We start from the raw sequence: 57,671 nt of genomic DNA on the forward strand, positions 1-57,671 counted from the left end.
TGGTACCTCCAGTATTATATCCTTTCAATCCTGCCATCTGAGTCACTTCATAAACTATCCCTTGTCCGGCAACTGCGGCATCGCCATGGATGAGAATCGGAAGCGCCTTATTTGAATCGTTTTTATGCTGGGAATCAATCTTAGCCCTCATAAACCCAACAACGACCGGGTTCACTGCTTCAAGGTGTGAAGGGTTGGGAGCAAGCTTGAGGTTCACTTTCTTATCCCCTGTGGTAATGATGTCGGAAGAATAGCCCATATGGTATTTCACATCACCATCTCCCATAGTTAGATCCGGCTTGGCAGTACCTTCAAATTCAGAAAAAATCTGCTCGTAGGTTTTTCCCATGATATTGGAAAGCACATTGAGCCTGCCTCTGTGCGCCATGCCTATCATTACTTCTTCAACTCCAAATTCTGCAGCTGTATTGATGACTGCATCCAAAAATGGGATGGTGCTTTCGCCTCCTTCCAAAGAAAATCTTTTTTGACCAAGGTATTTGGTGTGAAGAAAATTCTCGAAAACTACAGCTTGGTTCAATTTGAAAAGGATTCTTTTTTTAGCTTCTACACTAGGATTAAAAGACAAAGCTTCTTTTTCGAATTTGGTTTTCAACCAATCCAACATTTCAGGATCTCTGATATAAGTATATTCGAAACCGATAGCCCCTTCATAGATTATTTTTAAGGATTCAATCAGTTTTGAAAGCTTCACTGTCCCAATACCGATTTCTTTTCCGGCCTGAAATTCTGTATTGAGGTCATTTTGGTCCAAACCAAAATCCTCAATATCCAACAAAGCTTTCCTGTCTCTCCTTTCTCTAACGGGATTGGTTTTGGACCGAAGGTGCGCGCGGGAACGATAAGCATGTATCAAAGCCCTGACTTTGATTTCCTTGGGCAATTGTTCCATATCCATGATTGTTCCAGGTGTCAACAAAGAACCGTTTACACCTTCATTGGGCCCTTCAGGACTTTTTGAAGCAGGAAGAGTTCCCTGATCTTCCCCATATTTGGCAATGGCAAAATCAAAGCCATCAAAAAATACCTTCCAACTTGGGTCTATTGAATCAGGGTTATTTTTATAATCAGAATAGAGCTCATCGATATAAGCTACATGTGCATTTGAGATGTAGGAGAATTTATCCATTGGTTTTATTGTCAACAAGACAAATGTAAACCCAAAAAAAGACATTTAAAAACCGTTAAAACGGTTATACAAATTAAAAAAACAAAACAAGAATGTGACACAAATCGCGATTGACAAAAAAAAAGCAGCACCCTAAGATGCTGCTTTTTTCAATTATTTTTATTAGCGGAAATTATCTTAATCCCGGAGGCCATGGCTTACCAGCATTGGATTTCAATACTACTCTACCTGTTTCAGCAGAAGTGTTTACCCATGTGAATACCAATTCAGCAGGTGAAACACTGATGAAGTTAAAGGTGTAAGTATCTCCATACTTATCAGAACCTGAGAAAGACAAAGAACCACAGGCATCATTCAACCTGACGTTGCCACCAAAGGTATCACCATAACAATCCCAGAATCCAAAAGTTGCATCAGAAACACCATAGGAAGTAGTACCTGCAATAGCAGTAAATGTTACAGTTCCTGTGATAGTACCGGGGCAAGATCCAAATGGAGAACTCATTTCAGAAGAAGTGAATTCATAAGTTCCTGCCAAAGCAGTAGGACAAACAACAGAAACGTTGTATAAGAAAGGGGATGCATAGAAAGCACCACCTTTGATATCCGCACTTGCATTGACATCATTGAATACACGTCCAGACTTGTCAGTCATTTTAAGACGGAATTCAAACACATCACCACCATTTATCTGCGATTGGGTCAATCCCAAAGCTGACAATGTTTCTGCAGAAGTAACAACAATACCGGCTCTCAAAAATTTGCTCTCGGTAGTGGAAGCAAAGTCTGAAGCAGAAAGCGTTTTGACAAGTACATCATTTACAGTAGTACCTGTTCCAACAGGAATATATTCCAAACCTACTCCAGGGATCAGTCTTCTACGTCTAACCCTTACTTCTACAGATTCGACAGTAGCACCATTTTCAGCATCAACAGCTTCAACGGTAATGTCAAACTTGGAGTTACCCAAATCAAAGAAGTTAAAGGTATCACTTGTACGGGCCACAGTCCTAAGATAAGCACCTGTATCAAATGTAGAATAAGGAATCCTTGGGTCAACGAAGTCAGTACATGAGGTTATGAAAACCAACATGGTAACTAACATTCCTAAACTATATTTTATCAATTTCATATTTTAGCAATTTTAGAGGTTAGTTAATCCAGCCGTTACCTTCAGGATTTGTATCCCAGAACACTCTTTGACCAAGATTGGCTTTCTGTGCCGGAGCATTTTTGTTTGTTACAGTAAATACTGTAGGATACAAGAAAGATCTTGGGAATAACCCTGGGTCAACAGCAAGACCAGGTTGCATGCCATCAGGCTGGCCTGTTCTTCTGTAAAGGTTATAAGATTCTACCCCATTACCGAAAAGAGACAGCCAATATTCCCTTGCAATCAAGGTCATTTTTCTGTTGGCAGGAGCCGCATCCCATTCAGTGTTGACAGCAGCAACATAAGAATCAACGAGTGATGTCCAAGTAGCGTTAGGTTGAAACGCAGTCACAACACCACCCTGAGAAGAAGCGAGTGCAAATGCCCTTACAAAGTTCATGTGCTTACGAATACCACTTTCAACCCTTGCTTTCGCATCACCTGGTACACCAAGAGTTTGGATAGCTTCTGCTACCATAAAGTCAACATAAGCAGACAACATAATCGGCTGCAGACCTGCACCACCTGCACCTAAAGTTGGTGAATTGACAGGAGAAGCAGAGTTCTCATCAAATCTACCACCTGCAGGATACAAGCCATACATGGTTCTTCTAAAACCATCCGGTGGAATACCCTCATTGTTCAAGTGGTCTCTTCCCCAATAACCTCTTCCTGTAGGACTGAAATCAGGTAAGCAGAAAGGGAAATTGTTTGCCAAATAGTGGCCTGGAGCAATTTCACCCAAGCATCTCAATTCATCAGGATCAGTTGGATTTGTCAAAGTCTGACGATACAAGTAATACCTTACTCTTGGGTCATCAAAACCTTTGGCTTCAGTCAAGTGGTACATGTACCAAGTACTTTGATAGTCACCACCGCCACCACCGTACTGACCGAATTTTGGCGCTCTTGAATCAGGGTTAGTTTGACTTGTGCCATATCTGAAAACGAAATCATCACCATCCTTCAACAAGTTATCCTCTGCAACCAATGCTGCAATTCTTGCTGCTGAACCACTGTTGACCAATTTGGTATTGAGGTAATACTTCAATTCTAAAGTATTTACCAAACGCTGCCATCTTGTAACGTTGTTGTTGTAATACAAATCAGTTGGAAGCGCTGCTGTAGCAATTGCAAAAGCTGCTCTTGCTGCTACCAATTCATCCAAAGCCACTTTGTACACATCTTCAGCACTGTCAACAGTTGGAGCGAAATCAGATGGATTGAGTGCCTTTGAATAAGGAACGTCTCCAAGGTGATCCACCAAATGCATCAAAACCATAGCCTTGATCACTTTTGCAATTGCAACGTGTCTTGGAATAGGTCTTTCCTCAGTATTAAGCTCATTTTCAATAAATTGAATATCACTCAAAATAGTTGCATAAGAAGTACTCCAAACACCGTTCAACGCGGTAGCATTGTAGGCATTTTGGTAGTTTACGTTTGGCTGGGCCAAAATTCTAGTTAGTTGTGCACCGGTATTACTGATTCCTTCAAACATACCTGCATAAGATAACTGCACTTGATTGAGAACCCAACTTGGATCCGCAGTAGCGGCCGTTACCTCGTTTGGTGAATCCAATAAATCAAGATCACATGATGAAGCAAATACCATTGTAAATGCAACAATCAGACTATATATTTTTCTTTTCATTGTCGTAAAATTTAGTGGTTTAGAATGCCAATGTTAAAGTACCACCGAATCTTCTTGAACTTGGACCTGTTACAAAGTCAAAGCCCAAACCGTTACCAACACCTACACCCAAAACGTCCACATCGTAATTCATGTTTGGAGGGAAGTTAAGTGCTCTAAACCAAAGGTTAGTACCGCTAAGTGCGATAGAGGCACGCTTGAAAGGAGTCTTGGAAAGAAGTGAAGATGGAAGGTCATATCCGAATGACAATTCTCTCAATTTCACAGCTGAACCATCAAATACGTTTGATTCATCAGCACCTACGTGGTATCCATCAAAGAAATAGTTAGAAGCAGTGATCTGAATATCGTTTGGAGTACCGTCTCTCTTCACACCCGGAAGGATGAAACTCATCTCTCTGTCCACCACTGGATCTTTGGTCACACCTCTAGCAAGTGTAGCAGTAACTGTGTTAGAGAAGATGATACCACCTCTTCTGTATTCCAACATGAAGTTCATGAAGAAACCTTTGTATCTCAAGGTGTTGATCCATGATCCAGTCCATTTAGGGTTTGGATCACCCAAGATTCCGATTTCAGTATCTTCAAGGTAAGTACCTACGTTATCAACAATAGGCTGACCTGTCTGCTCATCACGGGCAAAAACAGTTCCTTTGATGATACCGAAAGGCTGTCCCGGGATTGCAAAGTTACCCAAGTTGGTAAAACCTGCATAAACAACTTCTTCAAGACCTTCACCCAACTCCATGGTAACCGTTCTGTAAGCAGTCCAGTTTACGATAGTCTCCCAGCTAAATCCACTTGCAGTAGTCACTGGAGTGGCAGTACCTTGGAATTCTATACCTCTGTTTCTGATTTTACCGATGTTGATGGTTGTGTTGGTAAAACCTGTTGAAGGATCAATAGGTGAAGAAGTGATCAAATTGTTGGTGTTCTTCTGGTACAAAGAGATGTCAAATCTCACTTTGTTATTGAACATGGCTGTTTCGATACCAAATTCCAATTCCTCATGCAATTCAGGCTTCAAGTTTGGATTACCTAAAGTGTTGCTCAAAGATTGTGTTTGGAATAAAGTTCCACCAGAATTTTGGAAGGCTCTTGAAGACTGACCCAAAATATTTCTTGTCTGATATGGTCTTGGGAAACCTGCTGAGGTTCCATAACCCAATCTCAATTTCAAGTCATTCACAGTGGATGAATTCCAATTGAAAGCATCAGAAGGAATAAATGAAACTGAAGCTCCTGGATAAAGGATTCTTCTGTTTTCAGGCTCTACGGTTGAAGTCCAGTCATTTCTAGCAGAAACGTTCAAGAACAAATAGTTGCTGTAATCAAAAGTAAAGTTGGCATAAACACCCATCCTTCTTTCTTCTACCAAATAATCCATACGGCCTGCGCCAAGTGGGTCAATGTTTGCAGAAGTCAGGAAGTTAGTATGTCTGAAAAGGTCAAAAGCCAATTGGCCTGTTGAAGAGATACCGTTCTGCTGGTAGTTGTCATATCTTGAGTTACCACCCAAAAGTGCACTTACTCCCACTTTTTCAGAAATTGTTTTTCTCCAGTTCAAAATCAAATCCTGGTTCCAAATGGTATTTTGGATATTGATAGTTCTGTAATAACCTTGTCTTGCTTCCAAAGCTACACCTGCACCTCCACCTTTGTTATATTTAGCTTCCTGTACTTCAGTATAAGTATCCAAACCTAAGCGGTAAGTTACTGAGAAGTTGTCGTTGAAGTCATAGTTCAAAGAAGTAGAGTTGAAGAAACGGTTTACTTCAGATGTATTCTTGTAATTCTTCACTACCCAAAGTGGGTTAGGGATATCATTACCCGCTCTATAATAAACAGAGCTTCTATCCACAGGGTTTTCGAAAGGCAAGCCTCCCAAGTCATGGGATCTTGGAGAAAACAAAATGTGGGCATACGCAGAAGGGATACCACCATTAGGACCTGAACCAAACGCCGCGTTTACAGGAGGAGAATCTACACCTGTTCTAGCAAAAGTAAAGGAAGAGTTGATGGTGAATTTCTCGCTGATAGCAGAGTTGATACCCAAACCAAAGTTGTACTTGGTCAACTTGTTACCAGGAAGGAAACCTTCGTCTGAAGTGTAACCAAAAGATGCACTGTAACCTGTGCTTTCAGAACCGCCTTGGATTTGTACGGAAGTATTACTTACCAATCCAGTTTGGAAGAAAGTTTTGCTAGGATCATCATACGCCTTGTAATCATACTTAATAGGCGTAGTTGTAGGATTTCCATTGGCATCTTTCTCAAAAAACTCAGGGAAAGCACTTCTGATACTTGATAATGAAGAGTTGGCGACAGGGTGATTGATCTGCAAACCAATGTCCAATCTAGGACCGAAGTTAGAGAAGAACAAACCAGGCTGCTGCTGGAAACCATTACCATATACCTGACCAAAAGTAGGAAGTGAAGCAGCGTTGTTTGAGAACAAAGACTGGTTAACAGTTACTTCAGCTTGCTTTCTTTTTCTGGAACCTGATTTGGTGGTTACCAAAATAACACCGTTTCTACCTTGGTCACCATACAATACTGTAGCAGAAAGACCTTTCAACACGGAGATGTTTTCAATGTTGTTTGGATCGATATCCAAGAAACGGCTTGAAGTAGTAGCACCACCTGAACCAAATCCTGATTGAGCGTTGGTATTTGTGTTGAATGGAACACCATCTACAACAAACAAAGGCTGGTTAGAACCTGTGGCTGAAGAATAACCCCTGATGATGATGTTTGTACCAGCACCTGAGTTACCGTTAGTAGCAGTGATATTCACACCTGCCACTTTACCTTGAAGAACCCTTGCAACGTCAGCTTCCGGTCTGTTTTGGATTTGCTCATCCCCTACAGTGGTTACCGCGTAGCCCAAGGCTTTCTTTTCTTTCTCAATACCGATTGCCGTAACTACCACTTCGGATAGTTGGGACGCATCAGTAGTGAGCGTTACGTTGATAACGGATCTGTTACCGATCGCTTCTTCAAGGGTTTTCAAACCCACAAAAGAGTAAATCAATACATTAGATCCTTCCGGTACATTAATAGAGTAATTACCATCCAAATCGGTGGTAGTACCTACTGTTGTACCCTTCACGAGGACGGTAGCGCCTGGGAGGCCCTGACCATCTTCATCGGAAATTACCTTTCCGGTAATTACCCGTTGTTGCGCCGACACCTCGATACTGAGTGTCATGGTGAAAAGCGCAATAACAAAGAGTAAAGCTTTTCTCATAAGGTATTTTAGTTTAGTTGATGTGTAAAGAAAATTTATTTCCTCCACATTTCAAAATGAGTCAAATCCATAAATTTATATTTGTTTTGTATATCTTTTTATTGTTTATTTAATATTTTAACATATTTTAAGTCCATATCATCAATGTTAATTATTGTTAAAGTTAAATTAATGAATTTAAAATGATCCCTTAGGTTAAATACTTACAAAAGCAGTCAAAAAAGTGGAAAATTTGGAAATCAAATTTATTTCGAACGATCAGTTTTATTAAAATAGATTCAAGGATCAATACGCAAAATTTTATTCTGAATAAGTTTGAAAAAATTATTTTGCTTTTTTTAAAAAAAAATTACTTTAAATACATATTTGTTATTGTATAAGGCTAAAATTTAACTAATTGATAATTTTTTAGGGATATTTCTTATTTTCCATAAAATCAGAACCAATAGAATAAAAAAGAATCATTCTTTGATTTACATATTGCAAAAAATTTTTTATCCCCTGATGAATTATGGCGTTTTCCATCATGTTTTTTAGAATAATCCACAGAAAAATGTATTTCGGGGTAATATTTTTACCTCAGATTGATTTTTTTTAAAATTCAGGAAAATGAAGGTTCAATTTTGAATCTAGAATCAGAAGATAAGTCAAAAAATAACCCACAAAACGACAAAATAAAATTTGGAAATACATTCATCGAAAAATGAACCTGTTTGTACACTTTAGAACAAAAAAATAAAGTACAAGCAATACGGCTTATACTTTATCCTTATTAATTTCAGAAAGTGTAATTCCTATAATTTCTACTTCAATTAAAAAGCAAACCTCACTGATAATGCCACTTCATCCCACCAAAGTCCTCCATTGTCGCTGATATTGAATGCAGGCTTCCAATCTAGTGAAAGGTTAATGGGTGCATTATCAAATTTATAATCCAAACCAATGATGCCATCTAATCCTACTACTGTTGAACTTGTGCCATTGTCACCCCAAGGTGTATTGCGCTTGGTTGAATTCCAAGAACCGATATGTGCACCACCACCATAAAACCACTGCAAACCTTTTGCTCCATCTATATCCTTATGTACTTCATACAAGCCGGTGATGATAAAACCCTGCCACCTCGTATAGAGTATGCCTTCGATGGCAGCTCCATTTTGGATAAAATGCTTTACAGTGATACCGTTACCTGAACCGAGTCTAAGCCCTATACCAGTATTATACTGTGCCATGGATTCATTGACAAAAGCCAAGGAAATCAAAACTGCGAGAAATAGAATGGACTTTTTCATAAATTTTCAAATGGATTTAAGTTTAAGAATGGGCGAATTAAATTAATTCTTTAAATAATTTCCATCAAAGATGGTTAAAATAGTATGTCTTTTCGGGTGTAATGCAAATATCAAGCCCAATATCATGTGCTTCAGTTGGGATTTCTTTAACCGGAAGGAAAAACGACAAACCTGCCTTAATTATTTTATGATGAAAGGTGGCTAAAAATTTGTCATAGTAAGCTTTGCCATAACCCAATCTGTTGCCTTTCACGTCAAATGCCAAAAGGGGAATTAGGACCAATTGAATGTTTGCATTTTGTCCTTTTTTAAAATCTGATGGAAGTGGAATACCAAAAGCATCTGATTTAAATTCTTTGGAATGAGTGATATCCAATGTGTCCAAAACGCCCGTTTCTGGATTGACATAAGAGGTATACAAAAAGTATCCCAAATCTTTTAGCTTTTTTACTAATGGGAAAGTGTTGATTTCGTTCAGTCTCGAAATGGTAAGAAAAATATGGATATGCCTGATGGAGGAATTCGCTTTGAGATAATCCAGTACCTTGTTGGAAATCTTTTCAGAAAAATCCTCTCTTTTTTCAATTGAAATTGCCTTTCTCAGTTCGTGGTGTTCTTTTCTGATGGCTGATTTATCCATGATCCGGCTTTAAAATCATATATGAAAAATCAAAAGGATCAAAAAGTTCATGGAGTTTTGGGATGAAATCCTGATCCTCAAGATAAAATCTCATGAAATTTTCCACCCTTTCCTGCGGACTTCCACCCGGATTCATGTAAGCGAAGATTGCTTCTCTCTGTTTGATTTTAATGTCCCACTTTCTTTCTTCTGCTTTTCTTACTTTTTGGCCAAGTTGATCCAAAATCTTAAGGGCCCTTACTTCAGCAGCTTCAAATGCACTTCCAAGACTTTTCTCTAGTACTGAGGCTGTTTTTCCTGCTTCCCCAAAAACCAAGCTCAACGCTTCTTTTTCATGTTTCAGTTTGATATCCATGGAAGCGTATGCTGAAATGAAATTCTTTTTCCATTCTTCTACAGTCTGAAAAAGCATTTCATCTGACAGCCCAAGTTTTTGGATTTTCCTATCAATAGCCCCATCTAAAACAACAGCAAAATTCCTTGGCATCAAAGCAGGAAATGGAACTTCAAAATGGTCAAAGATCCCTTTCAACTGAAGCCAATACACCACTTCTGCAGGACCGCCCAAATACGCAAGGTTTGGAAGGATCATTTCCTGGTAAATGGGACGAAGAACCACATTTGGACTGAACCTTTCCGGATTTGTCTCCACGAGTTCCATCAACTCTTTTTCAGTGAAGGAAATCTCTGAATTCAACACCTTATATATAGTGCCTGATTTTTCTATTCTTTCCCTAATACCCTGATCCATGTAGAAAAGGTTGATTTCCCTGGGAAATATCTGGCTTTTATATCCAAGTTCTTCCAGTTTTTTTGTTTGGGTATCTGCGAGTACCTGTGGCGTATGCTGGAATAAATCTTCCTGTATCACGGGTACAAAAATCTTTTTCAATGCAGCATCATTGCCATCTACAATCAAGAGACCCTTTTCCCCAAATAAATGATGGACATATTTCCTGACAGCCTCCGATAATTTCTCAGAGCTTTGATAAGCCTCTTTAAAAAAATCAGGAACAAACCCGACAACATTCTTGAAAAACGCTTTAAAACTTTCATCCAATTCAAAATCACCTACAGCTCCGTTTTGGTTGGTTTTCCATTGGTATTTTTTACCATCAAGTTTAAAATAGCAGATTTCATCAAAATCATGGTCTTCAGTTGCCATCCAATAAACAGGCACAAAATGCTTTTCAGGATACGCCTGATTCAATTGATCAGCGAGGTTGATCGTCGATACAATTTTATATATAAAGTAAAGCGGGCCCGTGAACAGGTTGAGCTGATGTCCTGTTGTTACTGTAAAAGTGGTAGAATCTGCCAACGATTGAATTTGTCGATGTGTAACCTCAGAAAGCTTAATTCCTTGGTATTGAAAGTTGAGGCGCTCCAACAAAACTTTCCTGTGAGAATCTTTGAATTTCTTCCCATCCATCAGTTTTTTGAAATTTCCGATTGTTGGATACTGATTAAAAAATGGGGAAACCTCAGGCTTTTGATGGATATAATCTAAAAATAAGGCCGAAAATTGTCCGGTACAATCCGGATCAACTGTGCTTTTTATCATGGATTTGGGGTTCAACGTTCTCTTTGGCGATACAAGTCAGTGTAACTTCGCAACAAATGATAAAGTTCGCATTTTTTTTCTTAATACAAGAACGGCAGATTTACTGTTTAATTTTTTCAAAAATTATATGAGATCCCTGCAGGTTTGATAGGCTAAATTTGTGAGAATAAAGGGTGAAGGGTAAAGGAAGGAAGTGAATTATGAAGTACGAGTTACGAGTTAATGAAGTAGGAAGGTGAAAGTATGAAGTACTAGTTAGGAAGTGGGAAGTTGAGGATTTGGGACTGTTTGTAAAATTTAAAGAAAATGAAAAAGAAAGAAATACCGGTTACGGGAATGAGTTGTGCGGCTTGTGCACTTTCTGTAGAAAAAACGCTTTCCAATAGTCCTGGAGTCAAATCAGCCTCTGTGAATTATGCCAACCATGTAGCATTGCTGGAATGGGAAGAAGACGTAGTGTCTTTGGAAAAACTTCAAAAAGAAATCCAATCCACAGGATATGGCTTGATGATCGAAGACGTATTGCGTGAAGACCTGGAAAAAATGCAGCTCGAAGCCTACCAAAAGCTTAAGAAAAAAACAACCTATGCAGGAATACTTGCATTGCCTGTTTTTCTGATCGGCATGTTTTGGATGGAAATGCCTTATGGCAATTACATCATGTGGACCTTGACTACACCGGTCTTACTGGTCATGGGAAGGCAATTTTTTATCCAAGCCTGGAAATTGGCAAAAAACAGACAAGCCAATATGGATACACTCGTGGCCCTGAGTACGGGAATAGCTTATATATACAGTAGTTTCAACACCTTTTTCCCTGAATTCCTTGCTTCAAAAGGACTAGAGGTACATGTGTATTTTGAAGCAGCCTCAGTGATCATTTTTTTTATTCTTTTGGGAAAAACCCTTGAATCCGGCGCAAAAGCCGGAACAGGAGCAGCACTCAAAAAGCTGATGGACCTTCAGCCAAGCGACCTCATAGTTTTGGAAGAAGGAAAAGAAATCCCTAAAAAGACGGCAGAAGTCCGAACCGGTGAAGTTGTTCTGATCAAACCAGGTCAAAAAATTCCCTTGGATGGCAAAGTCTTAGAGGGCTCTTCCTATGTCAATGAAAGTATGCTTACCGGTGAACCACTTCCAGTTCTCAAAGAAAAAGATGCCAAGGTTTTTGCCGGAACCATTAACAGTACCGGTAGTTTCACTTTTGTTGCTGAGCAAATTGGAAGCGAAACTTTTCTTGCCCAAATCATCCAAAGGGTAAAGTCAGCACAGGGATCCAAAGCTCCTATTCAAAAAACGGTAGATAAAGTCGCTGGAATTTTCATTCCTGTAGTCTTGGCAATCGGGCTCCTGACATTTTTTGTTTGGGGATTCAGCGGAGTACAAGATTCCTGGCTGCGAGGAATGCTGGCTCTGATTACTGTTTGGGTAATTGCCTGTCCATGCGCTTTGGGTTTGGCTACTCCTACCGCAATAATGGCCGCAATGGGCAAAGGAGCGGAAATGGGGATTTTGATCAAAGATGCCGAAAGTTTGGAAAAAGGAAAATCCATAAATACCCTAATCCTGGACAAGACAGGGACGATTACCGAAGGAAATCCAAAAGTCATCGGCACTAATTTCAGTGAAAACTGGAATGAAAAAGATGCTTCCGCTATCAAAGCCATAGAATCCAAAAGCGAGCACCCTTTGGCTATTGCCATTTCGGATTATTTTGAGAAAACAATCCCCGAAAACAATTTGTCAGAATTCAGGAGTGAAACAGGTAAAGGAGTCAGTGCCAAGAGCGGTGAAGACACCTTCCATATCGGAACTTCAAAGTGGTTGTCATCATTGCAAGTGGAGATGACCGGGCCTTTGGTGAAAGAATCTTCCCAAGCTTTGGAAGAGGGTGCTATTGTGGTTTTTGCTGCAAAAAACAGGGAATTGGTTGCAGTATTCAAAATCGCTGATCCGATCAAACAAACATCGATTCAGGCCATTCAAGAATTGAAACAAATGGGAATAAACATCCACATGCTCACCGGAGACCAAACCAAAACAGCTTCTTGGGTAGCAAAAGAAACAGGAATAGAACATTTCAAAGCAGAAATGTTACCTCAGGATAAAGCCTCCTACCTCAAAGCATTACAAAGTAAAGGTCTTCACGTGGCCATGGCAGGGGACGGGATTAATGACAGCGAGGCATTGAGTCTAGCGGACTTAAGCATTGCGATGGGGAAGGGAACCGATATTGCGATGGAAGTTGCAGAGGTTACTTTGGTCCATTCAGACCTTTCTCAAATTCCAAAAACCCTTCAACTCACGAAAAAAACAGTCAAAATAATCCGTCAAAATCTCTTTTGGGCTTTTATTTACAATATTATTGGAATTCCGATTGCGGCGGGAATCTTGTATCCCACATTCGGATTCCTGCTCAATCCCATGATTGCAGGGGCAGCAATGGCACTCAGTTCGGTCTCGGTAGTCAGCAATAGTCTTCGGCTTAGAAAATGACAATTACATTCAACAAGCAAACCGAATTACACCGGTTGTTGTTTTAGGGAGGCGTCACCCTGAGTGAAGCGAAGGGTCTCTCTTAAAGTAATTGAGATCCATCAGTCGTACCTCCTTCAGGATGACGGAGAAAACGGTGTCCTTTTCATGTCTGTACATTATATTTAATGTTTACTCGAAATGAAAGGGTGAAGTCTTTTCAAAAGCTTGCGTCTTCTGCTTCTTCGTCTTTATTCATTCTTCATTATTAATTCAGAAATTTAACCCTTGCTTTCTGATTTTAATCTCATGTCTCTCGTCTCACATCTTATGTCTTAAAATATGAAAAAGCAATTCAAAACAAACGTAAAATGCGGTGCCTGTGTGGCTACCATCACTCCGGAAATGGAAAAAATCGCAGCCGGATCTTGGCAGGTGGACTTGACCCATCCAGACAGAATCCTCACGGTAGAAAGTGAAAAAGGTGCTACTGAAATCATTCATGCACTTGAAACCGCAGGATACAAAGGAGAACTGCTTTCCTAAAACAATTGACCTCCAAATTGCTTTTATTTCTTAGCTTTGCCCAAAATTTGAAATGATCAACTACCAACAATTTGTACTGGATAATGGCCTTCAAGTGCTCGTCCATGAGGACAGGAGTACAAAAATCGCCGTGCTAAACATTCTGTACAAAGTAGGGTCAAGGAATGAAGTTGCAGGAAAAACAGGGCTTGCGCATTATTTTGAACACCTGATGTTTGGTAGTTCAAAGAATGTCCCAGTATTTGACACAGAACTGGAAAAGGTGGGCGGTTCCTGTAATGCATTTACCAATACAGACATTACCAACTTTTATATCACCCTGCCTGCGTCCAATATCGAAACCGCCTTTTGGCTGGAATCTGACAGGATGCTCCAACTCAATCTCTCTGAAAAAACCATTGAAGCACAACGGAAAGTGGTCATAGAGGAGTTTAAGCAGCGGTATATCAACCAACCTTATGGAGATGTCCACCACCATATACGTAGCTTGGCATACGAAAAGCATCCTTATCAATGGCCAACGATCGGCAAAAATTTAGAGGATATCATTAATTATCAAAAAGAAGACGTTGAAGATTTCTACTACACGCATTATCGGCCTGATAATGCAGTCATGGTGGTGGCAGGTGATGTGACTTTGGAACAGGTGAGAATTTTGTCTGAAAAATGGTTTGGGGATATTCCCTCAGGAAAAATCCAAAAAAATATTGTTGTTCAGGAACCTCCACAGATAAAAAAGAAAGTGAATTACGTGGAAGCTGATGTTCCCACAGATGCCCTATACAAAGTGTATCACATGCCGGGAAAATTACAGGATGGGTTTCTTGAGTCCGATCTGATTACAGATATTCTTGGGTTTGGCAGATCTTCCATTCTTGAACAGAAATTGGTCAAAAACGGGAATCTGTTTGCCTCCATCGGGGCTTATATCTTCGGAACGGTGGACCCGGGATTGTTGGTTTTTTCAGGCAAAATGGAAAAAGGCCAGCCTGCGGAACTTGCCGAAAAGGCTTTGGATGAAGTCGTGGCTACATTTCTCGGTTCGACAGTTTCTGAAAACACCCTGATCAAAATCAAAAATCAGGCAGAGGCCATGAAAACCTATGAATCTGTGCAACTTTTGAACAGGGCCATGAGTCTGGCGTATAATGCCCACCTCGGCAACCCTGATTACCAACAATTGGAATACGAAAAGAAAATCAAGATTCCTTCGGAGGAAATTATTAATCAGGCGAATAAAATCCTTGTAGAAGAAAACTCTTCCGTAGTTTATTACAAAGCCAAAAAAGAAAGTAACTAGGTTTTATCTTGTGTCTCAAGTCTAACATCTAAAGTCTATTTTATGACAAACTTCAGAATCGGCTTCGGCTATGACGTGCATCAACTCCGGGAAGGCTACGAGTTTTGGCTGGGAGGTATCAAATTGGAACACGAAAAAGGCGCTGTAGGGCACTCAGATGCAGATGTACTCATCCATGTAATTTGTGATGCACTTTTGGGTGCGGCGAATTTGAGGGACATTGGATACCATTTTTCAGACAAAGACCCCAAATACAAAGGGATCGACAGCAAAATTCTCCTCAGAGAGGTCATGCAGCTGGTCAGAAATGAAGGATTCGAAGTGGGTAACATAGATTCCACTGTCTGTCTTCAGGTTCCAAAACTGAACCCGCATATTCCCGAAATGAAAGCCTGCCTTGCTGAAGTGATGGGAACACCCATTTCAAATATTTCTATCAAAGCCACTACCACTGAACAGTTGGGATTTGTAGGAAGGCAAGAGGGAATTTCCGCTTATTGTGTGGTACTTATCCATAAAGTCTAATACATGGGAAGAGAGGTCAAAATCATCACTACCGAGGACGGTTCGCACTCACTCTATCTACCTGAACTGAAGGAATCCTACCATTCTTTTCATGGAGCATACAGGGAATCCATCCATGTTTTTATGCTCTATGGACTCGAGGCTTGGTTTATGCGCAATCCTGACAGATTTCCAATCCGGATTTTTGAGGTAGGGTTTGGAACAGGTCTCAATGCCTGGCTGACACTTGTTTGGGCCGAGCAATACAAAGTCCCTGTTTTGTACCATTCCATAGAGCCATTTCCTTTGGAAAAAGAGATTTTTGAGCAACTGAATTATACCGAGGTAGATACTACTATTTACCATTATGCCCATTTTTTCAAGAAACTGCACCTTTCACCTTGGGACCAGGGTTTGGTATACTCAGAATATTTCAACATGAAAAAGGACCAGACTACCTTAGAAAAAGCAGTTCTTTATCCTTCTGATTTGGTCTTCTACGATGCCTTTGCACCCAAAAAGCAACCTGAGCTTTGGACGAAAGAAATTTTGGATAAGGTAGTTGACGCGATGAATCCGGGTGGAATTTTTGTCACTTACAGTGCGACAGGAAAACTCAAACGGGATCTTCAAGAATTGGGACTGACTGTCGAAACCCTTCCCGGCCCTCCGGGAAAAAACGAGATGGTGAGAGGGACTAAGGGTTGAAAGTTGGGAAAGTTGGAAGGTTTTAAAGTTAAAAAGTTAGGTCCTTCACCACCACTGTATTTTGGATTTGAAAACTGCAAACTGACCACTGCGACCGAATACTGTCAACTGACTCGGATCACTCCTCCTCCTTTATCCCTTCATTTTTCTTTTTTCCTTTAGGTTCCTTTTTCGGCTTTTCAGGTTTTGCCTGCCCAAGACCTAGACTTCCTTTGAGGCCACTAAAAGTTGTTTTCCACCAATAATTGAAAATGAATTTTTCTTTATCCCGTTCTTGATAAATCTTCCCATCTATCGGATTTCTGAGGTATCTTCTTGGGTTGTTTGACCTTACGGCAAATGAATTCAAAACAAAAGTCAGGATCGCATCTCTGCCTTTTGCTTTTTCAAGAGTCCTGTGATTCAATAAAATCAGGTGCAAATCCGAGTATAAAAACTCCATCTGACCCACAGCTTTGTCATTATCAGCGACAAATGACCAATCCGCACCTTTTACTGTGCCTCTTTTGATGGTAACAAAAGCATTGGTTTCTAAAATTGAATTTAATGTCCTCATGTCAAATTCCCCAAGCTGTGCATTGATTCTCATCGGATATGGCTCTTGGAAAAACAAATGGCCTTGAAGGTTCAATTCAGCCACACCATTTAATTTCGTAGTAGCTAGCAAGAAAGATTCCTCCAAAGGATAGGCATTTTCACCTTTGGACAAATGAAATGGATACAAGCCGGCGTTGATGTCTGTAAAATAAAGTTCTCCAGGTACCATTCCCTTTTCAAAAAACTCTGAATACCTGATGGTGGCATTTTCAATCACAAAAGTATCAAGCCTTAATTCGATATCTGCTTTGCTCATCAACTCCTGTGGCATGGGACGGAAAATACCTTCCTCCCGCGGATATCTTTTATCCCTAAACATGGTAGCAGCGACATCGGTTATTTTTAGGGATTTGGCAGCCAAAATCTCTTCTTCTAGAAACCTGTTATAATCAGGTTTGTCCAAAACCAATAAAGGGACATGGATATTCATGACATCAGTCTGTTTTCCAACTGCCCGTCCATATTGGTACCTACCTACCCTTGGAGAGAAAACCAGGTCATTTATTTTTATTTGATTGTTATCAACTGATATCAGTCCTATGTTAAGTTTGTTTAGACTGTCTTTCAACAGGATTTCGTAATTGGGAAGGGAAAATTTGAAGTCTTGTTTTATCAGGGAGGCTTTATCGAGCTTATCCAGATTTTGTAAATCTATCTTGGTTCCGAATACCTCAAAATTGGCGGCAGCGAATTTTGTGGGTTTTTTCGAACCGTCTTTATCAAAAACCGAAAAATTTCCTTCCACTATTTCAAAGTCATCTACCATAAAAAACTCAAACAATCCCTTATTGTCTTCCTTTTGTTGTTTTTCCTTCTTGGGCATTTTTACTTCATCAAGAAACACTTCCATATCGGGCTTGTATAACCTGAGTTGTTTGAGCCAAAGATCTTTGCTTCCCTGTATTTCTGATAGTGATTTTGCTTTAATCAGGATTGTTGGAATATGGCCTGAAAAAACCGGAAATCCCGGAACTCCACCCAAGTCCCTTGGAATCACCCTGAAGTTATTTACCAAAATCCCATCATATTTGGTGTCCAGTTCAACTTTCGAAAAAGTCACCTGATGGACACTGTCGTTCAGTGTCAACCAAAATTCATCCAATTCCAATGTAATTCCGTCAAAAAATCCGGCAATTTCTCCTTTTTGGATGTTTGCTGAATCCAGCAAAAAATCAAACACATTCAGGTTAATTTGGGTATTTATAAGTTCGCTTTGTGTGCCTTGTTCCTTAAATCCCAAACTGAATTTGGCGTCGATAGTCTCAATGGTATCAATAGCAACATTTCCAATGTTTTTTGGAAGGTTTCTTTCTTTTCTAACTCTGTTTTTAATGGCTTGATTTTCCTCTTCTTTCCAATCATTGTCAATAAGCAATTCCACCGAAGACCCAAGCAATCCAAGTTTTTGAAGTCTTAGTGAATTGTCAAAAAGAAAGGCCTCCAAGTCCACTCCTTTGAAAGAAAGTACAGGGATTTTAGCTGTCACTTTGGTTTTATCAGAGAAGTTACTGCTTGGACTTAACCTCACATTCCTCGTAATGATCTCTTCCCTTGCTGTGTTAAAATTGATCCCATCAGCCTGAATGGTATATTTCCCATTTCCTACGGTGAAAACATAATTGCTCAAATTCAGATCAAATTCTTCAGAAAAAAAGGAGTTAATTTTGTTAGATACGGTTGACTCATCTATAAAAAAATTCTTGACAGAAACCGTTAATTCATCCTCTGAAAAGCTTCTTGTCTTATCAGCGGTATAGTTTTGGTAATTCAATTTTGCTTTTTTGACATTGATCGAGTCCACTTTGATCTCAGAAAAATAATTTGTCAACAACTCTAAAATTTCTCCTCTCCTTAGCTCATTTCCGTCCCCATCCTGAATTTTTTGTTTGTATCGATAGAGTTTAATGTCAGGAGAAGGAATCAAAATCTCATTGATCCTCAAAATTCCATCAAAATACGCTTGGGGAATATTCACTCCTTTGGCCATAAATTTTGGAACATAAATATCCAAAGTCGCACTTTTGCCATATCTATCCAAAGTCTTTTGAATCTGTGTCTGATAAAGTGGCCGGATTGCAAAACCGTCGATTTCGATCAAATATCCTTTGGTATCCAAAAAAATCCTGTCTGCTTTGAAGATATGTAGGTTATCAGCAAGTTTGAGGGCATAATCCTCAATTTCAAGCTGTAGGTTTTCTGCCAAAAACACGCCTTTGGATTCAGCATTTTCAGTCTTTTCGTCCAGTGCAAAATTTTCCAAGACCAGGTTTATTTTTCCAAAAGAAAGACTGTCCTGTCTCAATCTGACCCTGTTGTCGAGAACGAGAGATCCTTGCCGAATTTCAAATCTTTCTACATAAATCCCGTCAAGGTATTCTTTATAAATCTCATTGAGATCCAATTTTGATTCATTCTCTTTTCCGCCTTTTATGTTCCTAAGAAATATTTCCGGTTCGTCTAATATCACTTCTTCCAAATCTACAATGCCAAGATTGTAGACTTTCTTAAGATTGGCATCTGAAATAGCCAAGCTAGATACGCTGATATCCAAATGTGCCTTTTTACCATCAAATTCAAGTCCTTCTTTTGGGTAAAGTTTAAATCCATCAATCTCTATCCTGTCATCGAAAGAGGAAAGTCTGACAAAATCTCCCACCAACAGGTGGATGCTGTCATTGAGAGCAAATTCAACCTGATGTAATTCTACAGAAGCATTGTCAGCGTAAAAAAACTGATCCTGTTTTTTAGAGATATCGGGACCGACATAGAAGTCCTCCATTTTGAAGTCAATCCGGTCTGTCTTTATCATGTAGGTATCCCTGTCCTCAGCCAATCTCTTACCAAACTTCCCTTCTTCAATCTCTAAATCTTGGATCTGAATAGAAGCCAAAAAACCATCAATCAAAGCGTATAAATCAAAGGGTTCCGTACCCCGGTCCTGTTTTAAGACCTCTCGGGTGAAAAGGTTAAATTCAGGATTTTCGATTTTCAATTGCCCCACGGCAACCTCTGAAGTATAAAAAACCCTATTGATATCCGCATCTTTCAACAGCAGTTCATCGAGATCAAGTTGAAAATAAGTTTTTGTTGTTTTGCTGAAATCAGGAATAATTTTGACCTCCTTCGCATTGATGAACTGTTCTAGGGAAGATACATTGACCGTTTTGGCCTGGATAGTATGGATGCTGTCAGCCAACAAAACTTCAAAATTATCAAAGCCAAAAGAAAAACCCTTGGCATTGAAAGGTGTGGCCGGTACTCTCTCCTGCAAAAGTTGGATATCCTCCATCAAAAGCCTTGTGTTCTCAGCTTTGATGGCCTTTTGGGAAATGAAATTTTTTAAAAGTAAGTCTGCCTCGTCTATTTTTAGCCTGTTGATCCTTATTTCCTTGACTTGAGAACTCAAAAATGACTTCCTGATTTCCTCCTGAAGTATGGAAATAGGTGACACGGTAGGCTTTGAAACATCGGAAGTATCTTTTTTAACCAACTTAAAATCCACATCAGGATTGACCAATTCTATGGTCCCAATGATAAATTCCTTTTTAAAAAAACGGTAATTGAGTCCTGTAATGTCTATTTCAGGAATTGAAATCCGATAATATGGGATATCGTCTAAGTCTTGAAACTGACCTTCGACCGGATTCAACTTCAATCCTTTGAAGGTAATTCCCCTTTGCAAAAACAAAATATGAAACTCCTCAAAGTCAATCTCATATTTATTTCCGGAGGCAACGTTGACTTTTTCTTTTAGGAAATTGCGAAGTAAAAGATCAGAACCGAAGTAAAAAACTACCTGAAGTGAAAACAAAACCAAAAGGGTTATTCCTGCCAAGCGCAAGTACTTTTTTTTCCTTTTTGGAGGCAGAGATTCTTGATTTTGATTTTCTTCCATAAACCTAAAACAGTTACTAAAAGTAATACAAAAGGATCAGAAAATAATCCGACTCTAGGAGAGATTTTGATATCCCCGATAATTAGAAAGCGATAAAGTGAAATGCAATTCTGATTTAAAAAAAAATGATTTCGAAGTCAAAAATGCGAAAAAAAGCACCTATTGATAAATTTTTTAAATGAAAGGATACACTTCCTAAAGGACAAAAAAAGAGACAATCCGATATTTGCTGACTAATCGCGAGTGTCTCAATAATTAAATAGCCCAAATATAAATGATGCTGTAGGAGAAGGATTCGAACCTCCACGGAGAAGTTAGGCAACAAAAGAGCTCTTTGTGTGCTTTGTCCAATCCTGATAAGAATCAGGTACTCCACCCCCGAGACAGGAGGGCATGTCTGCCAGTTTCAACATCCTACAAGATGTAATTTTTCAAAGCCCTTTGCTTTGTAGCGGGTCAAAATTAACAAACCGATCCATTTATTAAAATTAATTTAAATAAATATACGTTTTTTTATATTTTATTTAAAATTAAATATAAATAATTACCAATTGAACAATCTTGAAGCGATTTATTCGATTTTATTGAAGAATCTTTAACGGCCTAAAAATCAAAAAAGCTGTGAAACAAAATCTCACAGCTTTAGTCAATTAACAATAAACCCAAAATAACCAGATGTAGGAGAAGGATTCGAACCTCCGGGGAAATCCCCACCACTCTTTCAATCCTACAATACAACTGGACTTTTTTCCAATTGATTACATGACAAAATTAACACCTAATCTGATTCTTTAATAATAATATAAATATTTAGCTAAAAATTTACAGTATATTTATTTTAAGATACATTTTTTAATCATTCATTAATCTACATCGATTGCGGAAACCAGTTTTTTGAATACTTGATAATGGGTTTTGGGTTTCCAACCAACCAATTATTAAATTTTCATGTAATTACCGTCCACTTTTATAATTTTTTTACCCAACCTCTTCCACTTCAAACATAATGACTCCATATTTTTCTTCCGGATTTTAGTCAAATCGTCAAGCTTAAAATCAAATTATGCAAGGAAAAGGCAAATTAAGTCCCTCCAAAACAGGACAATAGTGAAAAATTACTCTTCATATTTGACATAGTTCTCCCATTTTTCAAGAACAGCCGAAAAATCTGCAGGAAGCGGGGTTTCGAAGTAAATCCTGTTTTTGGTCACGGGATGGATAAATCCCAAGGACATCGCATGCAAAGCCTGCCTTGGCATGAGGTCAAAGCAATTTTGGATAAACATTTTGTATTTCGAAAACTGCGTCCCTTTTCGGATTTTGTCTCCACCATACATGGCATCATTGAATAAAGGGTGACCCAAATATTTCATATGGGCGCGGATTTGATGGGTACGGCCTGTTTCCAGGTTACATTGCACCAAGGTCACATAGCGCAGCCTTTTGATCACTTTCCAATGGGTTACCGCATGCTTTCCCTGAGAACCATCAGGAAAAGTGTCCATCACTTTTCGGTCCTTGGCACTCCTACCCACATTGGCGATGATAGTCCCTTGGTCCTCCTCAGGTTCTCCCCATACCAAAGCCAAGTAGGTCCTGTCTATATCATGGTTAAAAAACTGCTTGGCAAGATCTGTCATGGTAGTTTCAGATTTTGCAATCACAAGCAATCCGGAAGTGTCTTTATCTATCCGGTGGACCAATCCAGGCCTACCAGAATTACCAGGCATGGTAGGTAGTTGGTTAAAATGGTAAACCAAAGCATTGACCAAAGTTCCTGTCCAATTGCCATGAGCAGGATGGACGACCATCCCAGGAGGTTTGTTGATAATCATCAGGTACTCATCTTCGAATACAATGTCCAAAGGAATATCCTCCGGAATGACCTCAGTGTCCCGAGGCGGTTTTTCAAGAAAAACCTTGATTTCATCCAAAGGCTTAACCTTATAATTTGCCTTGGTTGGATTCCCATTGATCTGAACAAAACCTGCGTCTATTGCATTCTGAACCCTGTTTCGGGTGGCATTTGACAACCTGTCAGTTAAAAATTTATCTACCCTAGTCGGGGTCTGGCCTTTGTCAATCGTAAAACTAAAGTGCTCAAAGAGTTCTACTTCCAACTCTTCCTCATCAAAATTATCCTGATCCATCATGTCTGCCATCCTGCAAAAATAAGGGCATTTGCCAAAGATTTGGTTATTTGCAGGAATATTGAAAAAACATTGCTTCTCCCAAATCCCATATCAACCCAAGAAATTCATCTACCTCTCCTTGAGGAAAATGGAATCAGGCTTTCAATCAAGAGGTTGGATCAGGTCCATAACCTCGTATCCGGGAACAAATTCTATAAACTGAAATACAACCTTGAAGAAGCCCAAAAGTCGGGATTTTCCACCGTGTTGACTTTTGGAGGGGCATTTTCCAACCACATCCATGCAACAGCCGCAGCAGCAAGAGTTGAAGGATTCAAATCAATTGGAATCATCCGAGGCGAAGAAACAATCCCTTCGAACCCAACCCTATCTTTTGCAAAGTCGGAAGGCATGCAACTCGACTTTATAAACAGGGAGGATTATAGAAAAAAGGCAGAAGATTCATTTATTGAAAAACTGAAAGAAAAATTCGGGTTTTTTTATCTGATCCCCGAGGGAGGAACAAATTCCTTGGCGATAAAAGGAACAAAGGAAATCTTGGGAAAGGAAGATGCAGAATTTACCCACATTGGCTGTTCTATCGGAACAGGAGGAACTTTCGCAGGTTTGGCAGAAAGTATACTGTCTCACCAACATTTGTTGGGATTTTCTTCCTTGAAAGGGGATTTTATCCATTCGGAAACAAATCACCTGCTAGAGGAAAACCTCATCAATCCTTTAGGGAAATACAGCATTTTTGACGCATACCATTTTGGGGGATATGGAAAGTCAGGAGCTGAACTGCTTGATTTTATAAAATGGTTTTATTCGGAGACCCAAATTCCTTTGGACCCTATTTACACAGGAAAGATGATGTTTGGGATTATTGACCTGATCAGAAAGGATTTTTTTGAGAAAGGATCCCATATTTTGGCTATTCATTCAGGAGGCTTGCAAGGGATCGCAGGATTTAACCAACGGCTGGGCACTTCCTTGCCCCTATGATTCTTTGAGTATAAAAATGTCTTCTTTCTCTTGGGGGACGATTTTGATGACATTGGCCAAAACAAGCCTGACCAAAGTTTTTGATGCCAAAAATCTAGGTAATTTGGCCAAAAACTGAAATTCATTCAAAGTGATTTTTTCTTTTTCTCCTAGGAATTTCATCAGGATATTCTCCTTATCCCCATAAGTGAAAACCATATCTTTTGGGTTTTTCCCTCTTTTCAATATCTCCCACATTTCCTTGCTTGCCTGGATACTGCGGTCTTTGACCCTGACAAAGGCTTTTCTCCTATTCTCTTCCATCAAAAAATGTGGGCGATCCGCGGATTTTGGAATGCTAAAAACAGCAACTCCCTTTTTGGGATTGAGTTTGATAATCTCCACTTGATACTCCAACTTGGGCTGAAGGTGTTGTGCTATAGCTTTTTGCATCACAAAAACTTCCTCTTCAATAAACCGCTGTCCACTTACTGTCCCATCATCATCAACACCAATCAATAAATATCCTCCTTCAGTATTAGCCAATGCAATGATTTCCCTGACGATTTTTTCAGGAAAAGCAGCTTTTTTCTTGAACTCTACCTTCAAGCCTTCTCCTTGTTGGGCAATTTTATGGATTTCTTGGAGGGTCATTTAAGAAGTGGGAAGTTGGAAGTACGAAGTGAGATAAGTTGTAATTGTTGTTGTGGTTTTAATTGTTGTCTGCTTCGCAATGTCTGGTTGTCAAGTTATAGGGATACCCCGATCTTGGTACTTGGTACATTGTACTTGGTTCAAAAATCCGAATTTCTGCCTTCGCGTCTCTCGCTTCTAACCTCTAGTCTCTCTCATCAAACTCCCCTATTCAGATCATCTAACCTGTTTTTCATTCCCTGCCATTCATCTCTCAGTCTTGCAGCTTCCATAAAGTTGAGTTCTTTGGCTGCTTTTTCCATCTGCTTTTGGGTTTGGGTAATGAGTTTTTCCAATTTGTCCTTACTGAGATATTGTACTAGTGGATCGGCTGCAATCAATGATGGAGAATCGATGGAATCTTCGTATAGTTTTGCATTTCGTTTGTTATCGGCCACGGTGGTTTGACCCATGATTTTTTCTTTCGATTTTTTAATGGTTTTGGGGACAATCCCATGCTCAGTATTGTAGGCAATCTGAAGGCTTCTTCTCCTTTTGGTTTCATCAATAGCAAGCTGCATGGAGTCAGTGACTTTATCAGCATACATGATTACTTTGCCATTTTCATTCCTTGCTGCCCTTCCGATGGTCTGTACCAAACTCCTTTCATTCCTTAGGAAGCCCTCTTTGTCTGCATCCAAAATCGCCACCAAAGACACTTCAGGCAAATCCAATCCTTCTCTCAACAAATTCACACCGACCAACACATCAAAAATCCCAAGACGCAATTCTCGCAAGATCTCAACTCGATCCAGTGGTTTGACCTCAGAGTGAATGTAGCGGCTGTTTACTCCTGCTCTTTCGAGGAATTTCTGAAGTTCTTCGGCCATTCTTTTGGTCAAAGTTGTCACCAAAACCCGGTCACCAGCTTTAATTCGTTCATCTATTTCTTCTAACAGATCATCGATCTGATTGGCACTTGGCTTCACTTCGATGATCGGATCCAACAAACCTGTCGGACGGATAATCTGTTCCACCACAATTCCTTCGGTTTTGGTCAGCTCATAATCCGCCGGCGTGGCGCTGACATAAATTGCCTGGTTGATAAGATTTTCAAACTCATCGAAATTCAAAGGCCTGTTGTCCAATGCCGAAGGCAACCTGAATCCATATTCCACCAGATTCACCTTTCTTGATCGGTCTCCCCCCCACATTCCTCTAACCTGCGGAAGGGTTACATGGCTTTCATCCACGACCAACAAATAATCGTCGGGGAAATAATCAAGAAGACAGAAAGGCCTTGTTCCGGGTTTTCTCCTATCAAAATACCTCGAGTAGTTTTCCACCCCTGAGCAATAGCCCAATTCACGGATCATCTCAAGGTCAAATTCCGTCCTCTCCTTTAATCGCTTAGCCTCGATCAGCTTCATGTCCCGCTCAAAAAAAGCCACCTGAGCCATCATGTCGTCCTGGATTTCGTGGATTGCTGTATCGATTACATCTCTTCCTGTGACAAACAGGTTTGCGGGAAAAATGGAAATGATTTTTTCATCGGATAATTTCTTTCCGGTGGCGGGATCGATCCTTTGGATGGCTTCGATCTCATCTCCCCAAAAGAAAATCCTGTAAGCAAAATCCGCATAGGCAACAAAAATATCCACCGTATCACCTTTTACCCTGAAATTGCCGTGGCTGAGGTCATGATTTACACGGCTGTAAAGTATATCCACCAATTTGAAAAGCAGCTGGTTCCTTGGAATTCTATCACCTTCCTGAAGCCTGATCACATTTTTCCCAAATTCCTCGGGATTTCCGATACCATAAATACAGGAAACCGAGGCAACGACGATAACATCTCTCCGTCCTGACAGCAAAGCCGAAGTGGCGCTTAATCTCAGTTTTTCGATTTCTTCATTGATCGAAAGGTCTTTTTCGATATACGTTCCGCTGGTAGGAATAAAGGCTTCGGGCTGGTAATAATCATAGTAGGATATGAAATACTCTACTGCATTTTCAGGAAAAAATTGTTTGAACTCCCCATAAAGTTGGGCTGCCAAGGTCTTGTTATGACTCAGTACCAAAGTAGGTTTCTGAACTTGCTGGATGACATTGGCCACGGTAAAAGTCTTCCCGGAACCTGTTACACCAAGCAAAACCTGAGATGGCTCGCCGGCATTGACGCCTTGGGTAAGAAGTTCGATGGCTTGCGGCTGGTCACCGGTTGGTTTGTATTCCGAAACTAATTTGAATTCCATTTGATCTCAATTGAAAGTGGATAACAAGTTTCAGGTGGTAAATAGTTTTGATTCCTGAAATTTTATCCTTTCGGATTCAGTCTGAATTTTTCCAGATTATAATACAAGAAATTGGTTCGGAGAATCAGAACCAAAAGCAAAGGCACAATGCTAGGATGAAATGACTGCCAACCAAAAAACCAAAACACCAAACCGACATTTGCCGAAATGAGTGCAAAAAGCAGGTATTTCTTCACCCAAGCAGGAATGGATTTTCTCATTAGCATGAAAGCAAGAATCAAATGTCCGGGGAAAGCCCAAAGGATATTCCAGTTGTATTTGGTCTGGGAATGGAAAGTGAAGAACCAAAGCATGGTTATCAGGAGTCCCAATAAACCCAAAACCGTAAAGAATCCGATATCAAATCCGATGAAAAGCCTTTTCTTTTTGAAGCCAAAATAGGTCAAGGCCATCACGAGAATTGCAAAAACCCACCATAGGATGTATGGGTTGAACAAATCCATTGGGGATTCCCGGTCCGGAAATTCCAAAATCACTTTGTTTTCTTTAACCAAAGGACGTGTAGGACCATCACCGACAATCAAGGCTTTCCCAAAAGCCGCTTCCATATAATCCGGCAGGAACTGTTTTTCCCTTTCTGAAGCATCAACATCGATCACCGAACCCAAGGCCAGGTCAATCCCAAAATCTGCCCAAGGCAAAGGATATACATATTCATCGATCAGGTTTCTGAAAGTTTTTTGTTCAGGGTTTTGCTCTTCGTTCCAGTCAAGCTGTTTTCCCAAAACCCGGTCCATTACATCCCTGATCCTTGTGGCACAATTATCATAGAAAAAATCGTAGCGATAAAACCTGTTTTGCGGCCGATAATTGATCTGGAGAAAATCGACAAGCCTTTCAATCTGTTCGGGGCTGAGATCCAAAACCTGTTCCCTGACATCTCTTTGGTAATAATTATATTCGGCCAAAAACCGCTCATAAGTCGACACGCTCAGCATATAATCCAAAGTCCTTTGTGTGAATTTGACATAAAAATAAGGCGTATTAAAATCAAAAGTGCCGTAATTAAAAACCAAATCCTCCCCTGTAGATTTTTCCAAAACCCTGATGGCACTGTGCCCAAAAGCCGAGTATAGCTGATCTCCAGGATCACAGGTCAAAAGACTGATTTGGTAATCCTGTGCAGAAGCAAAAAAAATAGTCGAATAAATAAACGAATAAGTGAGTAGGAATTTTTTCAATTGAACTGGCATAAAACTAAATTTCATGGATAGGTCAAAACTTTTTCAAATATGGCTTTTTGTAAACGTTATTCCGTCTTTGCCTTTTTAAATTCAACACGAATTTATGGGAATAATCTTGTAATCTGCTTTTTCATATTCTTAAATCCAATCCTTGCTTATGGGCAGATCATCCACGAAATCAACGATTACAGAAGCATAGGCTCAGGAGATTATAACAATCCCGCATTTTGGCAAGTTTGGGATGGGGTGGCTTGGATCGCGGCTAGTGTAAAGCCTGAAAGGAACAATAATATTTTCATTGATCAGGGACATGAAATGAGATTGATTCAAAATGAGGAAGCAAAAAATGTTTATCTATACAGTGCAGCCACACCCGGTCGGAAACTGAATCTTCAGACTTTTGAATTACAGGTTTATGGGGCATTGCGGGCAATAGAAAGATTGGGAGCTGATTTTATTTTGAATAATGTGACAAATGCCTCAACGGATTGGATTTATCCAGAAACAGGCAAAATAGTATTCAGAGGAAGCACAAGAACAGTGGTAGATCGTCCTTCTTGGAGTGCAACAAATACAAACAGCAGGTTTACAGTAGTTTTTAATCCTGATCCCGGAGCAACATTAACAGTAAATTCTGCTTTCAAAGCCAACGCATTTATCATTCAATCAGGAACAGTGATACAAACTGTCAATACCATGGGAATCGCTGCATGCTCAACTTTTTCTTTCAATAATCAAGCTGTTTTTAACGGATCTGGCCCTTATGGAAATTTTGTCATTGAACCAGGGGCTACTTTTATTTCTCAGTGTTATGCACCCTTGGACCAAATAATAAGGAGATCGACATCTATTCCCGCCGCCCTTTTTCATTTAAAACCTGGAGCAAATTTGATTTTATTGGCCAATGACCCTACCATGGATGTTGCGGAATTCCGTTTTGAGGGCAATGTGTATTACCGCTCCAATTCCGGAAACCAGCGCTTAGTCAGGACTACTTTTGCTACTTCAGGAAATCCGAAAACCTACAATAACATCCTTTTTGAAAATCCATCTAACAAACTATTACCGGACTCACTTTTTCTCAACGGGGATTTTGCAAGGTTGACCGGAGGAAATATCCTAGAAAATCCCTCCTACCTCAGGTTTCAGGGGTCAGGGATACAACAGGTGATAGGGTTTGATATGGATATCAACCAATTGGAGGTCAATAAGCCTTCAGGAAGTTTACTTTTCTATGCTGATGTCAAATCCAAAACCAATTTCATCATGAAAAACGGTCAGGTGGATTTCAGTGGATTTGACTTGTATGTGAATACATCAGGAGGGGGATCCTTGTCCTACCAAGGAGGAAAATGGCTCAACCTCAATCATTTGTACTACAATAATATCCCTTCAATTTTGACCACAGAAAATGCCACCTTTCCTTTTGAAGACCTATATCAGGGTGGAACAAGAAAAATTCAGCTACTTGGTAATTCTCCAGGAGGAAATATTTCAGCCCGTTTCTTAGAAATCCCCGGCAGAAATGATGATCCTAATTATGACGATATAGACGGTACACCTATTCTTTATCAACTGAACAGCTATTTTGAATTTTCGGGATTGAGTCCGAGTACTAATCCCATTGAAATGCGAATTTCGGCTGATAATCTTGTAGTAGATGACGTCGATGACTTGAGGATTACAGGCAATGGATTAGCTGCCCAAGGAAACCACCTACCCGGATTAGATCCTTCCTTGCTTTGGGCAAGAAGGGAAATTGAATTCGGTGCGATAAACAACAACACATTTACAGTTGGAAGCTTCCGGCTTCTTTCGGTACTTCCGGTGAATTGGTTGGAAATGAAAGCAGAATTTAACAAAAGGGAAATTAATATATCATGGTCTACAGCCCAAGAATCAAACAACCAAAAATTTTATATTAATCGGTCCATAGGAAACATCGAAAATTTCGAGACTATCGGTGAAATAGCTTCAAAAGGAGATGCTGATGAAATTCAGCACTATCAGTTCTCTTATTTTGAAAAAACAGTTTCCAAGCATGTTTACTTCCAATTGGAGCAGGTGGATTTTGATGGCAAAAAATCTTCCAGCAAGGTATTTAAGCTTGAAGGGAAAAAAGAAAATGATCAAAAAATGAAAGCAACAATTTGGCCCAACCCCTATGAAAGCGGTCCTATCCAAATCGAACTTCCAGAGAAAGTCCATAAGCAGGGATTTTCTGTCAGAATTTCAGATATGAAAGGGCTGCATTTTCTATTTGAGGAATATTCCCAAATACAATTGGAGGAATTTTTGGAAAAGCTCCAACCAGGCGTATACCTTATTGAGTTTGTCTCATTGGAGAAAAAGTATGTATTGAAGCTTATTAAGAAATAAATCCTGATTTTTTGCCATTTGTAAAATTATGGATCCGTGCTAAAGCCGCCATACAGATTAATTTTTTAACTTGTCCGACAAACCCAACTGAAACCTATGACCATATTGTTTGTTTTTGTCAGCATTTTGGTATTGATCTTATTGATTACCTGGCTGAAACTGAATCCGTTTTTGGCATTTTTGATTTCCTCAATATTGGCAGGATTTCTATTGGGAATACCTCCTGAACAAATCGCAGGTTCCATTCAAAAAGGCATTGGCGGATTGCTTGGGGATTTGGTCATCGTCATCGTGATGGGTGCTATGCTGGGCAAGCTGGTAGCTGAAAGCGGTGCAGCACAGAGGATTGCAGACACCCTCATGTCCATTTTTGGAGTAAAAAACGTGACTTGGGCCATGATGCTTACAGGCTTGGTGGTAGGGATCCCGTTATTCTACAATGTGGGTTTCGTGCTTCTCATCCCTTTGGTTTTCTCTGTTTCGTACAGATACAAATTGCCTGCTGTGTATGTTGGCATACCGATGTTGGCAGCCCTTTCGGTTACGCATGGATTTTTGCCCCCACATCCCTCGCCTGCAGCATTGGTTGCTCAGTTTGGGGCCAATATGGGACTTACTCTGGCTTATGGCCTTATCGTCGTCATCCCGACAATCATCATTGCGGGGCCTTTTTTCGCAAGGTTTCTAAAAAGTATAGATGCCAAACCACTGTCTACTTTTCAGGCAAAACCAAAAGAAGAAAAAGACCTTCCCGGCACATTCAACAGCTTTTTCTCAGCGCTATTCCCGGTTTTCCTTTTGGTAGGTACTACCATTATCGGCTTACAGATGTCTCCGGACAATCCGCTTTTCCCCTATTTCAAATTTGTAGGTGATCCGGGAATGGTGATGTTGATTTCTTTGTTGGTAGCTACTTTTACATTGGGGATAAAAATGAATTTTAAAGTTCCTCAGTTGATGGATCTCTATGTCGTAGCTGCGAAAGACGTCGCCATGATTTTGTTGATCATTGCAGGGGCGGGGGCATTAAAGCAGGTCCTGATGGACTCCGGAGTCAGTCAGACCATTGCAGATTCCTTGCAGGGATGGGATGTACATCCTCTGATTTTGGCTTGGTCGATCACTGCCATCATCCGGGTTTGCGTAGGCTCAGCGACTGTCGCCGGTCTCACTACTGCAGGAATCATTGCACCCATGGTCAGTGGGGGAAATGTTGATCCAAATTTGTTGGTATTGGCGATCGGAGCAGGAAGTCTAATGTTTTCGCATTTCAACGATGCCGGTTTTTGGCTGTATAAAGAATACTTCAATGTCAGCGTCAAAGATACCATCAAATCCTGGTCCCTGATGGAAACCATTGTGGCGATTGTGGGTTTGGGAGGGGTATTGATCTTGGATGTTTTTATTTGAAATATGCTTCGCGATATTTAATTGATATATGCTTTGCGATACATGGTTGATGTAAATGGATATAGGTCCTGAATCAAATGCTATTCGGGGTTTCGTCCCATTAAAATTTCATCAATATCCTAATGATTATAAAAAATGATTGATCGTAATCAAACCTCAAGGCCCAAACCTATTTCAATTTATTTCTACCTTATTTCAACTTTATTTCTATTCCCATTCTTGATACTTGATACTAAAATCTTGATACTAATAAAATGAAAACCCCTGAAGAAAACTTTGCCGCATTAGGCCTGAATTTACCTCCCCCTCCAAAGCCTCTTGGTGTATATAAGCCCTGTTTGGTTGATGGAAAATACCTGTATCTTTCAGGACATGGTACCGTTCAGGAAGACGGAACCCTTATCATCGGCCGTGTAGGAAAAGACATGGATATGGAGGAAGGGAAAATTGCAGCAAGACAAGTTGGCCTCGCCATGTTGGCCACGATTAAAGCCAATATCGGTTCGCTCAATAAAGTCAAACGCGTCATCAAAGTATTGGGAATGGTGAACTGTACTCAAGATTTTGAAAGACATCCATATGTCATAAACGGCTGCAGTGAATTGTTTGCAGCTGTTTGGGGAACTGAAAACGGCATCGGCGTAAGAAGTGCTGTAGGATTTGGTTCTTTGCCGGATAATATTCCTGTAGAGATTGAGGCACTTTTTGAATTGGAATAAATATTTTGATATATGCTTTGCGAAATAAATGGATATATACTTCGTGAAATACCTTGAAATATGCTGCACGATATTTTGTTGATATAAATGGATATAGGCCCTAATTCAAACGCTATTTGAAGTTTTTTGCTCATTGAAATTCAATAATACTTTAAATTAGAAAAAATGATTGGTCGTTTTCAAACCTTAAGACCCAAACCTATTTCAATTTATTTCTACCTTATTTCCATTGTATTTCAATAATATTCCCATTGTATTTCCATAGTATTTCTATTAATTATAAAAATGTTCACAATAGACGCCCACCTCGATCTCAGCATGAATGCCCTTGAATGGAACAGGGACCTCACAAAATCTATATCGGAGATCAATTCTCGGGAGAAAGGTTTGAAAGATAAGCCCGATCGGGGAAATGCTGTGGTTTCACTTCCTGAACTTCGAAAAGGAAATATAGGATTGATAGTTGCCACACAGATTGCTAGGTATGTTGCAAAAGGCAATCCTTTACCGGGATGGCACTCACCGGAGCAGGCATGGGCACAGACTCAAGGTCAGTTGGCATGGTACAAAGCCATGGAGGCTACAGGAGAAATGACTCAAATCAAAGATCTTGACAGTTTGGAAAAACACCTCCACCTCTGGCTATATGAACTTCCTTGGACTACCAAACCCATCGGCTATATTCTTTCTCTTGAAGGCGCAGATTCGATCGTAAAAGTCAATTATCTAGAAAAAGCTTATGAATCGGGCCTTCGGGCTTTGGGTCCGGCACATTATGGGCCCGGCAGATATGCCAATGGTACAGATGCTACAGGTGGATTGGAAAAGAACGGAAGGGAACTGCTCAAAGAAATGGAGCGGTTGAATATTATTCTGGACGCTACCCACCTTTGCGATGACAGCTTTTGGGAAGCTTTGGATCATTTCAATGGGCATGTATGGGCAAGCCATAATAATTGTAGGACTTTGGTCAATCATAACAGACAGTTTTCGGATGATCAGATCAAAGCATTGATTGAAAGGGGGGCAGTCATCGGTGGTGCTTTGGATGCCTGGATGATGGTACCAAACTGGGTGAGAGGAAAGTCAAATCCAAAAGAAATGGGCTGTAACCTGGAAAAGATGATTGACCACATGGATCATATTTGTCAAATTGCCGGAAATGCCAACCATATAGGAATTGGATCCGATCTGGATGGAGCATTTGGCAGAGAACAATGTCCCTATGATGTGGAAAGCATTGCCGACCTCCAAAATCTTACAGGATTGCTATCCAAAAGAGGATATTCTGCTCAGGACATAGAAAAAGTCATGTTTGGCAATTGGCTTGGATTTTTAAGAAAAGCTTGGTCATAATAGCTTTTTGAATTATTTTCTGATTTGGAAAAAAGCTAATTGGTCCAAAACCCAATTTATTTCAGGACATAAGTAGCCAAAACCTTTTGTACCTCATAGACATTGACAGATTTTGAGAATTGTTTTTTGATGCTTGGTTCCTGTTCGCTTGAAACCCAGATTTTCAATTCGGCATCTAAATCAAATGTCCCAGTAGTCTCCACACTGAATCTTGAAATGCTTTTGTAGGAAATCGACTTGTATTCCACCTTGCTTCCTGTGACTCCTTGTTTTTCTATCAAAATTAATCGCTTGGTTGTAAAAATAAATACATCTCTGATAAGTTTGAAGCCCATTTCAATTTCCTCACCATCGATCAGTAATCTCCCATAATCTTTGATAAGATCCTCTTTATGTGCATGACCTGCATTGCCTAATATTGCTGAAAATAATCCCATGTTTTTCCCTTTTTCCTTGATTAGGATTCTGTTTACAAGAATAGAAAAAAAATTGTTTTAAACATTTCATTTTTAAGAATGCCAATGAAAAAATTGAGCTTGAATAGAGAAAAATCAGGTTGAATTTTTTTGAACTTTAAAAGTTTCGAGATAAAAAAAATGTCAAAAATACATTTAAATAATTTTAATTAAATTTATTCTAATTTAAATGTAATTAAATTATTTATTACATATTATATTTTCATTCATTATTGATAATTATCATATTATTAAGCTTTGGTAACCGAAATAATCTTTGGCTAAAGCTTTATTTTTAAAAAGAATGTGGTATTAAATTTGCCATAAGCAAATCTATTGTTGCAAATTGTTGTTTTTAAGAATTTTTAACTTCAAATTAAACTGCATTTTCTATCCTTTCTCTTTTAAAATCCATAATTGAATGATTATTGAAATGAAAAAAGATAGGGAAGCATCAATTAAAAAAACAAACAATCAAACCCCATTAACCCATGAAAAAACAATGGAATTTCGTTTTCCTTTTGTTTTGCCTTGTGTGCCTGAATATCCCAAATCTCAGTTTTGCACAGCAAAGTCAAATCACTGGAAAAGTAACGGATGCTGATTCGGGAGAAGGAATCCCGGGAGTCAGTGTTTTGGTAAAGGGCACAACTAGAGGTGCCATTACAGATTTGGATGGGAATTACTCTATAGCGGCTGCCGCTGAGGAAATTCTCGTCTTCTCTTTTATCGGATACGTCACCGCAGAGCAACCTGTAGCTAACAGGTCTGTCATCAATGTTGGATTGGCAGTATCTGTTCAAGCCCTCAACGAAGTAATTGTCGTCGGCTACGGTACCCAAGAAAGAAAGGAAATTACAAGTGCTGTGACTAGTGTCAAGGCTGAGGATTTCAACCAAGGTACAGTAAATGACCCTCGTCAATTGCTCCAGGGAAAAGTTGCAGGTTTAAATATCGCCAGACCAGGTGGCAATCCTAACGCCGGTTTCAACATGCGTTTAAGAGGTATCTCTTCAATTGGAGAAAATGCCGAGCCACTTGTTGTAATTGATGGTGTGATCGGTGGTTCTTTGAGTACCGTGGATCCAAATGACATCGAGTCAATGGATGTGCTAAAAGATGGATCCGCAGCTGCTATCTATGGTACTAGGGGTTCAGCCGGTGTTATCTTGGTCACCACCAAAACCGGAAAAACCGGAAGAACAGTTGTTGAATTCAACAGTAGTGCTGCCGTAGAAAATGTCGCAAGAACCATCAGTGTGATGAATGCTGATGAATACCGACAGGTTCCTAATTCAAGAGACATTGGAGGAGACACAGACTGGATGGATGAAGTTACCAACACAGGATTAAGCTTTATCAATAACCTTTCTCTTGGAGGTGGCAGTGCAAGTACTAGCTACAGGGTTTCGATCAACTCAAGGAATGTAAATGGTGTAGGTATCAATTCAGGTTTTGACCAATTGAATGCAAGGATCAATTTGACCCAAAAAGCATTAAAGGACAAAGCCATCTTTACAGTAAACGTTTCCAATACTTCTATAGACAGGGAATTTGGTAACGAAAACTCCTTCAGATATGCGATCATAAGTAACCCAACTGTACCTGTTAGGGATCCGAACCCACAGAGTCCAAATTTTGGAGGTTATTATGAGCGGGATATTTTCGATTGGTTCAACCCTGTTTCCATCGCAGAACAGAATATTGCAGATGGACGAGATAGCAGACTTCTTGCAAGTATTCGTGGTGAGTATAATTTCACCAGCAAATTTAGAGGTGCAGTATTCTATGCCAGCCAGAGAGAAACAGACTGGAGAGGATCTTATTCTCCTAAGACTGCGAAATTTGGAGGAGGTTTTGGACGAAATGGCTTAGCTACAATAGAAAATAATGTGAGGCTAAATGACCTCTTTGAAACCACTTTAAATTATGATGAAACTGTGGGTAAAGTCGGAATGGCTTTCTTGGCAGGTTATTCTTTTCAGGAGTTTTTCAATCAGGGTAACTACACTCAAGCAGGAAATTTCTTGACAGATGCATTTACTTATAACAATATCGGTGCAGCACTTGATTTTGCCAATGGTTTGGCAACAGTTTCAAGTTATGCAAACTCAAACAGATTGGTGGCATTCTTTGGCCGTGCCAACTTCAACATTGAAGATACTTACCTTTTGTCCGTCAGTGCAAGGTATGAAGGATCATCAAGATTTGGAGAGAACAACAAATGGGGTCTGTTCCCAGCGATCAGTGCGGGAGTTAATATTGCTAACTTGATTGACATGACAGGCGTAAGTGCCATGAAATTCAGGGCAAGTTACGGTAGAACAGGTACACAGCCAGGTCAATCCTACATTTCATTATTGAGATTTGGCCGTTCAGGTAATTTCTTTTACAACGGACAATTCGTACCATCCTATGGACCTGTATCCAATGAAAATCCAGATTTAGCATGGGAAACCAAAGACGAATACAATGTGGGTTTGGACTTTGTAATTCTGAACAACAAATTGGATGGTACCATTGATTACTACTCAAGGGTTACCACAGGAATGATTCTTCCCATTATTGTTCCTGTCCCCCCAAATCTTTTCAACACAACCCAACTGAACATCGGAGAATTGCAGAATTCAGGTCTTGAAGTCATGTTGAATTACAAGGCTATCCAAAAATCTGATTTCAGATGGACTACAGGTGTTAACTTCTCTACCCTTAGTACAAACCTGAGGAGCTTGTCTGCCGGAAATCTGAGCTTTGGAACTGTTAATTATCGTGGCAATTTTGGTTCTCCCGGACAAAACCTTACCCAATTGATAAGAATCCAGGAAAATGGCCCACTCGGCCAAATATGGGGACCAATCCAAGAGGGGGTAAGTGATACAGGTGCTCCAATCATGAAAGTAATCAATGGTACTGCTGTTGACGCCAACGGTAATCCTGTTTATTGTAACTGTAATGATGACAGAACCCAATTGGGAACCGCTTATCCCACTTTGAATTTTGGTTTCAATAACACCTTTAACTATAAGAACTGGGATTTGAACTTCTTCTTCAGAGGATCAATTGGACATTCTTTGATCAATAGCTACAGAGGTTTTTATGAAAACACTGAAAGCACAACTGTTCAAAACTGGAATATTGTAAACACCAAATATTTCGATCCAAAAATCACCAAAGCAGAATATAACAGCACTCACGTAGAAAAAGCTGACTTTGTGGTATTGGATAACGCAACACTTGGTTATAACTTTAATTTGGGTCCAGGTAGAACAATCGGAAGAATCAGAACTTTCCTCTCTGTTCAAAATCCGTTTATGATCACCGGATATACCGGTGTAGATCCTGAGGTAAGATATGGTGATTCTGAATCAGGCAATGATCCGCTTGCTCCAGGTATCGAGCGTAGAGCGACTTATTTCACTACCACGATCACTACTTTCGGCCTTAATTTAAGTTTCTAAGCTAAAACATAAGATATCATGAAAAAATTAATCAATATAAGATACTTCTTGATTGGCCTGGGAATGAGTTATTTCGCTTCATCATGTGTCGATTTAGAAGAGGAAGTTTTTAGCGAGGTCACAGCCGATAACTTCTTCAAAACAGAGGAAGAATTTATTTCGGCTTTGGGTCAAGCTTATAGTTCATTAGGAGGATTAGGTAACCACTCAGGCCTATGGTCTATCAATGAAATTGCTTCTGATGAGATTGTTGTTTCTCACAAAGGTGGTGACTGGTTTGACGGAGGGGTGCTATTGCAACTGCACCAACATGAATTCCAACCTGACAATCCCTTTTTCCAAAATTCTTGGACGTTCTTGTTTTCCGGAATCAACACCTGTAATAGGCTTATTTACTCATTTGAAGTTCTTGATAATCCAAATTCCCCTGCATTTGTTGCAGAATTGAGGGCATTAAGAGCATTGTACTATTATTGGGCAATGGATGCATTTGGAAATGTTCCTATAGTAACAAATTTCATAGATGAAGAAGCCCCTGCCACCAAATCAAGGAAAGAGGTTTATGATTTTATCTTGGCTGAGCTCAACGAAATCATTCCTTTGCTTCCTGTAGCAAAAGATGCTACTACTTATGGCAGAATGACCAAATGGAGTGCCTTGATGATCAGAATGAAGCTTTACCAAAATGCAGAAGTATATACCGGTACTGCACAATGGGCATTAGCAGCTGCTGATGCTTCTGAAATCATCAACAGCGGCCCTTACAGCTTGATGCCATCATACAGGGATAACTTTGCCATCAACAACAGCCAATCGACCGAAAACATTTTCGTTTATCCCTATGACAAGGTTTTCGCTAGAGGATTCAACTGGGTAATGATGACGCTTCACATTGTCAGCCAATCAACCTTTAACCTCACCCAACAGCCTTGGAATGGATATCAGACTGTAGAAGAATTTTATAATTCCTATGTAGATCCTGTTAAAAACCCCGGGGTTCAAGGTCCAGTTTGGACAGGTTTGGCTTTGGCCCAAACCACAGGGACAAGAGATGGAAGGTTGAGTAATTTCTTGGTTGGTCCACAAACTCGTGCAGATGGATCTACTTTGGTTGATCCTGGAGTAGAACCTACTGACCCAACAGGAAGAAACGGTGATCCTAATGGTCCGCCACTTACTTTCATGCCATATCTCAACGAAATATCTCCAGGAGGTCTACGTCAAGCAGGTGCAAGGATAGCAAAATATGAATTTGAAAGAGGCGGAACAGACAACATGAGTAATGATTTCGTCGTGTTTAGGCTTTCTGATGTGATTCTTTCTTTGGCAGAAGCAAGATTCAGATTGGGACAAACTTCAGAAGCATTGGCTTTAGTCAACCAGATCAGAGCCAGGGCGGGTAATCTTGATCCTTTCACTACACTGACAGATGAAAATCTTTTGGCAGAACGAGGCAGAGAAATGTACGTGGAGATGACCAGAAGACAGGACTTGATCAGATTCAAAAAGTATGGAGATGCATGGTGGCCTTTTGCAGGTATGAACAGACCAAAAAGAGTACATACTCCGGGTAGCTTCTTGGAATTGTTCCCGATTCCGGCACCTCAGCTTCTTGCCAACCCAAAATTGGTGCAAAATCCAGGATACAATTAATTAGGGTTTGATATATTATTAAAAAGCAGGCTGAAGATTTATTTCAGCTTGCTTTTTTTTTATTTTATTCTCCAAAATTCTTTCAAATAGGATTGAAGAATAGATTCAAATTCATTTAATTTTAACTCGAAAATAAAGAAACAGGCTAATCTTGTCTGGAAAATTGATGCCTTATAAACCTATGCATAGTTTCAGATTTATCTTACTCCCTATAATTATACTTTGTACAATTCTTCAAAGCTGCGACTCTTCATTTAATACCGCAGCCGATGATGGTTTCAGTAAATCAGACAGTCTTTTTTTGGGATTTCACTTGGGTATGGCTCAAAAGGATTTTTTTGACCATTGTACTGAATTGAACAAACAACAAAAAATCACCCAAGGGCCAGGTGGAACGACCAATGTTGAATATCGAATTGTCGGTGAATATGACAGCGAAATCAGCATGAGGTTTTTTCCAACATTTATAGAAGAAAAAATTTTCGAGATGCCTGTTACCTATTCTTATGTAGCTTGGGCACCCTGGAACAGACAATATTGGGCTGAAGAATTGCTTCCTAAAGTTTTGGAGAAATACAAAGAGGTCTATGGTGATGATTTTAAATTGATCAACCATCCTACCCAAGGGAAAGTCTATTACAAAATCGACGGCAAAAGAAGAATCAACTTATTTGTCAAAGACGAACAGCATGTACAGGCTGTTTTCTCGGATTTGAAAGTGGAAAAAAGGCTCAAAGAAGAATTTGAAAAAAGTCAACTCGAGGAAAAAGAACCTTCCAATTGACTTAAACGGATTTAATCAATGAAAAAAATATCAGATGAAATATGCCTGTTTGCCATTTTTGATTTTTGCTTTTTTCATTCTGACCGCATGTTCCAAAAAAACAGACCCATTAAAACAAAACACACTTTTTGTTGAATTAAGTGCGGAGAATTCCGGAATAGATTTCAACAACCAACTCACCGAAACGGAGGAGTTCAATATCATCGAATACCTTTATTTTTACAACGGAGGAGGGGTAGCAGTCGGGGATATAAACAATGACGGGCTGTTGGATCTCTATTTTTCTGCAAATCAGCTTCCCAACAAACTTTATTTGAACAAAGGAAATATGGTTTTTGAGGACATTACTGACCGGAGTGGTATTGGTTCATTTGGCCCTTGGAAAACAGGCATCAGTATGGCGGATATCAATGGCGACGGACTCTTAGATATCTATGTCTGCCGTCTTGGAGATTGGAAAGGCATTAAAGGCAAAAACGAACTTTACATCAACAATGGCGACTTGACATTTACTGAAAGTGCAGAATTGTATGGATTGGACTTCCAAGGATTCAGTACCCAGGCGACATTTTTTGACTATGACAAAGACGGAGATTTGGATATGTACTTGCTCAACCACGCCGTACATACAGAAAACAGCTACGGGAGGTCTTCTCTCAGGTTTATGGACAGCGGTCCCGCAGGAGATCGACTATATCGTAACAATGCTGAAAAAGGTGAAAAAAGATTTACTCCAGTGACCAACGAGGCAGGGATTTTTTCCAGCCAAATTGGATATGGATTGGGAATCGGAATAGCTGATGTCAACAATGACAGTTGGCCGGACATCTATGTGTCCAATGATTTCAATGAAAATGACTACCTCTATATCAACCAGGGAAATGGAACCTTCAAAGAATCAAGCAAAGATGCCCTGACGTATATGAGCAGGTTTTCGATGGGCAACGATTTGGCGGATTTTAACAATGATGGATGGATTGATATTATGAGTCTTGATATGTTACCGCAGGATGAAATCGTCCAAAAAATGTCAGCAGGTGAAGACAGTTATGAAATATACCAGCTCAAACTCAATTTCGGATACGGAAGACAAACTACAAGAAACAGTCTGCAGCTCAACAATGCAAACGGTACTTTTTCGGAAATCGGCCAATTGGCGGGTGTCAATGCCACGGATTGGAGCTGGTCACCTTTGTTTGCAGATTTTGACAATGATGGATGGAAAGATTTGTTTATCTCTAATGGGATTGCAAGGCGACCCAACGATATGGATTATATCAACTTCATCACTAATCCGGAAGAAAAAGGAGGTTTGGTCCAAAAGCCGGACATCAGCGACCTGAACCTTGCAGGTCAGATGCCGCCTGGAGAAGTCCCAAATTATTTTTTCAAAAACTCCGGAAACCTGACTTTCGAAAATGTTAGTGAGGCTTGGGGAATTTCTGAAGCCACGATTTCCAATGGTGCGGTCTATGCTGACTTGGACAATGATGGTGACTTGGATTTGGTTGTCAATCATATCAACAAAATTTCCTCAGTTTTTGAAAACAGTTTGAATCAATCTGGAGAAACAGAAACACAATCATTTCTTAAAATCAGGTTTGAGGGATTAGGAAACAATAAGTTTGGAATCGGGGTAAGGGTCGAAGCTTATATGAATGGGGTAAAAATCATTCAGGAAAACTTTACTTCTCGAGGATTCCAGTCTTCAGTAGCTCCAGAGATCAATTTGGGCCTGGGAAAAACTGTATTTATTGATTCCCTCAAAATCATTTGGCCAACCGAAAAAAGTGAAACATTGCTCAACTTAGAAGTAAATAGAATTCTTACGGTTAAAGAAGAAAATGCAATACCTATTTCAATTCCGGAAAAGGAAACAAAACAACCGCTTTTAAAGAAACTCAGCACGGAGGAAACGGGCTTAGAGTTTTTGCACATAGAAGATGATTACAATGATTTCAACAAAGAGCCGCTGCTGCCGCACAAACTTTCCCAAGAAGGGCCTGCATTTACCATCGGCGATTCCAATGGGGATGGATTGGAAGACATTTTTATTGGGGGAGCAAAGGGTCAGGAGTCCCGATTGTTTATCCAAAACAAAAACGGAAAATTCCTTCAATCAGAACAAGAGATTCTAAAAAAAGATCTGGAATCGGAAGAAACCTATGCTGCCTTTTTGCAACGTGAATCAAAGGATAACGCAGATTTACTTTTGCTGAATGGAGGAAATAACCCTTCAAGCACTCATTCAAATAAAATTCTCTTACACCAAAATCAAAGTTCATATTCCTCCTCCCTTGATCTTCCCATTGATCCTGAAAGCCAATATTCTGTAGCAATTTCCCATGATATCGATGGCGACGGTCTGGAGGATTTGTTTGTAGGAGGAAGAAATGTCATTGGGAAATATGGACAGCTTCCTATAAGTTATATCCTTAAGAACAGCGGAAATGGAACGTATGCAGATATCACTCCCCAAATTGCACCTGACTTAACCGCTATCGGAATGGTCAAATCCGCCGCTTGGGTAGACTTGGATCTAGATGGAAAAATGGATTTGGTTGTCGTGGGTGAATGGATGCCCATCACCATTTTGATGCACCGTGATGGGAGGTTGATTAATGAAACAAACAAATTTGGGTTAGCCAATACTTCAGGCTGGTGGAATACGGTAGAAATTGGGGATTTGAACGGTGATGGTTTCCCGGACTTGGTGCTGGGAAATCTTGGATTGAACAGCCGGCTAAAAACCTCCGAAGAAGCTCCCGTCAGGATGTATGTCAAGGATTTTGATGGAAACGGCAGTTTGGAACAAATCCTGACTTACCATAAAGACGGCAAAGAATATACCATCGCCACAAGGGATGAATTGGTAAAACAGATTCCTTTACTCAAAAAAGACTTTGTCAGGCATTCAGACTTTGCCGGCAAAACAGTGGATGAGATTTTCAAGAACTTCAAGTTAGCCGATGCCAAACTTTTCGAAGCAAAAAAATTCGAATCCGTGATTTTATTCAATAATGTTGGAAAAGGATTCACCATTCAACCCCTGCCCACTGAAGCCCAATTTGCACCGATACAGGTAATTTTGATGGAAGACCTGGACGGTGATGGGATTTTGGATATGCTTCTGGGAGGAAATATGACAGCCGTTTCGCCCTATTTTGGTGCTTATCAGGGGAGTCATGGATTGGCTTTGAAAGGAAACGGAAAGGGTGGTTTTTCAATTATGGAAAATGGGAAACTCGGTATACAAGGAGATATCAAACATATTAAATCCATCAAGGTCAAAAATGAAAGATGGATTCTCTTTGTCAAAAACGATGGGGAGTTTGAAGTTTTTAGTATCAAGCCATAAAAAAACCCATCATTTCTGAAGGGTTTTTCTTTTGGTAGCCTCGACGGGAATCGAACCCATATCTATTGTTTAGGAAACAACTATTCTATCCATTGAACTACGAGGCCAAATTTAGACCGCTAGATCTGAGATGCGAGATACTAGATTTGCAACCTGTGTTTGAAAACAATTCCAAAAAGTCTTTAAATTAAGCTGGTCTTGTTTCTTGACGCTAGTTTCTTCTCTCTCTTCTCGCTTCTAATCTCTCGCTTCTAAATCAGGTCGCAAGTTAAATCAATTCCCTCCATTTCCGCAAATAATATTAGGGTCATTTGTTCATTTCATTTTTAATACGCTATCTTTGCAGTCCAAAATTTAAGATGGACGGGATCCATCAATTCACTAAATATCAAATTAATATGGCAGTAAAAATCAGATTATCGCGTAGAGGCAGAAAAAAAATGGCCATCTATGACGTTGTAGTAGCTGATGCTAGAGCTCCACGTGATGGACGCTTTATCGAGAAAATCGGGACTTATAACCCCAACACTGACCCTGCATCCATCAACATCAACAATGAGCGTGCTCTTAAATGGTTGTTGAACGGTGCGCAGCCGACTGATACAGTAAAGGCTATGCTTTCTTACAGAGGTATATTGTTGCAAAAACACCTTCAAATCGGTGTATTGAAAGGCGCGATCACACAAGATCAGGCAGATGCAAAATTTGAAACTTGGAAATCTTCCAAAGAGGCTGCCATCGGTGGTAAAGTGGATAGATTGTCCAAAGAAAAAGAAGATGCAAAAACCAAGGCTTTTGAAGCTGAAACAGCTAAAAACCAAGCCCGACTTGACGCTATCAAGAAAAGAGAAGATGACGCTATCGCTGCTGCTACTCCAAAAGTAGAAGAAGCTCCTGCGGCTGAGGTTGAAGCACCTGAAGCATCTGCTGAAGGAGAAGAAACCCAAGCTTAATACCCCTTTACACCATGAACAAAGACAATTGTTTCCAATTGGGCTACGTGTCCAAAGTTCATGGGCTTCATGGTGAGGTTATGGTAGTCCTGGATGTAGATTTTCCAGAGGATTACGAAGAACTGAAGCAGGTCTTCATCGAGCAAAAAAACAGGTTAGTCCCTTTCTTTATTGAGCATTTTGTTTCCCAACCGAACAACAAAATGCTTGCAAAATTTGAGGATTTCAACACGGTAGACGATGCAAGCAAACTCGTAGGATCGGCTTTATTCCTTCCGATGAGTGAACTTCCAGAGCTTGGAGAAGACCAATACTATTACCATGAATTGGTAGGATTTGAGGTAATCGATGATTCCCTCGGTCTTATCGGAGAGGTTAAGGTCATTTATGACATGGAAACCCAGGATTTATTGGGCGTCGAACATAAAGGAAAAGAGGTTTTGATACCCATTCAAGACCAGATCATCCAGAAAGTCGACAAGGCAGCAAAGAAAGTTTACTGCTCCCTGCCCGAAGGATTGATTGACATATATTTGGAAGACTGATGCGCATTGACATCATTTCAGTTGTTCCCGGATTGTTGGAAGGGCCTTTTTCTCATTCGATTCTCAAAAGAGCGGAAGAAAAAGGATTGGCCACAGTTAGGGTTCACAACCTGAGAGATTATGCCGGCGGCAAACAGAAGCAGGTCGATGACTATGCATTTGGAGGCGGTGCCGGGATGGTCATGATGATAGAACCCATCGCAAAGTGCATCGAAGCACTCAAAAGCGAAAGGGAGTATGATGAAGTCATTTACATGACACCTGACGGAAAGAAATTTGACCAACAAATGGCAAATGAACTTTCTCTCAAGGAAAACTTCATCATCCTGTGCGGACACTATAAAGGTGTCGACGAAAGGGTCAGACTGAAATGGATAACCAAAGAAATCAGCATCGGTGATTATGTCCTCTCAGGAGGCGAATTGGCCGCAGCGGTGGTGACGGATGCCATTATCAGGTTGATCCCGGGAGTTCTCAATGACGAAAGCTCGGCATTGACAGATTCCTTCCAAGACGGGCTTTTGGCCCCGCCGGTATATACCAGACCCGCAGACTACGTGGGAATGAAAGTACCGGAAATATTAATGTCAGGACATCAGGCCAAAATAGATACCTGGAGATTTGAAGCATCGGTTCGCCGAACCAAAGAAAGAAGACCGGACCTTCTCGAAGGAAAAGAAATCTGAGGCGATATATGTAAGAAAGTAATATCATTGAGTCTAACAAAAGATTGCGCCGAGGCGCAGTCGCTACAAGCACATAAAATATATAGCTATGAGCGAACTACTTAAAATTGTAGAAGCGGAATACAGCGAGGCGAGAGCCAAATTCCCTTCTTTCAAAGCCGGAGATACCATCAACGTTCACGTGAAAATCACTGAAGGTAACAAAGAGCGTATCCAGCAATTCCAAGGCACCGTCATCCAGAGAAAAAATCCAAATACAAACGGAGAAACTTTCACTGTAAGAAAAGTATCAAACGGTGTGGGTGTGGAAAGAATATTTCCAATCATCTCTCCAGCAATCGACAAAATCGAATTGATGAGAGAAGGTAAGGTAAGAAGAGCTAGATTGTACTACCTAAGAGGCCGTCAAGGAAAGTCTGCCAAGATCAAGGAGAAAATCAGACACAGAAAAGACGCTTAATTGTCTTTTTCACAAAAAGGGAATCCAAACGGGTTCCCTTTTTTGTTTAGACCAATCCTTATCTTTTCCTATCTTTGCAGCCTCAAATAAGACTAAACAATACAACCAAACGGATTCAGACAGGTTGTAAAAAGAATAAACCAATACCATGAACAAAGAAGTACGTGTAAGATTTGCACCTTCTCCAACAGGAGCTTTACATATCGGTGGCGTCAGAACCGCTTTATACAATTACCTATACGCAAGAAAAACCGGAGGAAAATTCCTTTTGAGAATTGAGGACACCGACCAAAACAGGTTTGTACCCGGAGCGGAAGACTATATCAAGGATGCATTGGATTGGCTTGGAATTTCCCCTGATGAGAGCCCTTGGAATCCCGGCAACAGCGCTCCATACCGACAGTCTGAAAGAAAATCCATGTACATGCAGTATGCCCTTGACCTGATCGAAAAAGGCCATGCCTATTATGCATTTGATACTTCTGAAGAATTGGAAGCCATGCGTGAAAGACTGACTGCCGCAAGGGTCGTATCCCCGCAGTATAATTCTATCACCAGAACCCAAATGAAAAACTCGCTGACTCTTCCTGAAGATGAGGTCAAGGCGAGATTGGCTTCCGGTGAAGCTTATGTCATCCGTGTGAAAATCCCAAGAAAAGAAGAAGTAAGATTGCATGACCTGATCCGTGGATGGGTGATGGTTCATTCGAGTACATTGGACGATAAAGTCCTGATGAAATCCGACGGTATGCCTACTTACCATTTGGCCAATATTGTCGATGACCACCTTATGAAAATCACCCATGTAATCCGTGGTGAGGAGTGGCTTCCTTCAGCGCCTTTACACGTATTGCTTTACAAATACTTTGGCTGGGAAGCTACCATGCCGGAATTTGCGCATTTGCCACTTTTGCTAAAGCCTGACGGAAATGGAAAGCTATCCAAAAGAGATGCCGACAAGCATGGTTTTCCGGTATTCCCGATGGATTGGAAAGATCCGAGTTCAGGAGAAACGGCTATGGGATTCCGTGAAGCCGGCTACCTCCCTGAAGCGATGTTGAATTTCTTGGCTTTCTTGGGATGGAATCCGGGAGACCATAAGGAGATATTCAGTTTGGAAGAATTGGTAGACGCATTTTCGATTGAAAGAATCGGTAAATCAGGTACCAAATTTGACATCAACAAGGCAAAATGGTTCAATGAACAATACCTCAGGGCCAAATCCGATGAAGAATTGTCGGCCTACCTGATCGCTGACATAGAAAAAGAGGGGCTTTCAATAGACAAGGAAAAAGCAGCAAAAATAGCCCATGTCATGAAGGAAAGAGCTACTTTCCCCGCCGACCTTTGGAAAGAAGGAAAGTTTATGCTGATCGCACCTACTTCTTTTGATGAGGAAATTGCAAACAAAAAATGGAATGCCGAAGTGGTCACCGTTTTGAGAACCTATATAGAAAAGCTAGCGTCTCATATCGGCGAATTCACTCCTGAAATTGCAAAGGCTGTTCTTGAGGAATCCGCAGAAGCCAATGGCATCAAATTAGGAAAGGTCATGCAGGCAGTGCGCTTGGCAGTGACAGGAGTAGGTGCCGGTCCTGATCTGATGGCTGTATTCAGTATATTAGGAAAGGAAGAGCTTTCCAAAAGGATTAAATTTGCCTTAGATACTTTGCAGGTAGTTTGACAAATCCCAAAAATCACAATCTCCTATGGCTAAAAAACCTAAAAAAGAAGAAATCGCAAAAGTCCACAAAGACTTGGAAGGATTCAAGATGAACATTGACACCTTTGGAGAGATTTCAAGCACTTTCTCTATTGACAAACTCAATGAATTTCTGAATAAAAATGTCGATGACAAGAAGCTGAAAGACAGAGAGGACATCGAAGAAATCAAAGAAGGCAAAGGCAAAAAGAAAAAATAATCTTGAGCTAATATTCTTTGAATGCACTAATGCACAAAATCTTTTAGATTTTGTGCATTTTTTTTCATCAAACTTTCCCCTTAACCGTATTATATTTTATATTTCGCCTTAATCATTAGTACATTCTGATATGAGAATTTTTCCAATAGCATTTTTTTTGATTTTGATTTCATTAACAGGTTTTTCACAAACCACGGGGACAATAACAGGAAAAGTTACGGACAGTAAGACCGGAGAACCGCTCCCATTTTGTAATGTTTTTATCAACAATACTACACTGTCTACCGTCACTGACATGGACGGGACCTTCAGCTTGGCAAATGTTCCAGAGGGAGAAGTGGAAGTTGCCTTTTCTTTTATTGGCTATCAGGCCTTACAAAAACCCGCTTCCATCAAACCTGGCGGACAATTTATTCTTAATGTGACTTTGGTTTCCTCTGAGCAAGAACTTTCAGACGTCGAAATCAAAGCAACGAGAGATAAGGCTTGGGAAAGAGAATTAAAAAGATTCAAAAACCTGTTTTTGGGAAATGACAACCTCGCTGCACAATGCGAAATCCTCAATCCTTGGGTTATTGAATTTCCCGAAGACAATTCTACAAACAGCTTCCGGGCCACCGCTATCCAACCTATAGAAATCAAGAATAATGGACTAGGATATAACCTCACTTTTGATCTCAGGGAATTTTATTTTACGCCGCAATACTACATCATCGCAGGAGCCACAAGATTTGTGGAAATGGATACCAGTGTCCAAACCGTAAAACAAACTTGGGGTAAAAACCGACAAGAAACCTACAAAAAGTCTCCCGCAAACATGTTTAGGGCCATGATCCAAAACTTACATAATCAGGAGGGATTTATGCTTTATGGAAACAAACCTGGCGGATCGGAAACATTGAATATGCGGTCTGATGTTTTTTCAAATGAACTGGGAAAATCCGTCATAGTCTATAACCCTGAGAACCTTGTGACTCCAGGAAGAAGGCCTGGCGAGTATAGAATTTACCTTAAAGGCAGGATCGAGGTCCACTATGAAAAAGGCTACAGCACCATCAATACCTACAAGGATGCACCATATCCCATATCATGGATAGAAGTCAACGGCAATTATGTCAATGTCAATTCAAACGGCATTGTCCTGAACCAGAAAGATGTGACCTTCTCCGGTGATATGGACAAAAGGAAAGTGGCTACCCTTTTGCCAATGGATTATTCTCCTCCATTTTCATTGGAATCCAATACCCAAATGGCAAAAGATGCCAATGGCCTTCAAGAGAAAGTTTACCTTCACTTGGACAGACCATTTTACTATCAGGGTGATCAATTATTTTTCAAAGCTTATCTGAACTACACCAATCCAACGCTTAAGAAGGAACTAAGCAAGATTTTGTATGTAGAATTGATTTCTGAGAATAGGGATGTTATCATTCAGAAAAAACTGAAAATTGAAAATGGACTCGCTGTCGGAGACATATTTTTACCTGACACACTCAATCAGAAGCAGTATTATTTGCGTTCGTATACCAATTGGAATAGGAATTATGGTCCTGACGCTTACTTTGTCAAAGCACTGCCGGTCCTGAGTCATTTTGACAGGATTACAGAAACCGTTTCTTCTGAAGAACCCATTTCGAAGATTGAGGCCATTTTCAAACCGGATAAAAACGAATACCGGACCAGGGAGAAAGTCAGCTTGACGGTTGAACTGAAGGATCAAAACGGAAATCCTGTTGCTGCTAATCTTTCAGTAGCTGTGACTGATGATTACTTGGTCACTCCTATTTCCTTGAATCCAAACATTATTAATGGATTGGCCATAAAAGAAGTCCCCAAGCACATTTCTACAGAAAAATTTACCTACTCACTTGAAAAAGACATGAATGTATCGGGACAATTTTTCAATGAAAAAGGAAAACCTGAATCAATGCCTTTTACTGCCTATTTCAATAATTTTTCAGCTTCTCTTGAACTTCAGTCCGATGCGGAAGGCAAATTCAGTCTCGAGGACATGGACTTCTATGGGCCCCTTGATTTTACTTTTATGGCCTTGGACAAAAAAGGAAATTCATTTGGAAAATTTCAGATCATCACGCCATTGAAACCTCCCTTTTTTGTACCTGAATCGGTAATCATGCCAAAAATAACGGGTACAAATGAATCAATTTTTTCAAAAATCGAAGAAAAGACAGTGGAACTCGAACAGGTAATTGTGAATGAAGACGAACCCAAAGACAAAACAATGGCCATATATGGAAAAGCAGACCATGTCATCCAAGGAGACGTTCTCATGCGGGGAGGTAATTCTACCGATCTTTTGCTAAGTCTAAAACCATACGTTCCTGGTATGAATGTCAATTCCTTTGGTCAGGTAACTTTAAGGGGAGGTGCTACCTCAGGTACAAATTCATTGGAACCCATGGTAATGGTGGACGGTGCTATCCTTCCGGGCAATAGCGCCGCTTCGAACATCAATTCCATCAACCCAAATGATGTAGAAAGAATCGAGGTGGTGACAAGAATGGCTTCCATAATGGGTGATATGGGAAGAAATGGCGTCATCGCCATTTACCTCAAAAAAGGAGGGCAACCTTCTCCTATTCTAAATGCTTCTTCAGCTAATACGAACACCCTTGTCATTGAGGGATTTTCGGTTCCCAATAATTTCTATAGTTTAAGCCATGAAAATGATCAGGAATCTTTGCCGGTAGGAGCAGATGAGCGGGCTACGCTATACTGGAATCCATATCTGATCACTGACGGTGAAAATGGAAGCCTTCTAATCGAATTCTTTATGAATGACATACAAAGTCCCAAATCTATAATTATCGAAGGAATATCGATAGATGGAAAACCGATCAAGGCAAAATATAGTCTCCCAGCAGGAAAATGATTTTTGCTCAGATATTGAAATTCTAATCCCTATTTTTGGCAATGCAAAAATTAATCTTCACCATATCCATAATTGCACTACTTAGTTTGCCAATATTGGTCAATGGGCAGACAAGTTTTGGAATCAGGGGAGGATATTCCGTTTCATCCATGTCTTACAGGTATTCTGCAGGAAGACCGGCAGTAAGGACCGGCGGTATTTCTGCCCCTACTTTTGCTTTTGTCATGGAACATTTTGCAGGAAAAAATGCCGGAATCCAGATTGAGATCCAATACCTTACATTAGGGTATATCCAAACTGATACCTTGCTTGTAGGTACCAATCAAACAGAATTGAATTATTTGAAAATGCCGGTACTCTCTAACTTTTATGCCGGGAAAGGTGGAAGATTTCACATCAAAATCGGCCCACACTTTGGTTATTTACTGAATGCAACCGATGTACAGAGAGATTTTGAAGGCCCTCTTTTCTTGCCGACATATGGGACGCCGGAGGATAATCCCAGAAAGTTCATGTATGGACTTACAGCCGGAGCAGGACTTTCCAAATTATTTGGAAAAAGTACTTTGGAAGCTGATTTGAGGTTTTCGTATGAATTTGGCAGACCTGAAACTTTAGACCGGATTTTTGATATGAATTCTACCAATATCGAACTTACTTTGACCTATTTGTTCCGAGTTGCAAAATTGAAAACCCAAAAATAAAAAACAAAGGAACTTATCCCTTGTTTTGGTGGTATGTAAGTAGTAAAACAAATCAATTATGCTGCAAGCTCAAAAAAGACCGGTCCATATCTATATGGAGGCTAATCCGAATCCCAATTCTTTGAAATTTGTAGTAAATTTCATGTTGACGGATGAAGGTGTAAGCTTTGATTACCCTGATCAATCAAGCACGGAAACTTCACCTTTGGCCAATGAATTATTTAATTTTGCTGCCGTAGACAGAGTATTTATCACAGCAAATTTTGTGACGGTCACCAAAAAAGAGGATATTGATTGGGTTGAAATCCAGGATATCATTCGTGACCATATCAAAAAATACCTGGAAGCAGGAAAATCTGCCGTCGTGATGGCATCATTTGAGAAGGATCCTCTTTTCAATGAAAATGATTCTGAAACCGTAAAAAAAATCAAAGGAATCCTTGATGAATACATCCGGCCTGCAGTCGAGCAAGACGGTGGTGCAATCGTTTTTCACAGTTTCAATGAAGGAATTGTAAAGGTACTGCTTCAGGGAAGCTGCTCGGGATGCCCATCAAGTACGATTACACTGAAAGCAGGAATCCAAAATCTATTGACTCGAATGCTTCCTGAGGTCAAAGAGGTTCAGGCGGAAGGAATTTAATTGTTCCCGATGTTGCGAGGAAATTGGACCTGGACATTATTGGGCCTGATCAGTCTTCTGGTCAGGCATTTTGCAATTAAATACCCCGAGAAAACCGAAGCAATTTATTCGAGGTCCTTTTTTCCGGGAATCAGGAATGTCATTGACCTTTCCCTATCTCTGCTTCCTTTTGCTACGGTTTATGTATTCATCGCCTCCCTCATATTTTTCATCGGTTTTTATTTCTACCGCCTAAATCAAACTCAGGGTTGGAAATATAAATTAGGCTATTCCATCAGGTCTTTGTTCAATTATTTGGGAGCAATAGTTTTCTTCTTCCTGATACTTTGGGGTTACAATTACCAAAGGATTCCGATTTTCCAACAAGTTGGTCTCAATCCGATTCCACTCAATGAGGAACAGCTGATCAAGGAAACTGAACTCACCCGAAATATCCTAAGCCAGCTTCGCTACAATATTGAGGAAGATACCATAGCCATAAAAAAAACCATTGAATATCCGGACCTGGAAAAATTGGTCAGGGCCAATATGCGGGAAAACCTCTATTTATTGGGACTGAATTTTACTGGCAATCCAAGGACAAAGCAATTTTATCCTGCGGGATTCATGAGAAAAATGGGCATTTTGGGAATCTATTTCCCTTTTACAGGTGAAAGTTATATCGATCCGACATTGCATCATCTCGAGAAACCATTCACTATCGCACACGAAATGGCGCACAGTTATGGCGTCACGGATGAAGGGGAGGCTAATTTCATCGCCTGGGTTATCTGTTCCAATTCTGATGATCCCTTGTTGCAGTATTCCGGACAACTCAGGTTGTTGAAATACCAAATGAATGACATGTATAGGATGTCCAAAGATTTATTCAAAGATTTTTATAAAACTTTGCCACCAGGTATCCGAAATGATCTGATTTCTATCCAGAAGGAAAATGAAAAAATCAAACCTTTGAACCTGGAAATCAGTCGAAAATCAAATGACCTTTTTCTAAAAACCCAAGGTGTCAAAGCCGGCATCAACAGCTACCAACAATTACCCATGTTGGCCTTTGCCTGGAGAAACAGTCTGAAGGATGGATTCTAAATCTCACACTTCTAACTGTCTCCTATACATCTGAATGGTATTTTCCAATCCAAAATACAGCGCATCGCAAATCAGCGCATGACCTATGGAAACCTCATCCAAAAATGGAATACTTTCCTTTAGAAATTTTAGGTTGTGCAAATCCAAATCATGACCTGCATTCAGACCAAGTCCCAACTCTTTGGCCAACAAAGCCACTTCAACATATGGCCTAATAGCTTCCTCTTTGTTTGAGGGATAAGCCGTAGCATAAGGCTCTGTATACAACTCAACCCTATCAGTTCCGGTATTTTTTGCCGGTTCAAAATATTTGGATTCGGGATTGATAAAAATGGAGACTCTAGTACCCGACTCATGCAGCTCAGCTACAATGTCTCTAAGCAGGAGTTGATGCTTGATGGTATCCCAACCACTACTGGAGGTAATTGCCTGAGGCGGATCCGGAACCAATGTTGCCTGGGCGGGCCTGACCAACCTGATCAAATCCATAAACCTTTGGTCAGGGTAACCTTCAATGTTGAATTCTGTGGTAACCACTTTAGCCAGATCGATGACATCTTGATACCTGATATGTCTTTCGTCTGGTCTTGGGTGAACGGTAATCCCTTGTGCGCCAAAACGCTCAGCATCCAAAGCCACCTTTACAACATTCGGATTATTGCCTCCACGTGCATTCCTGAGGGTGGCGATTTTGTTAATATTTACGCTCAGTTTGGTCATTTTCCTAGATTAAAAGATAATTTTGTGACAAATTTACACCTATAACACAAAGAACAAGACAATGGGTTTAAAGGCAAGTGTAGAAAGTGAAATAAAAAATGCAATGCTCGCAAGAGACAAAGACAGGTTGAGGGCATTGAGGGCTATCAAATCGCTGATCCTCTTGGAAGAAACAAAAGAAGGAGCAGGCGCTGAGCTTTCCAATGAAGATGAAATGAAGCTGTTGACCAAAGCTGCCAAGCAGAGGAAGGATTCAGCAGATATTTACAAGCAACAAAACAGAGAAGACCTCTATTCAGTCGAAATGGCAGAACTGGAAATTATCAGTGAGTTTTTGCCGAAGCAGTTGACTGATGAAGAACTGGTGGAAGAATTGAAAGCCATCATTTCTGAATCCGGAGCGACCGGGCCTAAGGACATGGGAAAGGTGATGGGCATTGCCTCTAAGGCCCTCGCTGGAAAAGCCGACGGAAAAGCGATTTCACAAAAAGTCAAGGAACTTTTATCCTGATAAGCCTTGAATATCCTGGATGTATTTATAGTGGTTTTTTTGGCTTTGGGTGCTTACAGCGGATACAAGGAGGGATTGTTTATAGGTCTGCTTTCTATAGTGGCATTCATATTTGCCATTATACTTGCCTTTCATTTTATGAATTGGGGGGCAAATCTTCTTGCCAAACAAGTAAATGAAATGACATTCCTGTTGCCATTTGCAGCATTCATTTTGATCTTTTTGGGAGTGATACTGATCATCAGGGGCTTGGCATTTTTGGTGAAGAAGACTTTGGATTTTACCATATTGGGTGCTGTGGATAATATGGCAGGAGGGATTTTGGGGTTATTCAAAACAGTCTTTATTCTCAGCTTTTTTGTTTGGCTGGCAGATTCATTTGACTATTCACTACCCAAGGATTGGACAAAAGATTCCAAGACCTATACCTACCTCGAGCCGATAGCGCCCGTTTTAATCGATGCATTTGATGGCTTTACCCCTATTATCAAAAACACCATATCTTCGATTCAAGATTTGGTGAAAAATACAGCAGATGGTCTTGCTGATTGACAATTTTGATTCATTTTCCCATATTCTTGCAGATTATTTGCGACAGACTGGGATTGAGTTGGAAATAGTCAGAAACGATGTTGACTTAGAGCAACTCACCTCAAAATCCTGGGATGGTCTGATTCTTTCACCCGGTCCTGAATCCCCTTCAAAAGCTGGGAATCTTATGAAAATTCTCGATTGGTATGTGGGTAAGATCCCTATTTTGGGTATTTGCTTGGGTCATCAGGCTATCGGCGAGCACTTTGGAGCGCAATTGGTAAAAAGTAAAAAACCAGTACACGGGAAGGTTCACTCTGTTTTTCAGACTTTGCAGAGCCATGAAATCCTGAAAGGATTACCTGAAACTTTTTCAGTTACAAGATACCATTCCCTAGAAATCAAAAATATTCCTGAATGCCTTCAAATACTTCTGCAAACCGGCCAAGGTGAAATCATGGCCATGGCTCACAAAACAATGCCTATCCTTGGAATCCAATATCATCCGGAGGCTTATCTGACTGAATTTGGAAAAGAAATAATAGAAAATTGGCTTAGCTGTAGCAAAATCGATTTTAGGATTACATAGGTTGTTTCTGTAATTACCGATACTTTCAAACTTGTTGCCTTCTCCCTTCGTTTTATATTTCGAATCCTATTTAATATATTTATTGCATGCAGGCCTACGAATTTATCAATAACCTCATCCCTCCTTTGAAACTCAAAGACAAGGTCAAATTAGCTTTGAACTGGATGGAAGAAATCAGAACGGATATTCTGCCTGTAGTAGAAGACAGCAGGTTCTTGGGTTTTATTACAGAAGATTTGGTTTTTACCATCAACAACCCTGAAACAAGCATTGCGGAAATTTCCCTAGACAACGTTTCTTGTTTTGTTTACCAAGACAAGCATATATATGATGTTATCAAAGTCGCTTCCGAATTTCATTCCAATATGATAGCGGTGGTAGATAGAGAAAACAATTACCTTGGTGTGGTGACTATGGAAGATGCCATCAGCGCTTTTGCAGATTCTCTTTCTATTCAATCCAACGGTGCTGTCTTGGTTCTTTCTATGAATATGACCGATTACAGTCTGTTTGAAATAGCCCGGATCATTGAATCCGAAAACACGAAAATATTGAGCAGCTTTTTATCAAGCGACCCGCTTGATGACTCCAAAATTAAATTGACATTAAAACTGGATAAAACAGAGCTCAGACATGTCAAAGCCACGCTGGAGCGGTTTGGCTATCGGATTCTTGACCATTTCCAAGAGGAGGAAGGCATCAGCGGTGAGCAGGAACGTATTGACAATCTTTTCAGATTTTTACAGATCTAATCCTATCCTTTAATGAAAATCACTTTACATGGGATAGGTGTTCAAAAAGAGTTTCTTCCTCAGATAGGGTTTCTGTTCAAAGTCCTAAGGGAAAAAAACGTTGACATCAACCTCACGGAATCCCTGCTAAAATCACTCAAAAAAAATGGATTCCCGACAAAAGGTCTACAATCCATCAATCAAAATGACACAATCAAAGATTCGGATTTTGTAATTTCCATCGGTGGGGATGGTACTTTGCTTGATTCCGTTTGTCTTGTCGGGGAAAATGAGATCCCTATCCTAGGTGTCAACACCGGTAGGTTGGGTTTTTTGGCCACTGTAGCAAAAGAAAACATTGAAAACAGCATTGGGGAATTGATTTCCGGCTCCTATTCCATCGAGTCTAGGTCTCTGTTAAAACTAGAATCAGATATTCCCTTATTCAATGGTCTAAATTTCGGATTGAATGAATTTACCATTCACAAGCGGGACACTTCCTCCATGATTACTGTACATACCTATATCAATGACCTCTACCTCAACAGCTATTGGGCGGATGGGTTGATTGTGGCAACACCCACAGGATCTACGGGATACTCCCTGAGCTGTGGTGGTCCGCTGATTACTCCTGGAGCTAGAAATTTTGTCATTACTCCTGTAAGTCCGCATAATCTGAATGTCCGTCCGATAATTGTCTCAGATGACAATGAAATCAGCTTTAAAATTGAGGGAAGGAGTGAGAAGTTTTTGATTTCGTTGGATTCAAGGTCGACTCCCATTGATGCCAGTGTAAAATTGAAAGTGAAAAAAGCTGAATTTTCAGCAAAATTAGTCAAATTCGCTACCTACAGTTATTTCGATACCCTTCGCCAAAAACTCAATTGGGGATTTGATATGCGGAATTAAAAGATTGTCAGCTATTTATTAGGCTGTAACATCCAATATAACAGTGCCTTATACGGTTTTAGTGCACCTGATACACTTCTTATCATTAACAAAAATTAACCCCGCAAATACTTATACGGGTTTTTATATCGTTGTCTAGTTCATAAATTGCATCGTCTTGAAAAAGAATAAGTTTTGGATTTTGTCTTTGTCATTTCTTTTGGTTTTTCTGGTCTTTTTAAATCCAGAAAATTCAATCGC

General features: G+C 40.1%; 44 protein-coding genes and 1 tRNA gene (2 of these 45 only partly in view). 30 read left to right on the forward strand and 15 right to left on the reverse strand.

Features of this window, described 5'->3' with window-relative positions:
• From NU887_RS09020 to bshC, 7 genes are all read right to left on the reverse strand, one after another.
• Positions 1-1,150, reverse strand: partial view of a 2-oxoglutarate dehydrogenase E1 component gene (locus tag NU887_RS09020; RefSeq protein ID WP_258423030.1) — the 5' end (the start) only. The gene continues 1,649 nt to the left of window position 1, outside the view; the window shows 1,150 of its 2,799 coding nt (coding positions 1-1,150); it begins with the start codon at positions 1,148-1,150; its stop codon lies off the left edge, out of view.
• A 172-nt stretch (positions 1,151-1,322) separates the two neighbouring features.
• Positions 1,323-2,282: a hypothetical protein gene (locus NU887_RS09025; protein WP_258423031.1), complete on the reverse strand. Its 960-nt coding sequence runs from the start codon at positions 2,280-2,282 to the stop codon at positions 1,323-1,325.
• 19 nt (positions 2,283-2,301) lie between these two features.
• The gene (locus NU887_RS09030) at positions 2,302-3,957 is read right to left on the reverse strand and encodes a SusD/RagB family nutrient-binding outer membrane lipoprotein (protein WP_258423032.1); all 1,656 of its coding nucleotides are present in this window, start codon (positions 3,955-3,957) and stop codon (positions 2,302-2,304) included.
• 19 nt (positions 3,958-3,976) lie between these two features.
• Positions 3,977-7,207: a SusC/RagA family TonB-linked outer membrane protein gene (locus NU887_RS09035; RefSeq protein WP_258423033.1), complete on the reverse strand. Its 3,231-nt coding sequence runs from the start codon at positions 7,205-7,207 to the stop codon at positions 3,977-3,979.
• Between the two features lie 812 nt (positions 7,208-8,019).
• Entirely contained in the window at positions 8,020-8,499 is a 480-nt protein-coding gene (locus tag NU887_RS09040) for a hypothetical protein (RefSeq protein WP_258423034.1), read from the reverse strand.
• 64 nt (positions 8,500-8,563) lie between these two features.
• Entirely contained in the window at positions 8,564-9,139 is a 576-nt protein-coding gene (locus tag NU887_RS09045) for a 5-formyltetrahydrofolate cyclo-ligase (protein WP_258423035.1), read from the reverse strand.
• On the reverse strand, positions 9,132-10,703 hold the full coding sequence (gene bshC / locus NU887_RS09050) for a bacillithiol biosynthesis cysteine-adding enzyme BshC (RefSeq protein WP_258423036.1): 1,572 nt from the start codon (positions 10,701-10,703) through the stop codon (positions 9,132-9,134). The genes NU887_RS09045 and bshC overlap by 8 nt, the downstream gene beginning before the upstream one ends.
• Positions 10,704-11,009: 306 nt before the next feature.
• Between bshC and NU887_RS09055 the strand changes: the two genes are divergently transcribed.
• The 5 genes from NU887_RS09055 (at position 11,010) to mnmC2 (ending at position 16,236) form a co-directional block, all read left to right on the forward strand.
• Positions 11,010-13,199 carry a heavy metal translocating P-type ATPase gene (locus NU887_RS09055; RefSeq protein ID WP_258423037.1) on the forward strand — a complete coding sequence of 730 codons (2,190 nt, stop codon included), beginning with the start codon at positions 11,010-11,012 and terminating at the stop codon, positions 13,197-13,199.
• A gap of 321 nt (positions 13,200-13,520) precedes the next feature.
• Positions 13,521-13,724 carry a heavy-metal-associated domain-containing protein gene (locus NU887_RS09060; protein WP_258423038.1) on the forward strand — a complete coding sequence of 68 codons (204 nt, stop codon included), beginning with the start codon at positions 13,521-13,523 and terminating at the stop codon, positions 13,722-13,724.
• 52 nt (positions 13,725-13,776) lie between these two features.
• Entirely contained in the window at positions 13,777-15,024 is a 1,248-nt protein-coding gene (locus tag NU887_RS09065) for a M16 family metallopeptidase (protein ID WP_258423039.1), read from the forward strand.
• A 42-nt stretch (positions 15,025-15,066) separates the two neighbouring features.
• On the forward strand, positions 15,067-15,549 hold the full coding sequence (gene ispF, locus NU887_RS09070; protein WP_258423040.1) for a 2-C-methyl-D-erythritol 2,4-cyclodiphosphate synthase: 483 nt from the start codon (positions 15,067-15,069) through the stop codon (positions 15,547-15,549).
• A 3-nt stretch (positions 15,550-15,552) separates the two neighbouring features.
• Entirely contained in the window at positions 15,553-16,236 is a 684-nt protein-coding gene (gene mnmC2 / locus NU887_RS09075; protein WP_258423041.1) for a tRNA (5-methylaminomethyl-2-thiouridine)(34)-methyltransferase MnmC2, read from the forward strand.
• Between the two features lie 118 nt (positions 16,237-16,354).
• Here mnmC2 and NU887_RS09080 read toward each other — a convergent pair whose 3' ends face one another.
• Both NU887_RS09080 and NU887_RS09085 read right to left on the reverse strand, forming a co-directional pair.
• Positions 16,355-20,668: a hypothetical protein gene (locus NU887_RS09080; protein ID WP_258423042.1), complete on the reverse strand. Its 4,314-nt coding sequence runs from the start codon at positions 20,666-20,668 to the stop codon at positions 16,355-16,357.
• A 1,175-nt stretch (positions 20,669-21,843) separates the two neighbouring features.
• Positions 21,844-22,890, reverse strand: coding sequence for an RluA family pseudouridine synthase (locus NU887_RS09085; protein ID WP_258423043.1), 1,047 nt, complete (start codon positions 22,888-22,890; stop codon positions 21,844-21,846).
• Between NU887_RS09085 and NU887_RS09090 the strand changes: the two genes are divergently transcribed.
• A complete protein-coding gene (locus tag NU887_RS09090; protein ID WP_338021195.1) occupies positions 22,825-23,865 on the forward strand; it encodes a 1-aminocyclopropane-1-carboxylate deaminase/D-cysteine desulfhydrase in 1,041 nt (346 codons plus the stop codon). The two genes, NU887_RS09085 and NU887_RS09090, sit on opposite strands and share 66 nt — an antisense overlap.
• Here the strand turns inward: NU887_RS09090 and NU887_RS09095 are convergent.
• The 3 genes from NU887_RS09095 to NU887_RS09105 all read right to left on the reverse strand — a co-directional run bounded on the left by NU887_RS09095 (position 23,860) and on the right by NU887_RS09105 (position 27,985).
• On the reverse strand, positions 23,860-24,498 hold the full coding sequence (locus NU887_RS09095; protein ID WP_258423044.1) for an AlbA family DNA-binding domain-containing protein: 639 nt from the start codon (positions 24,496-24,498) through the stop codon (positions 23,860-23,862). The two genes, NU887_RS09090 and NU887_RS09095, sit on opposite strands and share 6 nt — an antisense overlap.
• A gap of 197 nt (positions 24,499-24,695) precedes the next feature.
• Positions 24,696-26,732 carry an excinuclease ABC subunit UvrB gene (gene uvrB / locus NU887_RS09100; RefSeq protein WP_258423045.1) on the reverse strand — a complete coding sequence of 679 codons (2,037 nt, stop codon included), beginning with the start codon at positions 26,730-26,732 and terminating at the stop codon, positions 24,696-24,698.
• A gap of 62 nt (positions 26,733-26,794) precedes the next feature.
• Positions 26,795-27,985 carry an Lnb N-terminal periplasmic domain-containing protein gene (locus NU887_RS09105; protein WP_258423046.1) on the reverse strand — a complete coding sequence of 397 codons (1,191 nt, stop codon included), beginning with the start codon at positions 27,983-27,985 and terminating at the stop codon, positions 26,795-26,797.
• Between the two features lie 39 nt (positions 27,986-28,024).
• Between NU887_RS09105 and NU887_RS09110 the strand changes: the two genes are divergently transcribed.
• From NU887_RS09110 to NU887_RS09125, 4 genes are all read left to right on the forward strand, one after another.
• Positions 28,025-30,355, forward strand: coding sequence for a T9SS type A sorting domain-containing protein (locus NU887_RS09110; RefSeq protein WP_258423047.1), 2,331 nt, complete (start codon positions 28,025-28,027; stop codon positions 30,353-30,355).
• A 96-nt stretch (positions 30,356-30,451) separates the two neighbouring features.
• Positions 30,452-31,765 carry a GntP family permease gene (locus tag NU887_RS09115; protein ID WP_258423048.1) on the forward strand — a complete coding sequence of 438 codons (1,314 nt, stop codon included), beginning with the start codon at positions 30,452-30,454 and terminating at the stop codon, positions 31,763-31,765.
• A 254-nt stretch (positions 31,766-32,019) separates the two neighbouring features.
• A complete protein-coding gene (locus NU887_RS09120; RefSeq protein ID WP_258423049.1) occupies positions 32,020-32,484 on the forward strand; it encodes a RidA family protein in 465 nt (154 codons plus the stop codon).
• A 285-nt stretch (positions 32,485-32,769) separates the two neighbouring features.
• Positions 32,770-33,840, forward strand: a complete 1,071-nt coding sequence (locus NU887_RS09125) for a dipeptidase (protein ID WP_258423050.1) — start codon at positions 32,770-32,772, stop codon at positions 33,838-33,840.
• A 56-nt stretch (positions 33,841-33,896) separates the two neighbouring features.
• Here NU887_RS09125 and NU887_RS09130 read toward each other — a convergent pair whose 3' ends face one another.
• Positions 33,897-34,277, reverse strand: a complete 381-nt coding sequence (locus NU887_RS09130; RefSeq protein WP_258423051.1) for a PH domain-containing protein — start codon at positions 34,275-34,277, stop codon at positions 33,897-33,899.
• A 509-nt stretch (positions 34,278-34,786) separates the two neighbouring features.
• On the opposite strand from NU887_RS09130, the gene NU887_RS09135 reads away from it, so the two are divergent.
• The 4 genes from NU887_RS09135 (at position 34,787) to NU887_RS09150 (ending at position 43,548) form a co-directional block, all read left to right on the forward strand.
• Positions 34,787-37,753, forward strand: coding sequence for a SusC/RagA family TonB-linked outer membrane protein (locus NU887_RS09135; RefSeq protein ID WP_258423052.1), 2,967 nt, complete (start codon positions 34,787-34,789; stop codon positions 37,751-37,753).
• Between the two features lie 18 nt (positions 37,754-37,771).
• Positions 37,772-39,406: a RagB/SusD family nutrient uptake outer membrane protein gene (locus tag NU887_RS09140; RefSeq protein WP_258423053.1), complete on the forward strand. Its 1,635-nt coding sequence runs from the start codon at positions 37,772-37,774 to the stop codon at positions 39,404-39,406.
• 181 nt (positions 39,407-39,587) lie between these two features.
• Positions 39,588-40,190, forward strand: coding sequence for a hypothetical protein (locus tag NU887_RS09145; protein ID WP_258423054.1), 603 nt, complete (start codon positions 39,588-39,590; stop codon positions 40,188-40,190).
• 34 nt (positions 40,191-40,224) lie between these two features.
• Positions 40,225-43,548, forward strand: a complete 3,324-nt coding sequence (locus NU887_RS09150; RefSeq protein WP_258423055.1) for a VCBS repeat-containing protein — start codon at positions 40,225-40,227, stop codon at positions 43,546-43,548.
• A gap of 32 nt (positions 43,549-43,580) precedes the next feature.
• On the opposite strand, the gene NU887_RS09155 is transcribed toward NU887_RS09150, so the two are convergent.
• Positions 43,581-43,655 (reverse strand) — tRNA-Arg (locus NU887_RS09155).
• Between the two features lie 291 nt (positions 43,656-43,946).
• On the opposite strand from NU887_RS09155, the gene NU887_RS09160 reads away from it, so the two are divergent.
• The 10 genes from NU887_RS09160 to NU887_RS09205 all read left to right on the forward strand — a co-directional run bounded on the left by NU887_RS09160 (position 43,947) and on the right by NU887_RS09205 (position 53,440).
• Complete coding sequence (locus NU887_RS09160) at positions 43,947-44,501, forward strand: 30S ribosomal protein S16 (protein WP_258423056.1); 555 nt, start codon at positions 43,947-43,949, stop codon at positions 44,499-44,501.
• A 14-nt stretch (positions 44,502-44,515) separates the two neighbouring features.
• The gene (gene rimM / locus NU887_RS09165) at positions 44,516-45,046 is read left to right on the forward strand and encodes a ribosome maturation factor RimM (protein ID WP_258423057.1); all 531 of its coding nucleotides are present in this window, start codon (positions 44,516-44,518) and stop codon (positions 45,044-45,046) included.
• Positions 45,046-45,732: a tRNA (guanosine(37)-N1)-methyltransferase TrmD gene (gene trmD / locus NU887_RS09170; protein ID WP_258423058.1), complete on the forward strand. Its 687-nt coding sequence runs from the start codon at positions 45,046-45,048 to the stop codon at positions 45,730-45,732. Before rimM ends, trmD begins: the two co-directional genes overlap by 1 nt.
• 88 nt (positions 45,733-45,820) lie before the next feature.
• Positions 45,821-46,192, forward strand: coding sequence for a 50S ribosomal protein L19 (rplS, locus tag NU887_RS09175; protein WP_113923857.1), 372 nt, complete (start codon positions 45,821-45,823; stop codon positions 46,190-46,192).
• A gap of 148 nt (positions 46,193-46,340) precedes the next feature.
• Positions 46,341-47,876: a glutamate--tRNA ligase gene (gene gltX / locus NU887_RS09180; protein WP_258423059.1), complete on the forward strand. Its 1,536-nt coding sequence runs from the start codon at positions 46,341-46,343 to the stop codon at positions 47,874-47,876.
• A 25-nt stretch (positions 47,877-47,901) separates the two neighbouring features.
• Positions 47,902-48,114 carry a hypothetical protein gene (locus NU887_RS09185; protein ID WP_113924211.1) on the forward strand — a complete coding sequence of 71 codons (213 nt, stop codon included), beginning with the start codon at positions 47,902-47,904 and terminating at the stop codon, positions 48,112-48,114.
• A gap of 130 nt (positions 48,115-48,244) precedes the next feature.
• Entirely contained in the window at positions 48,245-51,007 is a 2,763-nt protein-coding gene (locus tag NU887_RS09190; RefSeq protein ID WP_258423060.1) for a TonB-dependent receptor, read from the forward strand.
• Positions 51,008-51,048: 41 nt separating this feature from the next.
• Positions 51,049-51,711, forward strand: coding sequence for a porin family protein (locus NU887_RS09195; protein ID WP_258423061.1), 663 nt, complete (start codon positions 51,049-51,051; stop codon positions 51,709-51,711).
• Between the two features lie 58 nt (positions 51,712-51,769).
• Positions 51,770-52,354, forward strand: coding sequence for a NifU family protein (locus NU887_RS09200; RefSeq protein ID WP_258423062.1), 585 nt, complete (start codon positions 51,770-51,772; stop codon positions 52,352-52,354).
• 9 nt (positions 52,355-52,363) lie between these two features.
• Complete coding sequence (locus NU887_RS09205; protein WP_258423063.1) at positions 52,364-53,440, forward strand: DUF3810 domain-containing protein; 1,077 nt, start codon at positions 52,364-52,366, stop codon at positions 53,438-53,440.
• Positions 53,441-53,443: 3 nt separating this feature from the next.
• Here the strand turns inward: NU887_RS09205 and NU887_RS09210 are convergent, their stop codons facing one another.
• Positions 53,444-54,160: a pyridoxine 5'-phosphate synthase gene (locus NU887_RS09210; RefSeq protein WP_258423064.1), complete on the reverse strand. Its 717-nt coding sequence runs from the start codon at positions 54,158-54,160 to the stop codon at positions 53,444-53,446.
• Between the two features lie 61 nt (positions 54,161-54,221).
• Here NU887_RS09210 and NU887_RS09215 point away from each other — a divergent pair, with 61 nt between their 5' ends.
• From NU887_RS09215 to porG, 6 genes are all read left to right on the forward strand, one after another.
• Positions 54,222-54,671 carry a GatB/YqeY domain-containing protein gene (locus NU887_RS09215; RefSeq protein ID WP_258423065.1) on the forward strand — a complete coding sequence of 150 codons (450 nt, stop codon included), beginning with the start codon at positions 54,222-54,224 and terminating at the stop codon, positions 54,669-54,671.
• A 6-nt stretch (positions 54,672-54,677) separates the two neighbouring features.
• A complete protein-coding gene (locus NU887_RS09220) occupies positions 54,678-55,223 on the forward strand; it encodes a CvpA family protein (protein WP_258423066.1) in 546 nt (181 codons plus the stop codon).
• Positions 55,207-55,791 (forward strand): anthranilate synthase component II, encoded by a 585-nt coding sequence (locus tag NU887_RS09225; RefSeq protein WP_258423067.1) that lies wholly within the window; start codon positions 55,207-55,209, stop codon positions 55,789-55,791. The genes NU887_RS09220 and NU887_RS09225 overlap by 17 nt, the downstream gene beginning before the upstream one ends.
• Positions 55,792-55,877: 86 nt before the next feature.
• The gene (locus NU887_RS09230) at positions 55,878-56,543 is read left to right on the forward strand and encodes a CBS domain-containing protein (RefSeq protein ID WP_258423068.1); all 666 of its coding nucleotides are present in this window, start codon (positions 55,878-55,880) and stop codon (positions 56,541-56,543) included.
• Positions 56,544-56,555: 12 nt separating this feature from the next.
• Positions 56,556-57,431, forward strand: coding sequence for an NAD kinase (locus NU887_RS09235; RefSeq protein ID WP_258423069.1), 876 nt, complete (start codon positions 56,556-56,558; stop codon positions 57,429-57,431).
• A gap of 157 nt (positions 57,432-57,588) precedes the next feature.
• Positions 57,589-57,671 carry the beginning of a type IX secretion system protein PorG gene (gene porG, locus NU887_RS09240; protein ID WP_258423070.1) on the forward strand. It continues 670 nt past the right edge of the window, so the window shows 83 of its 753 coding nt (coding positions 1-83); its start codon is at positions 57,589-57,591; its stop codon lies off the right edge, out of view.

Origin of the sequence: Aquiflexum gelatinilyticum (genome assembly GCF_024741135.1) — a bacterium.
Taxonomy (GTDB): domain Bacteria; phylum Bacteroidota; class Bacteroidia; order Cytophagales; family Cyclobacteriaceae; genus Cognataquiflexum; species Cognataquiflexum gelatinilyticum.

Coding starts and splice junctions, on each gene's coding strand:
- NU887_RS09200 (WP_258423062.1), top strand. CDS start 51,770: ATGCTGCAAGCTCAAAAAAGACCGGTCCATATCTATATGGAGGCTAAT.
- NU887_RS09035 (WP_258423033.1), bottom strand. CDS start 7,207: ATGAGAAAAGCTTTACTCTTTGTTATTGCGCTTTTCACCATGACACTC.
- NU887_RS09140 (WP_258423053.1), top strand. CDS start 37,772: ATGAAAAAATTAATCAATATAAGATACTTCTTGATTGGCCTGGGAATG.
- rplS (WP_113923857.1), top strand. CDS start 45,821: ATGAGCGAACTACTTAAAATTGTAGAAGCGGAATACAGCGAGGCGAGA.
- NU887_RS09150 (WP_258423055.1), top strand. CDS start 40,225: ATGAAATATGCCTGTTTGCCATTTTTGATTTTTGCTTTTTTCATTCTG.
- NU887_RS09225 (WP_258423067.1), top strand. CDS start 55,207: ATGGTCTTGCTGATTGACAATTTTGATTCATTTTCCCATATTCTTGCA.
- NU887_RS09115 (WP_258423048.1), top strand. CDS start 30,452: ATGACCATATTGTTTGTTTTTGTCAGCATTTTGGTATTGATCTTATTG.
- NU887_RS09030 (WP_258423032.1), bottom strand. CDS start 3,957: ATGAAAAGAAAAATATATAGTCTGATTGTTGCATTTACAATGGTATTT.
- NU887_RS09060 (WP_258423038.1), top strand. CDS start 13,521: ATGAAAAAGCAATTCAAAACAAACGTAAAATGCGGTGCCTGTGTGGCT.
- NU887_RS09085 (WP_258423043.1), bottom strand. CDS start 22,890: ATGGCAGACATGATGGATCAGGATAATTTTGATGAGGAAGAGTTGGAA.
- bshC (WP_258423036.1), bottom strand. CDS start 10,703: ATGATAAAAAGCACAGTTGATCCGGATTGTACCGGACAATTTTCGGCC.
- NU887_RS09190 (WP_258423060.1), top strand. CDS start 48,245: ATGAGAATTTTTCCAATAGCATTTTTTTTGATTTTGATTTCATTAACA.
- trmD (WP_258423058.1), top strand. CDS start 45,046: ATGCGCATTGACATCATTTCAGTTGTTCCCGGATTGTTGGAAGGGCCT.
- NU887_RS09105 (WP_258423046.1), bottom strand. CDS start 27,985: ATGCCAGTTCAATTGAAAAAATTCCTACTCACTTATTCGTTTATTTAT.
- NU887_RS09210 (WP_258423064.1), bottom strand. CDS start 54,160: ATGACCAAACTGAGCGTAAATATTAACAAAATCGCCACCCTCAGGAAT.
- gltX (WP_258423059.1), top strand. CDS start 46,341: ATGAACAAAGAAGTACGTGTAAGATTTGCACCTTCTCCAACAGGAGCT.
- NU887_RS09135 (WP_258423052.1), top strand. CDS start 34,787: ATGAAAAAACAATGGAATTTCGTTTTCCTTTTGTTTTGCCTTGTGTGC.
- NU887_RS09215 (WP_258423065.1), top strand. CDS start 54,222: ATGGGTTTAAAGGCAAGTGTAGAAAGTGAAATAAAAAATGCAATGCTC.
- NU887_RS09145 (WP_258423054.1), top strand. CDS start 39,588: ATGCATAGTTTCAGATTTATCTTACTCCCTATAATTATACTTTGTACA.
- NU887_RS09185 (WP_113924211.1), top strand. CDS start 47,902: ATGGCTAAAAAACCTAAAAAAGAAGAAATCGCAAAAGTCCACAAAGAC.
- uvrB (WP_258423045.1), bottom strand. CDS start 26,732: ATGGAATTCAAATTAGTTTCGGAATACAAACCAACCGGTGACCAGCCG.
- NU887_RS09125 (WP_258423050.1), top strand. CDS start 32,770: ATGTTCACAATAGACGCCCACCTCGATCTCAGCATGAATGCCCTTGAA.
- mnmC2 (WP_258423041.1), top strand. CDS start 15,553: ATGGGAAGAGAGGTCAAAATCATCACTACCGAGGACGGTTCGCACTCA.
- NU887_RS09045 (WP_258423035.1), bottom strand. CDS start 9,139: ATGGATAAATCAGCCATCAGAAAAGAACACCACGAACTGAGAAAGGCA.
- NU887_RS09230 (WP_258423068.1), top strand. CDS start 55,878: ATGCAGGCCTACGAATTTATCAATAACCTCATCCCTCCTTTGAAACTC.
- ispF (WP_258423040.1), top strand. CDS start 15,067: ATGACAAACTTCAGAATCGGCTTCGGCTATGACGTGCATCAACTCCGG.
- NU887_RS09065 (WP_258423039.1), top strand. CDS start 13,777: ATGATCAACTACCAACAATTTGTACTGGATAATGGCCTTCAAGTGCTC.
- NU887_RS09055 (WP_258423037.1), top strand. CDS start 11,010: ATGAAAAAGAAAGAAATACCGGTTACGGGAATGAGTTGTGCGGCTTGT.
- NU887_RS09235 (WP_258423069.1), top strand. CDS start 56,556: ATGAAAATCACTTTACATGGGATAGGTGTTCAAAAAGAGTTTCTTCCT.
- NU887_RS09120 (WP_258423049.1), top strand. CDS start 32,020: ATGAAAACCCCTGAAGAAAACTTTGCCGCATTAGGCCTGAATTTACCT.
- NU887_RS09040 (WP_258423034.1), bottom strand. CDS start 8,499: ATGAAAAAGTCCATTCTATTTCTCGCAGTTTTGATTTCCTTGGCTTTT.
- rimM (WP_258423057.1), top strand. CDS start 44,516: ATGAACAAAGACAATTGTTTCCAATTGGGCTACGTGTCCAAAGTTCAT.
- NU887_RS09095 (WP_258423044.1), bottom strand. CDS start 24,498: ATGACCCTCCAAGAAATCCATAAAATTGCCCAACAAGGAGAAGGCTTG.
- NU887_RS09110 (WP_258423047.1), top strand. CDS start 28,025: ATGGCTTTTTGTAAACGTTATTCCGTCTTTGCCTTTTTAAATTCAACA.
- NU887_RS09160 (WP_258423056.1), top strand. CDS start 43,947: ATGGCAGTAAAAATCAGATTATCGCGTAGAGGCAGAAAAAAAATGGCC.
- NU887_RS09195 (WP_258423061.1), top strand. CDS start 51,049: ATGCAAAAATTAATCTTCACCATATCCATAATTGCACTACTTAGTTTG.
- NU887_RS09130 (WP_258423051.1), bottom strand. CDS start 34,277: ATGGGATTATTTTCAGCAATATTAGGCAATGCAGGTCATGCACATAAA.
- NU887_RS09025 (WP_258423031.1), bottom strand. CDS start 2,282: ATGAAATTGATAAAATATAGTTTAGGAATGTTAGTTACCATGTTGGTT.
- NU887_RS09205 (WP_258423063.1), top strand. CDS start 52,364: ATGTTGCGAGGAAATTGGACCTGGACATTATTGGGCCTGATCAGTCTT.